Origin of the sequence: Streptomyces sp. NPDC060049 (genome assembly GCF_042736715.1) — a bacterium.
Classification (GTDB): domain Bacteria; phylum Actinomycetota; class Actinomycetes; order Streptomycetales; family Streptomycetaceae; genus Streptomyces.
Map to the genome: position 1 here is coordinate 57,672 of NZ_JBHWVV010000023.1, position 57,671 is coordinate 115,342.

Consider the following 57,671-nt stretch of genomic DNA (forward strand, 5'->3'; position numbering starts at 1 on the left):
CGCTGCACTGCCAATGCGCTGACCGAAAGGACCTCGGGCCATGTCCGTGGACACCACCCTCATCGTGCCGGTCGAAGTGGCGGCCCTCGCCGTGAACCGGGCCACCCGCGACACCGGTACCCCGCACGTGTTCCATCGCTGGATCGCCAACTTCAAAGACGTCGGCCAGGGCGTCCCGGCCGAGCCCGCCCCGTTCTCCGGCCCCGAGGAGTGGACCGGCCGCGAGGACCGCCTCGGCGTCTATCTTCAGTGGGAGCTGCCCGCCGCCCTCACCCGTGGCCGCCACGACGAGGAAGAGGGGGTCGGGGACTTTCCCCTGGTGCCCAACCGGTGGCTCGTCGTCCGCCATGCTGACAGCAACCGCAAGCTCAAGGCGTGGGTCGTCGAGAGCGACTACCTCGACCCGATGAACGGCAGTGTCTCCTTCCAGGATCCCGACAGTGAGGAACCGGCCGCGACCCTGATCGGCAGGTGCCACGAACTCACCGGTCCCTGGCGCGAGCCGTCCGGCCGGCGCGAGCCGTTCCTCACCGCGATCGGCCCCGGACTGCTGACCTTCTCGGTCTTCCAGCCCTACAACAGCAACGTCTTCTCCCTCCACGACACCCTCCTGGACGCCCCTGAGGGGGAACTGCCCGCGCGGGAGCGGCTGAGCTACTTCGTCGCCGGCTGGTACGCCCAGCCGGACAGCGACATCCTCGCCGGTACCGACGACCTGGCCGCGCTGCTGGAGCGCCTGCGGTGGCGGCCGCCGGTGGGCTCCGGCAGCGGCATCCGCTCCTCCGTCTACTCCGGCACCGTCCTGGGCCTGGACTGGGACCTGACCGGCCCCGTCCCCGACTCGCCCTGCCCTGAGCCGGCCGACGTCACCCCGATCGTGTCCAACAGCATCGCCGAAGCCGTCGGCGAGCTCGGCGCCCGGGCCGACGGCCAAGGAGCGCTGTCCGCGGATGAGGCCGACCTGTTCCGGGCCTTCCTCCTGGGAGGCATCGATGCCCTGGAGGAGAGCGACCGACCCGAGGCCGACATCCTCACCGACCGCCGCGCCCACGACAGCGCCTTCGGTCCGGTCGCCGGCGGCTACCGATGGTTCATCGGCGAACGCGGCGAGGAGACCGGCCGCACCATCTCCCGCGCGACCCGCGCCGCGGAGGCCGACACCGTCGCCGACCTCAACCGCCGCCAAGCCGCGCATGACGCCACCGAAGCCGAACTCGACGCCGCCCGCGAGCGCCTCTACCACCTGTGGTGGCTCAGCCGCCTGGAACGCCGGTCGGACGAGTTCAATGCCCGTATCGACGACGAACTCGATGCCGGCAACGCGGACGGCGCGGCCGGCCGTGTCGTCGCCCTCGCCCGCGAGGTGGCCGAACAGCGCGCAGAACTGCCGTGGGGCAAGAGTGAAGCGGAACTGGCCACGCGCATCGACGCCCTGTACCCGGCCTACGGCGCCCGGGCCGCCCGCCGACTGATCCGCATCCCGGCCGAGGACTTCGAGTACAGCGCCGACCCGGTCCTCACCCTGGAAGGCGCCAACCTCCACGCCCCCCTCACCCGCGACACCGCCCTGCCCTGCCGCACCCCCGAACGCCTGGTCACCGGGGCTTCCGGCACCACCACCGCCGACGTCGCAGCCACCGCGGCCCAGATCGACCTCACCGGCCAGCAGCCGGCCTGCTTCCCCGCGCTGCTCAGCGAGTTCCTCATCCTGGACCGCGCCCTGCGCAGCGGCGCGATCCGGGACGTCACCGGAACTCTGCCCGAGTACGGCACCAAGCCGTGGGAGATGCCCTGGCAGCCGCTGTTCCTGCTGTGGAAGGCCGAGTACTTCCCCCTGCCCTTCCGTGACGGTGACACGGCGCACTGGGACTTCATCGAGGGCTCCCGCTACCAGTGGAAAGGCACCGGAGAGCCCGGCACGCCGCTCGTCGTCGCCGGCCGCCAGATGCTCGCCCCCACCGCCGGCCACATCATCGACGGCACGCTGCAGACCTACGCCCGCGTACGCGCTCAGCTGCCCGCCGACGCCGTGCTGCGTGTCCGTTCCCAGGCCCGCGAGGCGAACTACCTCTCCCAGACCCTCGACGGGTTCGGCGCCGCCATCGCCCAACGCCAGCCCCTGGCCGGCCTCCAGCCATCCGGCGACTTCGGCGGCCTGATCGGCAACGGCGACTACCCCCCGCCGGACCCCGGGCCCCTCAAGGCCAGCGACTGGGACCCCGACCCCGTCTCCACCTTCCAGGACCTGCGCGCCGGCCAGCTCGCCTTCCTCGACGTCGCGGTCGTCGACCGCTTCGGGCGCTCCGTCAACCTCATCGCGGCCGACCCCAGCAGCTTCCACCCCGAGATGCCGGACACCATGCGCCCGGCCCACCCCGTCAGCGACGACACCCCCGAGCGGCTGGTCGAACTGGGACCGCGCCTACTCCAGCCGGCCCGCCTGCGCTTCGACTTCCTCGCCGCCACCACCGACGAGGACACTGACCTGACACCGGGTACCAATCCCGTCTGCGCCTGGCTGCTGCACAACCGCCTCGACCAGTCCCTCGTCGTCTACGCGCCCGAGGGGGCGGCGCTCGGTGAACTACGCGTCACTTTGAACACCGCCGGCCGGCGGGAAGTCTCCTGGTCCGCCCTGCCCGGCTCCGAAGTGACCCGCTTCGAACAGCTGGAGGCACTGGCCCCCCACCCCTACCGGCTGCTGAACACCGTGAAGACCCGCGGCCCCGCGACTTTCGACGCCTTCCGCGCCACGCTCGACCGTACCCTTGAGACCATCGACCCGGACGGCCCGGCCGACCCCGGCCTCGGCTTCCTCCTCGGCCGCCCCCTCGCGCTGGTCCGCACCCGCCTCACCATGAACCTCCGCGGCCCCCTGCGCACCGACGTCAGCTGGCACAACCTCTTCGAACCCACCCCCTCCCAGCTGCCCGGCTACCCGTGGGCGATCCGTCTCGGCGAGGCGCAGCAGAGCGACGACGGCCTGGTCGGCTACGTCCTCGACAACGACTACGAGCACTTCGAGACGGTCATCGACCCGGCCCCCGGTGCCGGGGAGTACCTGCGGCCCATCGGCGACAAGCCCAGGCTCGAGCTGGACTTCGGTGAGAACAGCACCGCGGTCGCCACCGTGCTGCTCGACCCACGAGCGGCCGTGCACGCCACCACCGACATCCTGGCCACCAAGAAGGTGTTCGTCCCGCAGGAGTTCACCGACCAGGCGATCACCCGCATGAGCGTGAACTTCCGCACCGGACCGCTCCTGGCCGCCACCACCGCCCTGCGCGGCCCCCAGGGCGAGAGCGAGGAGACCGTCCTCATGCCGGCCCCGGCCGGCGTCCTCGGCACCTGGACCTGGTCGGAGAACCGCGGCGGTGAGTGGGAGAAGCTGCCGATCCTCACCCAGGACCAGTACGACCTGCCCCTGGCAGAACCCGAGATCCGCTCCGGCTTCCTCACCCTCGACGACGCCGCCGCCCATACCCGCGCCGCCCGCTGACCGCCACTCCCGACGCCACGCGCCGTCCCTTTCCGGGGCGGCGCGTCCGCGAGACTCCAAGGAGCGCTTTGTGACCGTAGTGATCCAGACTCAGGATGCCGACACCTCCGCGGCCAATGACCCGTTGCTGTCGTACACCGTCTCCACCACCCCGAGCCCGCTGAAGGCGTCGCCGGAGAATCCGCAGGCGCCCGAGGAGATCGGGGAGATCGTGATTTCGGTCGCCCGGCAGAGCGGCACCCCGGCGGATGTCGAGTGGATCAGGGTGAAGGTCCCGGCCGGGACGATGGCACCCGACCTGGCCACCGACCTCAACAAGATCAGTCCCCGGATCAGCCTCACCGGCTGGACCGTGCGTCTGGACGCGTCGGCCAAGGAGTTCGTCTGCGCGCCCGCCGGCAGCAACGCACCGATCGGCCCGGACACCGGATTCACCATCCAGCTGTCCGACATCCCCATCAGCCGCAAGGTGGGAACCGCCCCGATCACCGTCACCGAACGCTCCCGCACCGGAAGCTCCGCCTTCCAGAACCGGCCCAGCGTCTTCAACCTCGGCAAGTTCCCCGCCGACTTCTACCTGCGCAACCTCCTGTGCGAACCCTCCATCATCAACAACGGCGGCGACATCAAGCTCACCTGGGAACGCTCCGCCAACGCCACCTACGAACTCCTCTACGGTGACGTCAACCGCGACGTCACCAACCGCACCAGCCTCGACCTCGAAGGCATCAAAACCGACACGACCTTCTACCTCCGCGCCACCACCGGAGACCCCACCAACCCCGTCATCCGCATCCTCTCCACCCAGGTCACCGTCATCAAACCCGACCTCGACATCGGCAACCTCACCGTCAACGGCAACGTCATCGCGAAGGGCAACGTCACCATCGCGACGGGCAAGCAACTTGCCGCCCCCAAAATCGTCGGCAACGGCGGTGACATCGAAGTGGGCAGCAGGCTACGCCAGACGTCTGGCGGCATCTCGGTCGACAGCGGTGGCCTGACCGTCCAAGGAAGCGCCACCATCTCGGGCGGACTCACCGCCACGACGATGACAGCCCGCAACACCCTGACCGTCGGCCTCCCGGCCGCCAGCGCCTTCCCGGAAAGCAACACCAGTGCCACACCGGACAAGATGCTGGACGGCCAGGACGACACCTTCTACCAATCACGGCTGCTCCCACGGACCGGAGACTGGGCGATGATCGAGCTGAAAGACACCAAGACCGTCACCCGGGTACAGATCGTGCCCTCTCACGACGCGGGCCTCGTAGGACGGGTCGAGACATCACTCGACAAAAGCACTTGGACCCCACTCGGCGACTACACCAGGGGCGGGTTCGACCTCACGATCCCGAACGGGCGCGCAGCCAGGTACGTACGTCTCCTCGTCACCACAAACCAGCTTGTGGTGTTCCAAATCAGGCATTTCATTGTCACGCCAAGCTTCGCCTTCACCGCGGGCTCCTGAGCTGCCAACCTCTGCCTCCCCGCCCCCGCGACAGCGCACCAGTGCAGAAAGCGCCACTGCTGGAAGCAGAGCCTCGCCGTGAGGTGCGTCGCGGGGCCGCCGGAGGGCGACCACAGAAGACGCCCGGCAATGTGCCGAAAGTCGTCCGCACCACGCGTCTGCCCTCCCGGCCCCGGCGACCAGCCGGAACGACACCGTGTCGTAAGCCATGCGCGGGTCGCCCTTCCGCTGGCGGATCACCCTCGATGGAGTCACAGGGGGCTGACCGGAGCGAGGGGCTAGTCCTCGGGCGATCGACGAGACTGCGCCCGGGTAGCCCTCGACCGTACCGGTGACGGCGGCCCCCGGGACTGCACGAGGGTGATGATGATCTGCGCATGAGCCCGAGAGTCGGACCTGACCGTCGCCCAACGCTGCGAGCCAGGCGTTCAGCCACCTCCTCGTGTCCACGAGGTCTGCTACGGGCCGACTTTCCAATGACCCGTTGCTGTCGTACACCGTCTCCACCACCCCGAGCCCGCTGAAGGCGTCGCCGGAGAATCCGCAGGCGCTCGAGGAGATCGGGGAGATCGTGATTTCGGTCGCCCGGCAGAGCGGCACCCCGGCGGATGTCGAGTGGATCAGGGTGAAGGTCCCGGCCGGGACGATGGCACCCGACCTGGCCACCGACCTCAACAAGATCAGTCCCCGGATCAGCCTCACCGGCTGGACCGTGCGTCTGGACGCGTCGGCCAAGGAGTTCGTCTGCGCGCCCGCCGGCAGCAACGCACCGATCGGCCCGGACACCGGATTCACCATCCAGCTGTCCGACAACTTCCTCCGCATCGATCGACGGCGAGGTGGTGCTTTCGTTTGAGGGCGATGAGACGGGTCGGCAATGAGATGTTTACGAGAGGCAAGGAGCAGGCGTGGCGAGCACCTCACCGGGGCAGCTTAGAGGTTCGATCGGGATGGGCTGCGGTGACGTAGCGCATGGCGGTCTGCTCGGTGATTCCGAACAGGCGCATCAGCCTGAGCGGGTTGGCGCTTTCGGCTGCTGCCTTGAGGATGCGATCTTGTCTCATGCCGCTCAGTGTCAGCCCGCGGGGAAGGGCCGCTCAGGGTGCCGATGCGGACGGCCGGGTGGTCGGGGTCGACCGCGGGTTTCTGGCTGACCAGCAGGTGAGGGTTGGACGAGGCCGGCCAGCGCTGGTGGCGGTGGGTCGTCCAGTCGGCGGCGAGTTGGTGGGTGAGCTCCTCCAGGTAGAGGGTGTGCCGCAGCAGACCGCAACAACTTCGAGGGTGCCCGGGAGAGGTCCGGACCCGTGGTGTGCAGGGTCCGGACCTCCTTGCCGGGCAGCGGGTGAATGGCGGCGCGAAGCACGACGAGGCGGCCGAGCGGTGTCGTCGCCTGGTCGAGCAGCCCTATCAGGAGGTCGGAGGGAATGGACTGTGGGACGCCCTTGATGTCGCCGACCGGGAGTTCCCGGGCGGGGTTGCGGAAGACCACACTCCTGGCGCAGAGCTTCGAGGCGCTTGACCCGTGTAGCAGTGATCTTCCTGTACACGATGCCGGTCACGTGTCCGGCTTGAAACACGAGACGCATGGACACACATTCTGCTTGCATAACGCAGTTGGGGCAGAAGCCGCGCTTCGCCTCACCGGGGAAGGTCTCGTACCAGGTCGGCTCGCCACCCTCGCCGGTCCAGGAGACCGTCGCGAAGCCCACCCACCACATCACTGGGGTGCCGCCCAGCTTTTGGCAATCCCTGCATGCACATGTGTGAGGGAACGTTGCGGGACCTTCGGTGGTGAAGCGGATGCGGCCGCACAGGCAGCCGCCGGTACGTTCCTGGGCTGCTTCAGCTCCCTGGGCATCGGCGGCTGCGGTGGCGTTCATCAGGTGATCTCCCGAGCGCGATAGGTAAGTTGAGCCGATCAGTGTGCCATCGTTTCCGTGATCGCCAGGACGCTGTTGACGGCTCGGGCGTGGCCCCCGGCCGCGTGCGCCGATTGCGGAGGCGTCACGCGGCCGGGTGACGAAACCGCGGCTCAGGGGCGTCCGAGGGCTCGGGTCATCCAGCCGGCTTCACGCCACTGGACGGTGTTGAGGGTGCCGCGGGCGTCGATGACCTTGGGGCTGTTGGTTCGGGTGGCGAGCCTCTTGGGGTCGATGTTGGAGAACTGGTGCCACTCGGTGAGGTTCAGCAGCAGGTCCGCGTCATCGACGGCGGCGATGGGGTCTTCGACGTAGTCGAGTTCGGGGTGGAGCTTGCGGGCGTTGTCCAGGGCCTTGGGGTCGGTGACGGTGACGGTGGCGCCGAGGTCGTGGAGGGCCTGGGCGACGGCGAGGGCGGGCGAGTCGCGGATGTCGTCGGTCTCGGGCTTGAACGCGGCGCCCCAGACGGTGATCCGCTTGCCGCGCAGGTCGGGCCCGAGTTCCTCGCGGGCGAGGTCGATGACGCGCTGGCGGCGACGGGCGTTGACCATGGCGGCTTCGCGGAGGATGCCGACGGCCTCGCCGGCGTCGAGTTCGTCCGCGCGGGTGATGAAGCCGCCGAGGTCCTTGGGTAGGCAGCCGCCGCCGAAGCCGAGGCCGGGCCGCATGCCGTGGCGGCCGATGCGGTGGTCATGGCCGAGGATGTTCGCGAGTTCGGCGACGTTGGCGCCGGACTTCTCGCAGACCTCGGCCATCGCGTTGATGAAGGAGATCTTGGTGGCGAGGAAGGAGTTCGCGGCGCCCTTGGCGAGCTCGGCGGTGGCCCAGTCGGTGACGAGGGTCGGCGTCCCCGACTCGATGATCTTGGCGAACGCCTGCCGCAGCAGGGCCTCGGCCCAGGAGTGGTCGGAGTTGAAGCCGAGGACGAGCCGGTCCGGGCGGAGGGTGTCATCGACCGCGAAGGACTCGCGGAGGAACTCCGGGTTCCAGGCCACTTCGATGAGGTCCCCGGCCGGAGCCATGTCCCGGAGGAGTTCGGCGACGCGGGGTGCGGTGCCGACCGGGACGGTGGACTTGACCGCGATGACGGCTGGGGTTGTCAGGCCGGGTGCCAGCTTGGTGACGGCGTCGAAGAGGTGGGTGAGGTCGTAGGCGTCGGTGCCGGGCTGCTGCGGGGTGCCGACCCCGATGAAGTGCAGGTCGGCGAACTCGGCGGCCTCGCCGTAGGAGGCGGTGAAGCGGAGCCGGCCGGTCGCGGTGTGTTTGGCGAGGAGGTCATCGAGGTCGCGTTCGAAGAACGGGGCCCGGCCGGAGTTCAGGATGGCGACCTTGTCGATGTCGCTGTCCATGCCCAGGACGTCGTGGCCGAGCTCGGCCATGCAGGCCGCGTGGGTGGCGCCGAGGTAGCCGCATCCGATGACGGTCATCTTCATGAGCGGGGTGTCCCTTCGGGTGGGGCCGCCGCGGGCGGCCCCACCCTTGCCCCGCCCGGAAGGGCGGGGTGATCAGGAGGGCCTGGCGGCCAGATGGCGGTGGATCCCGTCCCGGATGAACGGGGGGATCGTGAGCATGTCGATGTGCTCGGAGGCGAAGAACTGGAGCTTGACGCCCTCGGAGAGCGGGAGGCGGGTCTCGTCGCCGTCCCAGGTGGCGGCGAAGAAGGTGATGATCTGCCCGGAGCCGTGCTCGTCGCGGGTCTCGAACAGCTCGGTCAGCGATTCGGCGGTGAGGCCGGCTTCTTCGTCGAGTTCGCGGACGATCGCGGCGGCCGGAGCCTCGCCGGGGTCGCAGCCGCCTCCCAGCAGGCTCCAGTGGCCGGGCCAGGCGATGGCGGGGATGTCGTCGCGGAGGTGGAGGAGGAGTTCGCCGCGGCGGTTGGTGATGATCGCAACGGCTCCGCGGGCGGCGGCCGGCTCCTCGGTGGTGGTCTTCGAGTGCATCCCCTCACCGTAGTGACCGAGTTGGGGATCATGCGGCTGCCCTCACCGTCTGGTCCGAAAACCAGGCGGCTGCCATGAGGGCCTGCATGCGGGTCCGGTCGAAGCGTCCGCCGGGCTTCAACCCCCCTTCGAGGAGAGGGCGGAACGCGGGTGGGGCATGGGTGAGGGCCATGCGGATCTGGGTGTCGGCCCAGGTGGCGAGGTTGCCGTTGAGCCAGGAGGGGACCGGGGAGGCGAAGCCGAGCTTGTCCCGGCTGTCCCAGACCTCCTTCGGCAGGCCGAGGGCCTTGGCGGCGTCCCGCAGGATCCGCTTGCCCTGGGCCGGGTTGGTGATCTTGTAGTCGACGGGCAGCCGGTAGGAGAACTCGACCAGGTCGCGGGCGAGATAGGGGGATCGGCGTTCGAGTGCGTAGGCGGAGGCGAGCTTGTCGCTGGTCATCACCAGCGGCCTCCAGGCCGTCGCCAGGTCCGCCAGCGTCAGGCTGCGGGCCAGGTCCCCGCCCGCGCGGGCCATTGCGTCCGCGACGAGATCACGGAGACGGCCGTCGGGGTCCGGGCCCCGCAGGATCAGTCGGGTGACCGCTTCTGCCGGGTCGAGGGGTTCGCCGGCGGCGTGCATGAGCTTGGCGGCCAGCGGCCGGTATGCCTCCAGGCCGGAGTTCAGGACGCCGTCGGGGCCGAAGAGGACCAGGGCCTGGCGGACGTAGCCCATCAGGAACTCGTCCGGTCCGAGACCGCCGATCGCGACCCGCAGGCCGAGGTCGGAGATCTTCCGGTAGGCCATGTGCTCCGAGAAGGTGGAGGCGTTGCCCATGGGGTAGTCCAGGGCCCGCATCATGTGCGGCAGCGCAGTCGTGAAGTCGACGTGGTCGGGCTCGACCACGACCAGCTCGGCCTTGATGTCCCGCGCGATGACCGCGGCCGTGGAGGACTCGTCGAGGCGGTCCTGGCCCGGGTAGCGGACGGTGATGCAGACCGGGGGCCGCATCAGGTAGGCGAGGACCGCCGAGTCCAGGCCGCCGGAGAGGAGGAGGGCGAAGTCGCAGGCCGGGGCCCTGAGCGGGATCTGCTCGGCCAGGATCGTGGAGAACCTGGCCAGAGCTTCTTCGTAGGTGCCGGTGAACGGGGCCCGGTCCTCCAGGTGCCACCAGGTCATCTGATCGATCGAGCCGGTGGTGACGTCGAAGGACAGCAGCGTGGCCGGGGCCAGCAGCTGGATGCCCTGGAACGGGGTGTCGACGCCGGTCGGGGTCTCGATCGCGGTGACCTCCGGCCGTAAGACCAGCGGGGCCGGCCCGTAGCCGGTCAGCGTGGTCACCTCGGAGGCGAACGCGAGCCGGCCGCCGTCCAGGCGCCAGTAGAGCGGCTTCTCGCCGAGCCGGTCGCGGGCCAGGAACAGCTTCGCGCCCCTGGGGTCATAGACGGCCAGGGCGAACATGCCATCCAGGCCGTCCAGGCAGGACGGGCCGATCTTGGCCCAGGCCCGCAGCAGGAAGTGGGCGTCCGACTCCCGCTCGCGGACCTCGATGCCCCAGGCGGCGGCCTGCTGCCGCCAGTTGTAGATCTCCCCGTTGAAGGCCAGCAGCAGCCCGGTGGCCCTGTCGAGGTATGGGCCGGGCATGGCCTGCGGGTCGACGATCAGCAGCGTGTTCATGGCCAGCACCGCCCGGCGGTCGCTGCTGGCGGCGTGCATGGTGCCCTCCGGGCCGCGGTAGTGCTGCGAGGCACCCATCGCGGCCACCGTCTTCTCGTGCCGGACGGCGTCGCCTCCGGCCAGTCCTGCAATTCCGCACATCTGGTTCACCCCCGAGCGTGAAGTCGTGGTGCCTGGCGGCGGCCTCCGCCGGGAGCCCCTTCCTGGCGTCCCGGCGGCGGCCTGTGCCCTCATCACACCGTTCGGCCCGTGCCGCGGGGAGGGCTCGCAGGGGGGCTCACAACTCGCGAAGCAGGTTCACCCTGGGTCCGCAGGGCAATACCCTCAGTGCCTCAAGACGCGGGAAGCCGGACCGGTCTCCCGTGCCCAGCCGGAATGCGTACGACTGAAAATGTCCAGTCGACGCAGCCCGGCCCCATGGCGTTTCCTCGTCAGCAGCCCTGTTGCTGACCTGGTGGAAAAGGGGAATCGGGTGGCGTCGACCAGCCGTCGGAAGCGTCCGCCGAACGCGGACCTGGCCCGGCTCATCGAGACCTGCGGCGCGAGCCACAAGTCCCTGGCCCTGCGGGTCAACCAGCTCGCCAAGCACGCGGGGATGGAAACGGACTACTCGCATACCTCGCTCGCGAACTGGTGCCAGCGGGGCATGATCCCCAAGTGGCCGGTGCCCACGTTCCTCGCCCAAGCCCTCGCCGAACGGCTCGGGCGGCCCGTGTCTCTGTCTGAAATCGGTATGGGCGATGCGGAGACACCGGACGCCGATGTGGGGTTGGATTTCCCCCGGGACCGTGCTGATGCGGTCCGAGTGGCCACATCGTTCTGGAGTTTCGTGAACCGCCGCGACTTCCTGACCGGATCCGGCTTCGCCGTGTCCGCGTTCACCACCCCCGTGACCCGCTGGCTGGTCACCCCCGCCGACGAGGCCGCCGACCTCGCCGGCGGCAAGCAGGTCGGCCGGGCCGACCTGGAAGAACTCCGCGATGCGGCCGACGACGCCCGCCGCTGGGACTCCAAATACGGCGGCGGGAACTGGAAGGCCAACTCCGTCACCGTCTGCCTCCAGGAACGGGCCGCCCCGCTCCTGCGGGGCTCCTTCACCGACGACGTCGGCCGGGACCTGTTCTCCGTCACCTCGGAGCTGTCACGGCTGGCCGGGTGGACCGCCTTCGATGTCGGCCAGCACGACGTCGCCCAGCGGCACTTCATCCAGGCCCTCCGCCTGGCCCGCGCGGGCGGGGACGTCCAGCTCGGCTGCTATGTCCTGACCACGATGGCGATGCAGTCGCTGCTGAGGGGCTTTCCCTCCGAGGCCGTCGATATGGCCCAGGGCGCCTTCGAGCGGGCGAAGGGCCAGACTGCCCCGCGTGTCCTGGCGTTCACCAAGCTCATCGAGGCCCGGGCCCACGCCCGCGAGAACGACGCCAGGGCCGCTTCACGGGCCCTGGCCGCGTCCGAGGACCTCATCAGCCAGGCCGACCAGACCAGCGGCGACGAGCCGGCCTGGATCGACTTCTATCACCACGCGAGGCTGTCCGCGGACGCCGCCGAGGTCTTCCGCGACCTGAAGAACCCCAAGGCGTCGCTGGCCTGGAACCAGCGGGCCGCCGCCATGCCGTCCGGGGTGTTCACCCGCTCGGTCGGGATGCGGCTCGCGATCGTGGGGACCGCCCACCTCCAGGCTCGCGATCTCGACCACGGCCTCGAACTGGGCAACCGGTCCGTCGACATCCTCGCCCGTGTTCAGTCGAGCCGGGCCAAGGACTACGTCCGCGAGTTCAACACCGCCCTCGCCCCCTGGCGGCGCGAGCCGGCCGTCCGCGAGTTCATCCACCGCACCCACACCGAACTCGGCATCGCCGCCTGAGACGACCTTCCCCCTCCTCGAGGAGGGGGGAAGTGCCAGCGAACGTCCCCAGTCGCGTACGACTCCGCCGTGCACCATCGCGTACGGGTAGGTGTGCTCAGCCGTCTGTTCGAGTCGCGGACGGCTGAGCATGGCCGTCGGCTCAGTTGGTGGGCGGACGGAACGGGATGACGTTGTCCGGTGCGGGGGCGGGCTCCGCCGGCGCATCCGGCGTCAGGGTGAGGACGGCGCTGGCGAGGGTCAGGTTGGTCACCAGATGGCGGAGCTCTTCCAGCTCGGCTCGCTGATTCGCGACGGTCTCTTTGAGCTTGCTGACGGTCCCCCGCAGATGCTTCTCCGTTTCCGGGACCTGCTTGGTCTCCGTGCGGACGCGTTCGTCGAACTCGTTCTTCAGGTCCGCGTGCCGCTTGTAGAGGGCCATGCGGTGGACGCCGGCCTCGGCTGCCAGCGCCTTGACGGTGAGACTGCCGTCGGAGGTCTCGGGCTGCCCGGTGAGGAGTCGGTCCATGGCCTCACGGATGCGGGTCCGCTCGTCGTCGGGCCGGGGCTGTGGGGTCATGCGAGGGCCTCCTCAGCGGTCTGGGCGGTGGCGTCGTGGGTCTCGGCGAGAGTGCGGAAGCGGCCGGCGGTCAGGCGCAGCCGGTCACCCAAGGGCTGGGGCATGAGGGCTGCCCTCGCATCGAGCCGATCAGCGTGCTCCCGCGCGGCCTGGGCGTGGCTGTCGGTCCGGATCGCGTTGCCGCAGCCGAGTTGGCAGGCGAACTGATTCGGCGCCGTCGCTCCGGGGTCCGGATCGCACAGGGCAGTGTCGCGCTTGAACGCGCAGATGAGGAAGGCGTCCGGGTTGTCGAAGAGCACGAGACCGTCCCGCGCAAGGAACTTCGCGGCGGCTTTCGGAGTGGTCAGGGCACCTTCGAAGCTCGGGATCGAGGCCGCTCCGACGATCGCCCGCCGCGCTGCCGGTCCGGAGATCTTCTCGCCGGCCGCCGCTGCGTCGCGCAGCCGTGCCGCCGTGGCCGCGGCGGCGAGGGCGGTCTCGACGTCGAGTTCCCCGTGAAAGCCCCTACGCTCGCGGCTGCCGTAGCCGGTGGAGGTGCGGGCATCCAGGGCGGTACGCATGTGCCCGTACTGGATGGCCAGGGCGACCAGACCGCCTGGCCGACGGGCAATGTGCCAGGCCAGAGTGCGACGCAGACGGCTCAGTCCCAGGTTCCCATGCGGGTCCGGCGGCACCTGCTGGTCGGGCAAGCCGTGGGCGATGGCTTCCTGGTTGATCCACGAGACGAGGTCCTCGATGCGTCGGCCGAGGCTGCTCCGCTTGAGCGCACCACGCTGCTTGCGCTGGCCAACGATGTCGTGGTGGGCGGAGCTGAACAACAACTCGCCTTCGGGGACCATCTGTTCCAGCACCCGGATAGCGTTCACTACCGGCATGATCGCAACCCACGGGACCGCGCGCTCCTCACCGGCGGAGACATGGTGGCCGTCGGAGTCGCGGACGTTCTTGTAGTGGTGGGAGCGGATCAGATGCCGAGGCATCGTGCCGTCCGGGTTCGGCTTCGGGTCGGGGCAGCACCCGGAGCGCAGGGACTGGGCCTCTTGGGGCCGCATCCCGGTCAAGTACAAGATCACTATTGCTGCGGCTGTGCCCACGTGCCGCACCAGGATCGGCGTCTCCTCGTAGTCCATGAACTCGCGCCATGGTCGTCCCTCGATCCGGCCCGTAACGGGCACCTGCATCGGGCTGGGGCCGGGCCGCTGAGCGGTGAGCTGGCGAAGTCCGAGCCGAGTAGCGAACGAATGAACCTGGGTCCAGCTGGCCCCTGCGATCGCGGCGACGTAGTGGTGGCCCAGCGTGACGCCGTGCAGGCGGCTTACGGTGGCGGGCAGCGGTGCACCGGAGTTGATCAGAGGCAGCAGATAGCTCTTGACGGCTGCCAGGCCCTCGCGGGTGGTCTTGGCGGATTTCACCTGTGCGTGCATGCGGCGGCGTTCGTCCCAGGCAGCGAGGATGTCGCCGGAGAAGTCCTCGACCAGACGGATCGACCAGGTGAGCAGAGGCCCGATCACGGCCGGATCCAGCGGCTCGGTCTTGTTCTCCCCGCTGCCGTCTCCTGTCTCGGCCGGCAGATAGTCGTCGATGCCCTCGTCCTCCCAGGGCGGACGCGTAATGCCGCAGGGGCTGGCCGACAGCTGGTCGAAGGCCCACATGTCCGAGAGCCAGCGCAGAACCGTCAGGGCATGACCGCGCCCGCAGCCGCTACTGGCGATCTTGGCGGCGTACGCCTTCCAATGCTCCATGGTGCAGTCGCTGAGCCGGGACACGCCTTGCCGATCGAGCCAGCGAGCGAACTTCATCCACTGGATGATGCAGTCGCGCATGCTGATCACACCGTCGCGTGTCCGGTTCTGAAAGCCCCGTTCCCGGATGTAGGTGGGGCGCAGCTCGCCGTTGATCAAGACCCAGAGGACACGACGGACCTCGCTCCGCAAGGCAGCCGGGCACTTCCTCAGATTGATCTTGTGGAGGCTGTCCCCGGGGTTGTCGGTCAGCGGCCCCAGCGACCAGATGTCGTCACTGTAGAGGGAGTTGGAGTAGGTGTTGCCGGCGCTGATCCACCGGTCCATGACGACCGGGCTGTCTGGTTCCGGCAGCGGCAGGATGTAGGGATCGGCCTCGATGGACAGTGCGGTCGTCACGGGGCCAGGTCTCCCTCGAGCAGGTGGTCGATGATCATTCGGTCGTGGTCGGTTACCCGGCCCAGTGCCGCATCCCAGGTGCTCTCGTTGACCTTCGCCCGCAGGTCATCGAGTCGCTGGAGATGTTCGTCCCAGCGCTCGCGCCAGAGCTTCTCGGGCCAGGCGGAGCGAAGCGAGATCAGCTGCCGGCGCAGCAGCGCGAGGCGCGGGTGGTGACCGGTGTGGACTCGGGAGTTCTCGCAGGACAGGCAGAGCAGGAAGTCGGCGCCGCAGCCCCCGTTTGGGTCCGGCCAAGGGCTGTTGTCCTCATCCGCGCAGTCCGCCGTTGCGGTCTCCAGGTGGGCCGCGTCGGCCGCGTCCGTCAGGCGCCCGTGGAAGGTGTAGTTGCGGGCCTGTTCGAAAGCTTCCTCGGCGCCCGCCGCGATCACGTCCACGGCGGCTTCCTGGACGTTCTCGTCGGGCAGGACGTAGATGCTCTCGTGCGTGCCGGGCTTGTGCTGCAGCGGCTTTCCCGTCGTGGTGACGGTCGTCCTGCGGGCACGCTGGAAGGGCGAACCGATCTTGTGCTTGCTCGCCCATACTCGCGCATCGGCCTTGGACACCCCGAAGCACAGCGGGCCGACGTTCCGGGGCCGGTCCAGATTGGAGTCCACGTCCGTACGGCGCCGGTTGCGGGCGGCCATCAGCAGGTCGTGGCCAGGCGACAGGACGGCCGCCAGGGCCCGCCCGTGCTGCGTGGCTTCCAGGGCCTGGGTGATGAGCCGACCCGGCGAGTCCGCGCCGGAGTCGGTGTAGTTCTCCGTGGCGAACCACCGGCCCTCGCCGGAGCGCCGCTTCTCCACCAGGACCTCATAGGTGACCGTCGTCTTTTCGCCCGCGGACGGGGTAGTGACAGGCACGTGCAGACGGTCGTAGACCGACAGGTTCCAGCCGTAGCGGTCGGTCATCATCACGGCCAGCGCCGTCAGCTCCGACCGACTCAGGAACAGCCGGCCTGCCGTCTTCCCGCCGTTCTTTCCACGCAACAGCCCCTCGGCCCGGGTGTAGACCGTCCCCTCCTTGTCCGGGTACCCGGGCAGTTCGCCCGTGGCGGCCAGGCATTCGAGGACGGACGCGACCCTCCACTCGCGGCTGGTCGGGTCCAGCGAGCCTGCCCGGTAGCCGTCCAGCAGCGTGGTGTTCTCCCGGATCCGCAGCAGCGAGGCCCGGAACTGCCGTTCAGCGACCAGCAGCACCTGGTCGCGCTCCGACGGCCGGTAGGACTGCTTGGACGGTTTGCCCTTCTTCGGGACCGGGCGGGCCAGTTCTTCGGCCGCCAGGCCCTGCGCCAGCCGCGGCTCCCGCTTCAGCATCGTACGCATCTTCGCGAGGGCCTCGCGCCCGCCGGGGGTGTCCTTGTGGTTGTTGCGCCAGAGTCGGAGCGTGGCCGAGGTGAGGTCGCCGAGGTCCTCGGCCGGGTGCCCCTGGGCTTTGAGGAACCGGGCGAAGACCTCCAGGGACTGCCAATACGATTCACCGCTTGAGTGGCTGTTCCATCCCATGGACTGCGCGGCGAACGCTCGCGCGAGTGACCCGCGCATCGGCTGCGGTACGGAGAGCTCAGCGAAGTCGAAGACCCGCTTGAAGCCCTCCTTGTTCAGCACGGTGACCTGCAGTCCGTCGGCGGCTATCCGCTCGGTTGCCTGGAAGTCCGGCGGCGGCAGGACGGCTTTGCGTCCCCGCCCGCTCACGATGCCGCCGCGACGGGCAGGGCGTCGACCAGCATCTCGATGTCCTGGATCCCGGAGGTCTCCCGGGCCAGCCGGGCGAACAGACCGTTCAGATCCTTCGTCTCGTCCGTCTCACCGTGTTCGTCCTCGGTGTCGAAGGTGAGGATCGACTCCAGCTGCAGATGCATGACCGGGCGGAGGTAGTGCTCCTTCGTCGTCTCAACGTCCTTGTGCCCCAACAGGGTCTTCACCAGCCACCACGGATCGCCGTAGAGCTGGGCGAAGTCGCGCCGGTCTGCAGCGGTCAGCCCGTACTTCTTGTCCATCAACTCGTTGAGCAGGATCAACATGTAGAGCGCCATCGAGTGCCGCATGGAATGGGGTGTCGCGTACGGGACCTTCCCGCGGATCTCCGCAACCCGCAGCAGCCGGGGCGTCTCGCGCTCCTGCGGAGTCAGCAGGGCCTGCTCGCAGCGTTGGTTGGCCTGTCGGAACACGGTGTTCCAGCGGTCCGGCAGCATGGGCAGGCCCTGCTCGGTCAGCCACAGCCATGCCGGCTCCGGGCCCTGTGGCCCCTCGACGAACAGCCACTGCCGCTCGCGCCAGTCGAGCAGGTTCAGGTCATGGCGGCCTTGGACGCCGTCGCGGTCGATCCAGTGGACCGTCGAGGTGCGGCCCGTCGTGACCTTCGTGATCAGCCGCATCTGCGGCAACTTCTCGTAGCGTCCCTGGGCCTGGGCCCGCTCGACCGCCCAGGCCCGCTCCGACTCCGCGTAGGCGCTGACCTGGCGCAATGAATCGACCGACGCGTAGAAGGTCCGGTCTCGCTTCGACCGGGACAGCGCTCGGGCCATCTGCCCGTGGCAATAGCGGCCCGAGCGCAGCGGTCGGGACGGCACTTCGAACGTCAACATGGCGCCAGATTCCTGCCGCCGCAGTCCCGAGCTGAGCGTGAAGCCGACGAACGAGGTGTTCCGAAGCTCGGTCCGCGCGTCCCAGCCCGGCACCGGTGTCCCGTCGGGACCGAGCCCACGAAGACCAACATCTTGCCAAAGGCCCCAGGTACGCGGTGTCAGCCACGACACCCGCGAGCTGCGGGCGTCCGCGGCGCGGTCCGCCCGGCGCCGGCTGTCCACCGGCAACGGCGTGACCTTCGCCCACCGGTAGAGCCGCGTGAAAGCCGACGCCTCCCGATCCCACTTCGCCCCGCTGATTCGGCTTGGGTTGAGTGGCGAGTCACACCGAAATTCCCGGTACGCGCGCAAGTCGCTCTCGGTCGCCTGCCGCCACGGAATCCCACGTCGCCACAACCAAGTCAGCAACAGTCGGATATCCAGCGCGTAATTCCGTCGAGTTTCCCGCTCCAGCGGATGGAATTCCGGAGAGAGTGCGAATTCCAGCAGCTCGGGATCGACCACGAAATCAGGCCGTATAAAAACCGGATCGCCCGGCTGAAGCCCCACCGCGGCCACCGCTGCTGGCAAGTCGCGGACCCCCAGCACCCCCTCCTCCGGGAGCGGCCCCCATCGCTCCGGATCCGGCACGAACACCAGCCACCACTCGTCCATCTGCCACCCCTGTGAGTCCCTTGAACTCACTCAATCATCAGGGAAACAGGTGTGGGGGAAGACGGCCGGCCCTCCGGTGATGAAGCGGATGCGGCCGCACGGGCAGCCGCCGGCACGTGGCCCGGCTGTATCGGCTCCCTGGGCGTCGGCGGGGGTGGCGTTCATCAGGTGATCTCCCTGGCCCGATAGGCAAGTTGAGCCCATCAGTGTGCCATCGCTTCCATGATCGACAGGACGCTGCGGGCGGCTCTGGAGTGGCCCAGGCCACGTGCGCCGATTGCGGAGGCGTCACGGGGCCGGGCGGCGAAACCGCGGCGCAGAGGCGTCCCTGGGCGCGGACGGTCCATCCGGCGTCGCGCCAGGGGCCCAGTGCCTGTCCGAACCTCCGGAGTGGTGTGCCGAACCCGACGAAGCGCCACTCGACACTGCGGTGACCGACCTCATCCCTCCCGATCTTGGCTGCGGTGCTACTTGAAGCGCGCGGGTTCGCGGATTCCTGGAGGGGCTCAGGCTCCAACTCGGCCGTAGGTAGGCACTTTTGGCGATCTGATGGATTGGTTCGCAGCTCGAGATCGCCGCAGCGTCAATGTCCTAGTGGGTGCGCTTCCGATGTATCCGAGATACCTCCATGGCCCACTGGGCCACGGCCTCAAGGCTGCCCCGCGCAGGTGGTCGGCCCAGGGCTTCCGCGATCCGGGGGTAGGCGGGGTGCATATCGTGATCGGCGGCGGTGACCAGTGCGGAGAGCAGGGGCGCGTCATGGCCGCGACCGCGGTCGACACGGATCAGCACTGCCGTCGGGGGCTTCCCCTTGATCGTGGACACCGGTTGCTATACGGCGGTGGTCAGCGTAGTTGATCGCTGTTCGTAGGCGATGGGGCTGATCTGGCCGAGGCGGGAGTGCCGGCGGCGGGTGTTGTAGCGGGTAGCCCATCGAAAGACCGCGAGCCGCGCCTCGCGGGCCCCGTTCCACCGTTTCCGTCCCTGGAGCGTCTCTCGTTTCATGGTCGCGTTCAGGCTCTCCGCGGCGGCGTTGTCCGCGCTCGTGCCCACCGCGCCGCGTGATCTGCTCACCCCGAGGTCCGAGCAGACCTGGGCGAACTCCTTCGACACATATTGGGCGCCGTTGTCGCTGTGGAATATCGCCCCGCGCAGTCCGCCGGCACCTCTGGCCGCAGCCGCGGCCTTGAGCGCGTCGGTGACCAGCGAGGTCCGCATGTGATCGGCGATCGACCAGCCCACCAGCTGCTTCGAGGACAGGTCCAGCACCGTGGCCAGATAGAGGAACTGGCCGCCTCCGACCGGGAGATAGGTGATGTCGCCCACGTATTTGGTGTTCGGCACCTGGGCGGTGAAATCGCGCCGCAGCAGGTCCGGGACCGGTGTCGCAGACGGCTCGGGAACCGTGGTGCGGACCTTCTTGCGCAGGTGCAGCCCGACGATGCCGAACGCGCGCATGACGCGCTCCACGCGCTTGTGATTGACCCGTTGACCGGCGTCCCTCAGCTCGGCAGTGACACGCGGAACCCCGTAGGTGCCATCCGATTCCTGATGGATTCGCGTGATGCATTCGGCGAGATCGACGTCCGCCAGAGCCCGGCCGGCCCGCGCGGCACCGCAGCGAGGATGGCGTCGAACTGCGCGAGGACGCTTCCGCCGGCAGCCGGGACGACCATCCCGCGCTCGGTCATCATCCGGCTGATCGCACTGCCCAGTCCGAGCGGTTCACGTCCATCGCGGCGTACGACGGTGGTGGTGAGCCGCTTCGGCTTCCTGCTGGCGGCCCCGTTCTTCCTCGCCGCCTCCCGGGCCGCGGCCAGGGCTTGGCGGGCGATGTCCACACCGCTCAGCTCGGTAGTCACGCGATCACCGCCCCGGTGACGTTGGCATCCAGCGGGCGGGCGGCGAGGTCGGGCAGTCGGTCCGTCCACGGCGTGGCCGCCGCCTGCTCGCTGCGGGCGGCGATCTGCTCGCGCAGCTGCTCCACCCGCGTCGTCAGCAGGTACTCGGCAGTGCGCTCCCGGGCCGCGTTGGCGGCCTTCGTCGCCGCTGCGACGGCGTTCGCACCGGTCGGGTTGTGCCGGAACCAGTGCCGGCCCTGCTCGGTCCGGAATGCCCGCCGGGCCTCGGCTTCGGCCGCCTCGGTCCTGCCCAGCATCTCCAGGGCGCAGCGGCGGTACTCCGGGGCCGCGTCCTGCACGGCCTGGAGCGCGCCGAACGCCAGCACAGACGCGGTGCCCAGCGGGTCCGCGTCCAGCTCGCCCGGGGGCACTGACTGCAGGTAGTCGTCCACGGCCTTCCGAGCTGCGGCCTGCAGCGTTGCCCGGACGTGGACGAGTACCGCGGTGACGGCCTGCGAGTCGTCCAGGTCGGCGGACCAGGCGGCCGCCACCAGCCCGGCCTCCACCGTCAGGGCCCCTGTCCGGCGCCGGTAGCCGCACACCTCGCACAGCGCGGCCGCCTGCTCCTGGCCGCAGTCCTCGCACGGCAGGCCCCGGAGCGCGGCCGCCGGCCTGCTGCTCCGCCTCGGCCAGGGCCGCCGCCTCCGCACGGGCGGTTGCCCGCCGATCCTGCTCCTCACGGACCCGCTGACGACGCCACACGAGATCCTCGGCCTCCAGCGCGACGGCCTCGCGCAGGCGCTCCTCGAGGACCTGGCGCCGCTCACGCTCGCCCAGGCCGGGCAGCGCCTCGACCTCGGCGGCGATCCGGGCCCGCCGGGAACGGCGCAGGTGCAGCACGTTGGCGCAGTTCGCTTGCCGTGGACTGCTGGAGAGCTTCGATCCGCCGACGTACCGCTGGTCCGCCTCCCCAGTAGGCGACAGCTCGATCCACATCGGCCAGTTCCTCGGGCAGCGGCTGGCCAGAGTCTGGGATCACCCGCCAGTGGTACATCAGGGGGAAGTCCTCGTAGTCTCCCGCGACCACCCAGTTCGTCGTCATGGTGTGCGCGCTCAGCTCCCGCCAGGCCCCGAACCCCGGGGCGCCGATGGTACCGATGCCGTAGTGACAGAAGGCCGGGAGCCCGAACAGATTCGCGGTGGAGTGAACATGCTCCGGCCGTCGCTCCAGATCGGTCAGCCGTACCTGCTTGACGAAGACCCGGGTTCCCTCGACCTCCAGCAGGACCGTCTTCCCGCCAATGCCTGACTCCAGCGGTGCGCCGGCGTCCACGAACTCGCGCAGACTGCGGTCACTGCGCAGCGCCAGCGATGTGGAAACGGAGCGGTGGGCGGCCAGACGAGCACCGCGGGACATATCAGGGCCTTTCGCTCACGCCTCCAACCGTGCCCCGCCTCCTGTTCAACGGCTTCAGCAGACACCGGGACGGGGGCCAAAAGACCACCCTCCCACGTCGAAGACGGTGAGATGTGGCGTAACTGGGGTCCCTCCGAATGCCGTTGAGGCTGTGTGACGAAAATCGGCTACCGCGGGCAAGAACCGGCGGTCAGCTCCCGGCCTCTGCTGCCGGCCGCTTGATCAAGAACTGTTTCGCCGCCTCGACTGCTTCCTTGTTGAGCTCCTCGACGGAGACTCCCCAGCTCTCCTCCCACAGGCGGGTGGCGCGGGCGGGGTCGGTGCGGCGACCCCCTTGTTTCCCATTGGCTGATCAAGGTTGGCGTGCGGCGAGGTGACGCTGGAGGTCGATGTGGCGGAACTGGTATACCGCTCCCACCTGTCGCAGTACGCCCCGCCGCTTGTGGGCGTCGGCTAGGAAACTCATGAAGCGCCATGGCACACGCCCTGTTACACCCAGTCTGATTCGCGCCACCAGGTAGTTCATCCACACTGACCGAGCGAATCCGAGCATGAGGCCGACCGGAAGGCCGATGGCGAGCCCGTACCCGAAGCGCATAAAGATCATGGGCCTGTATCCGAACCAAAGATCGAACCCGATCGTGAGTGCGCTCGCGAGGAGGCCCGCGAGTACGCCCGAGAGCGTAATGACGACGAGGGTGCGGCGGTCCTGAACCAGGACCGCGGCTGGCCCCACAGCCTTGTCCAGGTCGGGGTGCACAGACCTGAGCCCTCCCATGAGCCCGAAGGGCAGCCCACCGGCGAATCCGAGAGTAAGCCCAACAAGGAACCTACCTGGGGCATCGAGCCAGAACCCGAAGAAGAGCCCGAAGGTGAGTCCGACTGTGAGCCAGGATCTCCCTCCCCAGCTCCAGCGGATACCTGAGCTTGGGTTTCTCCCGCTTGCGGACGTGGCGAGGAATGTTGCCGCCGCTGTCCACGGGAGCCCGCAGATGAGCCAGGTCGTGAGCCCGTGCCCAAGGCCGTGTCCGACCCACATCAGAAGGGCGCTCGGCAACCAACTCATGAGGCCGACCGTGAGCCCTACGGTGATCTCCTGTCGGTGTTCGAGGGCTTTGGGAAGTTGCCACCAGGCGAGGTTGGGGGTGCCGTCAAGGGTGTGTTGGAGGTGGTGGGCGAGGAAGGTGAGGGTCTGCTGGGCCTGTTGGGCGGTCCAGCGAGGGGGGTGGTGTGGGTGGCTGCGGTAGGCGGCGGGAATGAAGGCGGCGAACAGGTGGGTGTCGATGTCCTGGCGGGTAGGGAAGCGCGCCTGGTCGAGGAGTTCACTCGGGTGGGTGAGGTCGGTGAGCTGCTCGTCGGGGCGGGGGTTGTAGATGGTGCGGGCCAGGAACAACCCGAGCGGGTGCTGAGTGCCTGGGAGACGGGGGTGTCGGTGCTCAGTGACGCGCTAACCGGCCTCCAGCGGGCTGCGGCCTCGGTGCCGGGGCCTCCGGCGTCGCGTTCCAGGTAGGCGGCCGCTTTAGCGGGCTCCAGGGGGAGGAGGCGGATGCCCGCGGCTCCGTTCAGGAGCACAGGGGTCCCGGCCGGTGTGGTTAGGGTGCCGCGGTACTCGGCGGTCCGGCTGGAGAGCACCAGCGGCTGGCTGGCTGGCAGAACCTGGTTGATCAGCCGCTGATTGATTAGGGCGCGTGCCTGGGTGCTGGTGCCCGCTTGCGGGGGGTTCGAGGGGGCGAAGGTGCGTAGGACGGGGTGGTCTTGAGCGAGTTGGTCGGCCATCCACGTGTACAGGTCCTGCTGGGCTGGATCCCACGAGGCCAGCGGGAACAGAACCGGGACAGGGCCGCCGGGCGGGCGGCGTTCGAGCAGGGCCAAGAGGAGGCGGATTAGCAGCATGGTCTTGCCGGCACCGGGTTCGCCGAGGATGACCAGCCGACAGGTGGGGACGCGTTCGAAAACCTGGGCGATGTCACCCCCACCGCCGGCGAGCCCCCTGGGGCTGACGGCCCACGTGGAGTTGGCCGAGCACTGGCCCGGCCAGTTTTCGGCCAACTCCTTCAAGTGGGGCCACGGCTCGACTAGGTCCGCCTCGGCTGCGACCCATTCGACCGATAGTGGGAAGGGGTCGTTCAGGCGGCGTACCTGCGCCTCGGCCTCCCACTGTTGGCGTACTCCTTGAGCCAGTTGGTCGGCCTGTTCCTCCGGCCGGGTGAGCGCCGGTTCGCTCTTGCTGGATCGGATCACGGCGATCACTGCGGTGGGTAGCGCCAGCAGGCCGGTGAACGCGGACACAACGGCGATCAGATAATCGACCTCGTGGCCACGAGCGATATACCACGCCAAGAAGGCCCCGACCAGAACTACATACAGCAGCCCAACCCACTTCGGTACATGTCTCACACGGTGATCATGCGGGACCCAAGACACCGCTCCCGCGATTGACGTTGCCGACACTGCTGGACCGGAAGGCGACCATCCAGCCAGGGCTGAACGCACTGATCGCCGGGGTGAGAGACCCTCTCTCGCCATGCTGGCCGGCCTCCTGAGGAGCGAAGAGCCCGAAGCACCTGCGCTCTTCGACCAGGTGCTGGAGGAGTTGGGCGGCTCCTCCACCCGCCCGCCGACCGACGGTCTGCAAAGTGGGCTATGGCTTACTGGGGCGCAGGTCAGATCGCCGACGGATCCCTGGATGCCGCCGCCGGCGCTCACTTACCGGCGCGAAGGCGGTCCGAGCCGGGTTCGGCCCGCACGCCGTCGCGGTGACCCACACGATCCTCGCCGGCCGCCGGGAGTACCTGACCGACTGGCAGGTGGAGGTGAACCACGCCATCAAGGAGACCGGCCTGTCCTTCAACACCGACGCCGTCCTCGCCGTGCCGACCAAGACCAGCGAGGTCCGCCTCTTCGAACTCGACAACGGCACCATGTCCCAGGCCCGCCTCGCCAAGGAGGTCTGGGACTACGAGCGCTACGCCGGACACCGCGTCTGGGAAGGAGCCCGCGGCACCAACGGCAGCACGTACCCGTTCTGGCAGCGCCACCGCTACACCCGCTCCGAGCGCTTCCCGCTGCTCTATGTCGTCCTGGCGGGCAAGGAGGAGCACCTGCTCGACAACCGCCGCCGGGCCATCACCGCCGACGTGAAGGGCATCACCGTCGCGGTGTGGGTGAACACCATGCCCCGGCTGAAGCGCGGCGAGCCCTGGTACGAGATCGGCGTCGACGACCCGGACCGGCGCCGCCGCCGCTACCCCGAGCCCGCCGGCCGCTGACCGGTGGTGGGCAAGCCCAAGGGGAGCCTGGGCAAGCCACCCCGAACCGGGCTTGCCCACCCCGGCCGGGGCTCGCCGGCAGAGCGGCGCCGGTCACGGTCCGCCCGGCGCTGCCCGGCGAGGCCGTGGCTGGCCGATGACGGGTAACCGATGACCGGTCAGCGACTCGGTCGGGAGTTGCACGGGCCGGTCACGGCGCTGACGTGCCGTTTGACCGATTGCCGGAGACGGGCCGGTCACGCCCGGCCTGCCGACCGGTCACGGGTCTCGGTGGGCAAGCCCCACCGCACGAGGGGCTTGCCCACCGTGCGGGCCGCAGGGCGGGATGGCTCCCGAGGTCGTGGCGTCACCGTCTGGGACGCGAAGGCCCGGACCCGGCTGGCGTCCTCGTGCTGGCCGTACACCGGAGTCATGAGACGAAACAAGCAGGAGAACCCGGCCGGGCTCGGGCAGAGCGACGCGGGCGACATGTGGCTCGCCCTGGCGCGCCTTCACGCGTCCCACCGCGACCCGGTCGGCCGCCTCGTCCCGTTCGAGCGACCGGAGGCGCTGCTGTCCCTCACCCAGCCGGACGACGTCCTCTTCACCGCGCGGGTGGAGCTGTCCGGGATGGAGACGATGGGCCACCTCCACGACCTCATCCGCACGGTCACCCACGGCGTCACCACCGAACTGGGCTACGCCGGGCCCGAGGTCGCACTGGAGGTCCAGGTCGGCAAGCGCCACGAACTCGCCTTGCACCCGGCCCACGTCGACGGCCTCACCCGCCTCCTGCGCCAGGCCGTCGGCACCATCGCGGCCCGCGGCACGCCCGGGGGCGGCCGGTGTTTCCACTGCGACGGCACCGGGCTTGCCCGCGCGCTGTGGGAGCCGGCACCAAGCCTGAGCGACTGGGCAAGCCCAAGGCGACCCTGGGCAAGCCGGGGCTTGCCCAGGGGGCTCGGTTACGCCATGGCGGCGGCCACGGTCTCGAGGACGGCGCGCTGCTGCGGGTCGACGGGGACGTCGGCCTGGCGCAGCGAGCGGAGCGTGCTGCCGTCGGCGCACAGCCTGCACAGCCCGATCACCGGCATCGGTCCGGCGCCGATGAGGGTGTGCGAGGACGAGCTGTCGTAGAGGATGCCGTTGCCGGACCGGCGGACGTCCAGGTGCAGCATCCCCAGGACGGAGTGGAACGCGGTGCCGAGCCACTCCGTCGGCTGCCCGCCCTCACCGCGCGGCGCGCGCGGCTTGTGCAGCTTGTGACGTCCCATGCTCCGCCTCGCAGACGTGATCCGTGCACGGGCCGATCGGTCCGCTGAACCCACAACCGCTGCCCGGCGGCTCAGGGCCACAGGCCCGGCCTCCACCCGTTCAGCACCCGGGCAAGCCTCCCCGGAACGGGGTGGCCGGCGGCCTGTGCCGGGACACGCTAGATGTCACAGGGGAGAGGTGACGGCCTGGCTGTCTGCTGCTGACGGGACGCGGTAGTTGTCACCAGTTGGACAAGTGTGTTGTCACGTCTGGTGCGTGGCCAGTCGTGTTGTCATCAAATTTGGAGATCTCACTCGGAGGGTCTTCGTACGTCGGGCTGAGTGACCGCCGTCGCTGCCGGCGGGTGTGGTGTCACGGGAGAGACCGTGGCGTCAGCGCGGCGCCCGACGCAGACCGCCTGATCCGGCTACCGTGAACCAGCGTGGAGGCATCCTTTCAGCGGCCCGAACTCATCGACCTCCTGGAAATTCTCGACGCCCCGGGCCACCAGGGTGTCTTGGTCCTCGGCGGCCCGGGGGTCGGCAAGTCCGTGCTGCTCCAGCAGCTCGAAACCGAACTGCAGCGGCGGGGCCGGGAGGCCTTCCTGGTCAGCCTGCGAGGCGCCGAGGTGGCTGATCTCTCGGCTCTGATCAAGAACGAGGTCACGCGAGTGGTCGACGTCTCCGACGTCGAGTTCGAGCGGACGATCCGCGCATCCGGGAGCGACGGGCTCGGGCAGGTCAGTGCAGCGCTGAACCAAGTCACCGGCCGGCTGACAGCGCCCGTGCTGCTGCTCGACGGACTGGACGAGGCGGGCTATCCACAGCGGATGGCCGCCGCTGTCGAAGAGCTTAGCCATGATCTGGACGCCTGGACGCTCGTCCTGGCATCACGTCTCGCCGACATCGAATACCGCCGATTCGGGCGCCAGTTCGCCAGGCTGTACGTCGGTCCTCTCGCTGAGGTGGACATGTTCGCTCTGCTGCGGGCAACCGCGCCAGACCTCGCTGAAGACGTCGTCTGCGACATCGTCAGGAAGGCGGACGGGAATCCGCTCATTGCCCGTCTTGTGGCGGCGCAGGCTCTGCAGCACCGCGAGGGGGCTGGGGTGGTGGTCGGGGAGTACTTGGAAGGTCTGACCGAATCGTGGGTCGATGGTGCCCTCCAAGCTTCCCCGGATCCGGCCCTGCTCGGTTTGTTCCTTGAGGAGCTCGCGCTTGCTGGTGGCCTGGACCGGATTTCGGTGCTGGCCGGGAAGCTACGGATCGGTGAAGGCATGGTCCGCGCGGTACTGGACTTCCCGTCGGTGTTCAGCCTGGTAACGGTCGATGAGCAGGCCGGGACGGTGGAGTTCGCTCACGCCTCCGTCCAGGAGGCAGTGCTGTCCCAGCAGGTCTTCGTGCGGCCGTTCCGGTTGGCCGACCTCAGGTTCGGTGCCGAGGAGGCGGAACACGACGATCTGCTTGACGCGAGTTACGTTGGACGGCACAGCTTGGACCGGATCCTCGTCCACAAGCGGACCATCGTCATCGGCGACCGAGGCTCGGGTAAGAGCGCCATCTTCCGCAAGCTTGGGGAAGATCGGTCCATCGAGGCCCTCCCGGTCGACGACGTCGGCGACCTGCTGCACCGCATCGTCGACAAGGGCACCTGGCTGGACGCTGACGCGCTGCGCGCGGCCTGGCTCGTGGCCATCGCGGCCACGGTGGCTTCAGCCGTCCCGGTGGAGGCGCCCAAGGCATTGCGCCGCAACGCCTCGGGTCTGCGAGCCGCACTCGGCCTGCCCACCGAACCACCAAGCCGCACCCGGCGGGCCATGCACGTGCTCGCCCGCCTTCTGGGCGGTACGACCCTGAAGTTCGGCGTGGGACCGGTCGACTTCGAGACGACTCTTCCTGCTGGCACCCCTCCCAGTAGAGGGTTCCTCGACGTCGACTCACTGCTGCAGGAGACGGACAACCTGCTCGAACAGACCGGGCGGCACGTCGTGGTCCTGCTCGACCGGATCGACGAAGCGTTCAAGTACGACCGGGGCCGGCAGGAGGCTCTGGTCCAGGCACTGCTGCAGGCCGAGGCCCGGGTGGTCCAGCTCGCCCGTATCGCGCTCGTGGTGTTCCTGCGGACGGACCTGTTCGAGCTGTACGACATCCAGGAGAAGAACAAACTGGTCTCCCGGTCCCTCGTGCTCGAATGGTCGGAAGAAGACTGGCTGCAAGTGCTGATCCGCAGGGTGTTCGCCAACGAACCATTCGACCGGCTTGCACGACGGCTGCGTGTAGCCGATGACGAGATCGAGTTGCGCGCCGCGCTCGAGGTTCTGTTCCCGGCCGAGATCGAGGGTCAGCCCGTCGACCGCTGGCTCATCGACTCGCTGCGCAACGGCAACGGCGACATCTCCCCACGACTGGCCGTGCTGCTCCTGCATCTGGCCCGAGACCACTCGGCACGACCCGACGCCCCCGTCACCGCAGTCCCGCTGTTTTCCACCGATGCGGTACAGCGGGCCATGACGAAACTGTCCGACCTGAGCTTCTACGAGGTGGCGAACGACTTCAAGGTCGCGCCGACGTTCGTGCTGAACTGCCGGGCTGGCAAGCTCGCACACTTCACACTGGCCGAGGTGGAGCAACTGTTCGACGACACGGAAGGCAAGATCGGCGACCAGGTCCGCCTCCTGGAGCGCCTGGGGTTCCTTGAGCGCGTGGTGGAGCAGCGTGGCACGCAGACCAGGTCGATGTTTCGGATTCCGCGGCTCTACACCCGCTGCTGGGACTACGCCTGATCCCTGGCCGGCCCGCCTTCCGGCCGCAGAGGAACAGGCGATGCGCCCGGGCTGCCCTGCGGATCACCGCGAGATGTCCGCCGTGATGGCTTCTGGAACGCTGCACACACATGGCGCCGCCGGCATAGGACCGACAGATCGGTCGACGGGTCGCACGCTGGACAACGACGATTGGGAATCAGCCGCAGGTGACAACAAACGTGTCCAGGTGACACCTAACGTGTCTCGGCACACGGCCGCACCCCGACCTGCCTGAAGGTTGCACCGGAAGGGGGTTGGACAGTTGCCTGCAGGGGTGCACTAGGCGGGGGACCGCAGGTGTGACCGGAGGTGGGACCCCCCGCAGCTGGTGATCTTCCATTCGTGCAGGTCAGAAGCCCTGGGCAAGCCCCCTTCGGAAAACGACACCTCTTACTCGCGATAGCCGAGGGGAGAGGTCTATCCGTATCCCGGGGGCCGGCGGCCGAGCGGAGGGGTACATGTACCGGTATGGCTCGTGAACGGATCCGGTGGCCCCTCGTCGTGGAACGGGCCCGGCAGATCGTGGACGGGTACGCGCCACTCAAGGTGACCTTGAGGCAGGTCATGTACCGACTCGCAGCTGAGGGCGTGCTGCCGCACACGCCGCCCATGTACCGCCGGCTGTCCGCGCAGCTGGCCCCAGGCCCGGAGAGAAGGCCGCTTCCCTGACCTGATCGACACCGTCCGCGAAGTCCACGTCCCTCCCGCCTGGCCGGACGCGGACGCGTTCGTCGCCGAGATGCCCGCCTGGTTCCGCCTGGACCGCACCACGGGCCAGAAGCAGGCCCTGTACGTCGCCGCCGAGAATGACACCCTCCGCCAGCAGCTGACCGGCTGGCTCGAGTTCGCGGGCATCCCCGTGCTCGTGGTCCGCGGCTTCAGCTCCCAGTCCTACGCCGACGTCGTCCGCGACCGCGTCGCCCACGAGCAACGCGAAGCCTGTCTACTCGTGGTCGGTGACTTCGACTGCTCGGGCGAGGACATCGAGCGGGACTGGGTGGAGCCACCGGCTGCTGGAGCTCGGTGACCTGGGTGCTGCTCACCTACGAGCAGGTACGCACGTACGGGCTCCCGGCGACCGAGGGCAAGCGCGGCGACCCGAGGTGGCCGGCCTTCGCCCGCCGCTACGGCTTCGACCCTCGCCGCCCGGTGCAGTGGGAGGCGGAGGCATTGGAGCCGGCCGAACTCCAGCGCCTGGTCCTCGCCGCCGTCGACCCCTACATCGACCGCACCGTGCTCGCGCAGCAGATCGCCCGCGAGGAAGAGCAGCGCCGTGCCCTGGCCGACTTCCTCGGCGGCTGGGGCGCGGACGGCAGGAGGTAGTCCCGCCGTCTGCACGCGGGTGCCCTGCAACACAGGCGGTGCAACGCGGTCGAACGCAACCGTGCGTTGCGGTCTTGACCTGGTGCAACGCGTGCAACGCGCTGTTGCGCGAGCGCGTTGCACCACCGTGTTGCACCCCTTCCGGGACCCCTGCTACCCAGATACTGGAGCGCGGTCTGGTGACTGCTTGTGGCGTCCGTGTGCTGCTGTGTGTCGGCGGGAATGCCGGGTCGGCGAAACGGTTCACTACAGTGCCGCCGCCGAGAGGACCCAGCTCATGAGCACCCCCACTCCACGCACCGCAGTCGCGACCTGGGCCCCATCCCAGTCCGGACCGTGCGTACGCTGTCATCGAACATGTTGTCGATATGGGGTCGGTGGGAACCCGCTCTGCCAGGAGTGCCGGGCCCGGCTTGTGGAGTCACAGCAGAAGCCGGCCCACCCCGGAGCCTGACTCGGCAGGGCCCTCTGGCCCTATCCACGCGCCATGCATGCCTGGCCGGGGGAGGCTGTCGGGTGCCAGGCCCGAAGCAGGCGGTGAAGGAGGCCATCCCCGAGTGGTTCTCACGCCGCCTTTCGAGCCGATGCTGGCCCAGGCCGCCGAATACGTCCCCGACTCCGGCGTCCTGGCGAGCGGCTTCGCGGCGGAGCAGAAATTATGGACAGGTATCGGCGTCTGTCCGTTGTCCGGCGTCCGGGGTGGTGTGGCCGCCGGCGGTGAAGATGCGGTCGAGGTGGTGGCGGAGTACGGCGATGGCTGACTCTGGTGTTCGTTGGGCGACGAGGATGCTGGTGCCCATGGTTGCGGTCATGGCGAGCAGGCTGATGGCCTCGGTGCGTGCGTCGGTGCCGGGATCGGCCAGGCCTGCCGCCTGGGCTCCTTCGATCAGGCCGGTGAGGGCGTTCTCGGCCGCGTCGGGGTTGTCGATGAAGGGCTGGGCGGCGAGTGCTCCGTCGGTCACGGACAGGATCGAGTAGGAGCTGTACAGGAGGTGGAAGGTCCGGCTCTCTTGGTCGGTCGGCAGGGATGCCAGCAACAGCGCCTCGATCGTCACGCGCGGGCCCGGGTCCGGGCCGACGGCGGCCAGTCGGGCGCCCACGCGGGCGGTGAAGCGGTCGGTCAGGTGCTGGAGTCCATAGAAGAGCAGCTTCTCTTTGGTCTCGAAGTAGTACTGCACGAGCCGGAGGGATACGCCGGCCTCGGCGGCCACGTCGCGCATGCCGACGGCGTGCAGCCCTCGCCGCCCCGCGACTTGGATGAGCGCTTCGGCGATCTGCGTGCGCCGTTCCTCGTGGTCCACGCGCTTTGGCATCAGTGCTGTCTCCGGCCGTGGAGGTGGGGTGGGTGGTTCAGGGGCTCACAGTCCGGCTCGGTCCGAACATGTTCATGGTACCGCGGTATCAACAATATGGTACGTTCGTATCACGAAGAACCGATCTTCCTGGAGGTGCCCCGTGCCCGAGAACACGACCCGAGTACGCCGCGACATCGGCCACTACGTGAGCGCCGAACTGCGCGACCGGTACTTCGCCACCTGCGACGTCCTCTACGCGAAGGGAGCGCCCGCTCGCTCCGAGACGGACGTCGAGACGAGCTTCGGCACCACCCACGTCTACCGGTACGGCCCCGCCGACCCGGCAGCCGACTCACGCACACCCGTGGTACTGATACACGGTTCGGGAGGCTGCTCCGCCCAGTGGTATCCCAACACCCTTGCCCTCAGCGCCGAGCGCCCCGTTTACGCTCTCGACACTCCCGGCGACCCCGGCCGGAGCGTCCAACGCGAACCGATGTGGCAGCCCGAGCGCGCGGCGCAGTGGATGGACGAGGCCCTCGATGCGTTGGGCCTCGACAAGGTCCACCTGGTCGGTTCCTCGTACGGTGGCTGGCTGGTCATCAACCAGGCCCACCTTCGGCCCGAACGCCTCGCCTCGGTCACCGCCCTCGACCCGGGCGGTCTGGAGAAGGTCGGCCTGCGCTTCTTCGTATGGATCTTCGCCAGCCTGTTCGCCACCTACGCCCCCAAGGAGTGGCGCCCCCGCCTCGCCAAGTGGCTGGAGCAGCCGGTGATCGTCGTCCCCGAGCTCCGCGCGATGATCCAGGCCAGCGTGCGGGCCTTCCGGATCCGCCGTCCCGCCCCGCTGCCGCTGTCGGACGCGGAACTGGGCTCCATCCGGACGCCGTTCTACCTGATCATGGGCAAGCGCAGCCTGCTCGTACACCCCAAGCGGCAGCTGGAACGCGTACCGCGCCTGATCCCCGGCGCCCGCGCCGAGATCGTCGCCGCTCTGACCCAGAGCGCCTCGCGCCGCCGACGGGCCTTCCACGAAACGGCGTACGCACCCGGCTCCCTCCGAACCGGACAGGAACGCCGGCCTCCACCAGCACGACGACAGGACCCGACTTGACCCAGATGCCCGGAGCACGCGTGCCGGGACGGACCTGGACGGTCCGCCTCACCGGCCACCCCGATCACACCGTCTCCGTCACCTGCAGCACGCGGCGCCTGGACGGGCGGTCGGCTCGTGCGGCCTACAGGGCGCTCTTGCAGACGAAGGTCGTGTCCGGGCCGTCCTTGGCGAGCCCCAGAGGGCATGGACTTCGACGTCGCCAGCTGCGATCGCCCACCTCAGCTTGGCGACTCAGTTCGCGGCGCCACGTCCGAGACCTGACGGTCGGCTCCCCTGCGTCAGGGGCGGAGGTCTCGTGGGGTACGCCAGAGCCCATCTCCTACATGCGTGCGAAGGGATCACGCAATTGGCCAATACAGGGCCTTGAACCCGTTTGATGTAGAGGCTGCTCGTGGCAGAGGGGTTGGCAGCCGGTGGGGTGGCGCGCTGCGGCCCATGAGTCTTCTGGGTGTGGGTCGGAGATGCTCTTTCCGCAGGTCCATGCGGTGTCCACGAGGGACTCCTCGGAACGGTACAGATGTCGCAATCCACACCGAACCCGGAGGCCTCCACCCCTATTCGGGCCCACACCGAGCACACCATTCCCCCCTCCTGACCTACATCAACGACTACGAGCACCCGCTCCTGGGGCCTGTCCCCAGGCCTTCGGCGCCGCTGGCCGATGTGCTGTGCGACCTGGTCGAACCGTCGCCCGCTCCGGCCTATCTCCATGAACGCGGCCGCCCGGTCCCATTGGCCAACGATGCCCCGCACGACCGTTCTCAGGTCTCCCCGGGCACGTATCCGTAGCGGATCGCTCCGCTTGATGTCCGCCCGGCGGCGCACCCGCTTCGTGACACGCCAGTCGTCAGTAAACCCTCGTTCCCAGAACCGCAGCCCGTAGAAGGCAATGCCGAGCCCTACGACGAACAGGACCACACCGGCAGTCCGGTACGAGGTGTCGAAGAGCTCGTTGCCCCAGACATTGAGGACAAACCCGGTGGGCAAGCAGACCCTCCGCCAGTGGGTACGCACGAGGGCAGTGAACCGCTACCAGATCGACATAGCCCCCATCATCTGGCTGACGCACCGCACGCCAGCACGGTTTGATACAGATCAGGGGTTGGACGCCGTTTGCGGCTGGTGGCGATCCTGCTGGCCAATTCCGTTGCGGGTCGGTTGTGATGCTCGTTGGTCGTGTAGCGGTCGTGCTCTTCCGTCTGCGGCCGCGGGGTGGGGTTGAAGTGTCGATGCGGGCGCGGCCGTGGCCGCAGGTGCCGGATACGACCGGGCGGGCAGCGCGGGCCGCGGCGGCGAAGGGACCGTATCCGTTGGCGATGCGGGTCCGCGACGAGCTCGGCGAGCTGTTCGCGGATGCCGAGTTCGCCCAGGCGTTCGGGGTACGGGGCCGACAGGGGTGGTCACCGGGGCAGCTGGCATTGGTGACAGTGCTGCAGTTCGCCGAGAACCTCACCGACCGGGCCGCGGCACATCGGGTGCGGTTCGGGATGGACTTCAAGTACGCGCTGGGCCTGGAACTGGACGATCCAGGTTTCGACGCCTCAGTGCTGTCCGAGTTCCGCGCCCGCCTGGTGGCGCACAACCTGGAGGAACGGGCCTTGGACCTGCTGCTGGCCGCATTGAAGAGCAAGGGCCTGGTGAAGGCCGGCGGGCAGCAGCGGACGGACTCCACTCGCGTGCTCGCCGCGGTGCGCGACCTGAACCGCCTGGAACTGGCCGGTGAAACCCTGCGTGCCGCCTTGGAGGCTCTCTCTGCGCGGCACCCGGCTGGCTGTCCGAGGTGGTACCGATCCCACAGTGGACAGAGCGGTACGGGCCGCGAATCGACTCCTGGCAGCTGCCTTCTTCCCAGGCCAAGCGCACCGAGATGGCACTGGCCTACGGCCAGGACGGCTTCGCGCTTCTGGAAGCTGCGCATACCGCAGGCGCTCCGGTGTGGCTGCGAGAACTTCCCGCAGTGCAGATCCTGCGGATGGTGTGGGTGCAGAACTACACGCGAACGGTCACCGAGACCGGGCGGGAGGTGCAGCGGCGGGAGAGCGAGGATCTCCCGCCGAGCAGACTGCGTCTGACCTCACCGTATGACCTGGACGCGCGCTACGGCCTCAAACAGGGCTCATGGTGGACCGGCTACAAGGTTCACATCAGCGAGACCTGCGACCCGGAGGAGGAGATCCACCCGGCTGTCGGCGGGACTGCTCTCGCCTCCGGATCGGGTGCGGCCGGCCCACTGCGCATCATTACCAACATCGCGACCACCGACGCCACCGTGACCGACGCGGAGATGACCGAGTCGATCCACCACATGCTCGCCGCCCGCGACCTGCTGCCCGCCGAGCATTTTCTGGACTCCGGCTACCCCTCCGCCGAGCTGATCGTCGGCATGAAGGAGGGCTTTGGCGTCACCCTGGTCACCCCGGTCCTGTTGGACAGCTCACCCCAGGCCCGCTCCGGTGCTGGCTTCGGTCGCACCGCCTTCGCCATCGAGGGACAACCGGCAGGCCACCTGCCCACGAGGACACACCAGCACCTGGTGGAGCCCCGCCGTCCAACGCGGTACCAAGGCCATCGTGGTCAAGTTCGACAAGGAGACCTGCCAGCCATGCCCGGTCCGAGACAAGTGCACACGGGCCAAAAACAGCGGCCGCACACTCTCCCTGCGCGCCCGCGAGCAGCAACAGGTCCTCGATGAGGCCCGCACCCAGCAGACCAGCCAGGAATGGCGGGCCAAGTACGCCACCCGCGCCGGCGTCGAGGGCACCATCCACCAGGCCATGGCCGTCACCGGTATGAGACGCGCCCGCTACCGCGGCCTGAAGAAGACTCACCTGGAACACTCGTTCTCAGCGGTCGCGCTCAACCTCATCCGACTCGACGCCTGGTGGAACGGCCATCCCCTCGACCGAACCCGCACCAGCCACCTCGCCCGACTCGACCTCTCCCTCACCGCATGATCCGGAATGGCCAGCAGGATCGTCACCAGCCGCAAACGGCGGTATCCCTACGACGTGCCCGGCGGTACGTGTCTGCTCCGCTCAATCGACACGGACGCTCGCCATGGAGATGTAGGTGTGCCGTCTGGGTCAAGGCCATAGGGCCACAGCATGGTGAAGACTCCGGGCTCCTCGGCCAGGCGGTACAGGGCGTTGGGGTTGCCGTGGTCGGCGGCCTGCCGGGCCAGGGCTTCGGCGCCGTCCCGGTCCCCAGCCTGCTCCCGCATGGCGACCAGGCGGTACAGGGCGTCGGCATTGCCGTGGTCGACGGCCTGCCGGTAGAGGGCGTCGGCGCCGTCCCGGTCCCCAGCCTGCTCCCGCATGGCGACCAGGCGGTACAGGGCGTCGGCATTGCCGTGGTCGACGGCCTGCCGGTAGAGGGCGTCGGCGCCCTCCCGGTCCCCAGCCTCCTCCATCATCACGGCCAGGCGGTACAGGGCGTCGGCATTGCCGTGGTCGGCGGCCTGCCGGTAGAGGGCTTCGGCGCCCTCCCGGTCCCCGGCCGATTTTCGCATCTCGGCCAGGTGAAGCCCGGCGTGGGTGCTGCCGTGGTCGGCAGCCTGCCGGTAGAGAGTCTCGGCGCCATCGCGGTCTCTGGCCTCCTCGCGCTTCCTGGCCAGGTGGTACAGGGCCTTGGGGTTCCCCTGGTCGGCGGCCTGCCGGTAGAGGGCTTCGGCGCCCTCCCAGCCCCCGGGCTGCTCCCGCGCTACGGCCAGGCGGTACAGGGCGTTGGGGTTGCCGTGGTCGGCGGCCTGCCGGTAGAAGACTCTGGCGCCGTCCTCGGGCCACTCCCGCGCTACGGCCAGGCGGTACAGGGCGTCGGTGTCGCCGTGGTCGACGGCCTGCCAGGCCAGGGATTCGGCGCCATCCCGGTCCCCCGCCCACTCCCGCAACTCGGCAAGCCGTCCCAGGGCGTCGGTGTTGCCGTGGTCGGCGGCCTGCCGGGCCAGGGATTCGGCGCCATCCCGGTCCCCCGCCCACTCCCGCAACTCGGCAAGGCGTCCCAGGGCGTCGGTGTTGCCGTGGTCGGCGGCCTGCCGGGCCAGGGATTCGGCGCCATCCCGGTCCCCCGCCTGCTCCCGCAACTCGGCAAGGTGCCCCAGGGCGTCGGTGTTGCCGTGGTCGACGGCCTGCCGGTAGAAGGCTTCGGCGCTCTCCCGGTCCCCGGCCCACTCCCGCAACTCGGCAAGGCGGTACAAGGCGTCGGTGTTGCCGTGGTCGGCGGCCTGCCGGTAGAAGGCTTCGGCGCCGTCGTCATCCCTGGCCACCTCCCGCAGCAGGGCCAGCTCCATCAGGGTGTCGGTGTTGCCGTGGTCGGCGGCCTGCCGGTAGAGGGCTTCGGCGCCGTCCCGGTCCCCGGCCTGCTCCCGCATCAGGGCCAGCTGTAACAGGGCGTTGGCGCTTCCGTGGTCGGCGGCGCGGTGGCGGAGGGAGTGGGCCCATTGCAGGCGCTGCCGGTCCTCGGCCGCATGGGTGAGGTTGCTGAGGTCGTCGGGGTCTGTGAGGTGGGTGTGGGCGGCGTGCCAGAACGACGCAGGCGGGCACAGGTACCTGCGGCTGGTGCGGCCGTGCTGTTCGAGGTAGTCGGCGAGTCGAAACACCGGTCCCGCGGTCGACAGGGCCGGGCCCTGAGCGTCCGGGGACGGGGCGGGAGGACGCCGCTGGGTGCGGGGGATGGTGCGGCGCAAGGGGGCCTGTTTCCCGTGGACAGGTGCGGCGAGTTCGGCGAAAGCCTGCTCGGCCCAGTCGTCGGTGAGCTGGTCGTAGTCGGTGTCGGTGAGGTAGTCGGCGGCGGCGTCGGTGAGGAAGGCCTGGGGGAGGTGGAGGCCGACACCGAGGCGGCGGGCGTCCATCGCCGCTTCCAGGACCGCTGCGGCGGCTGGGGTCGCGTGCTGGTAGCGGTTGAGGAGTTCGGGGGCGCCGGCGAGGTCCTGGGTGACCCGCCCGTCGGCGCTCGCACGGCTGAGGGCATCGGCCAGAAGCCGGTCCCCACTCTCAGCAAGAGCGGCCGCGGCAGCCAGCGCCGGAGCTTCGAACGTCTCGGGAACGCTCAGCACGCGGCCAGCCAGCAACTCCCGCACCCGGCTGTGCGGATCCTTCTCACCCGGCACGGGCAGGGCCGTGTACCGGGCAGCGTACTCGGGCCAGAGCGTGCCCAGCACCAGGACCGGCCCGCACTCCACGGTCACCAGCAACCGGTGTACGGCCGCCGCGATCCGCTCGCCCGTCGTGCGGTCGCCGAGGTAGTGCTGGGCCTCGTTCAGCCACACCACGGTGTGCGGCGCGACACGAGGCAGGTCCTCCAAGGCGTCCTGGGTGCGGGTCGGGTCGAAGGGATGCCACAGCCGCCACCCCTGCGCCGCGAGCGGCTGCACGGCCTCCCAGCACGCGCGCGTCTTCCCTGTCGACGAACCGCCCACCAACACCACGGCCCGACTACGGCCAGCTGCGGCATCCTCGACCACCCCGGCCAGTACCCGGTCATGCTCGCGCCACACATACCCGGGCATCGTCCTCGCCCCCGACCTCTCGGGTCCGGAGGCGGCGTCACCGGGCCCAGCCGGGTGGACCTCCAAGTCGTGCGGATCCCACTCACCGATCGAACGGCCCGGCACCGACCGCACCCCACCCCTGGTGCCCTCGACCGCGCTCCGCCGTAACTCCAGCAGCTCCTCCAGATGCTCCTGGAGCTTCAGCGCACGGGCCAGGGCTGCCAGCGTCTCGGGCGAGGGGGCAGGCTTCGCCAACGAGAGTGCCTCCGACACCGTCGTGCGTCCCAGCCCGGCACGCTTGGCGAGATCCGTCTGGTTCAGCCGCATGCGGGCCATCCCGCCCCTCAGCCGCTCCCGCAGCTCGGTCAGTGCCGGATCCTGGCCGTCGTGTTCGTCGTGCACGGTGCGCGCCCCCAGGACCGTCGTGTTCGCCGTGTTCATCTTCCTCCCGGCGAACCCCGGCGAACACGGTTTCCGCAACCTTCGACACGTCAACGCCCCCAACGCATACCGGGAGATTGCCGTGACCGTCGCCGTCGTCCTACTCGCCACCGCATTCGTGACCGTCGTCGCGCTCCTGGCAGCCGCCGCCGCGGGCAAGCTCGCCCGCATGGACCACGCCAGCTACCCCACGGCCCTTACCCGCGCCGCCACCACCTTCGCCGCGGTCATCACCCTCGCCGCCGTCGTAGCCGGCACTCTCGCCGCCCTCCTCACCTGACGACCAGCCCTACTCAGTCTCAAAGTGCCCCCGTTTGCGGCTGGTGACGATCCTGCTGGCCTATTCCGTGCCCGGCGGCACTGGCGGCTCGTTGGACAGGACAGCAGCGGCCGTCTTGGCGTTCCCGGTCGCGGGTGGGGTGTGGGATGTCGATGCAGCCGAGGCCGTGGCCGAAGGTGCCTGAGCTGACCGCGCAGGTGGCGCGGGCGGTGGCGGCACGGGGCCCGTACCCGTTGGTGTGAACGGTCACGGTATTCCCCAGCTGGAACGTCACGGAATGGGCCAGGGACATCGCGGAGTCGGCGCCTTCGTCCCCATGCGGACGTCGGAGCTGCTCCGTCATCCCGACGGCGCCAGGGTTCTCGGGCCGCTCGATAGCTGCCGATCATCAGGGCTGGTCAGGGCGGTCAAGGGTGGGCGTATGCCCAGCGCGGAGCGCCGCCGAAGGCGCCCTTGAGGGCACTGTCCAGCCAAACTCAGGAGTCGGGCGGCCCGTCAACGACCTCGACCAGGTGGGGAATTCGGTGGTGCTGAAGACCCCGATCGTGGGGATATCCGTGACCGCTCACAGTTGGCGATGCGGGTCCGAATAGGCCAGCAGGATCGTCACCAGCCGCAAACGACGGTGGTCAGTCCTCTGACCGGGAGGGTCGGGGCAGTGCCGCCCTACTGGTCCCTCGGCAAGTGCGAGGCGGCCGCCCTTCAGTTCAGGTACGTAGTTGTAGATGGTGATGCGGGAGACACCGAGGAGCTTGGCGATCGAGGTGACCGAGTTCTCCGGACGGGCGAGCCTTCTCGCAGGAGCCCGGCAGTCGGCCGGACCCGTTCACCCAAGGCCCTGCTCCTGCGCGCAGGCGATGTCGAAGGCCGTTAGCCCGATCGTGCCGTGAATCTCCCGGTACTCGGCGACGATCCTCCAGCCGCGCTGCTCCAGGACGATCGTGGCCTCGTACACCTTGCCCTTCTTGTCCTTCTTCTGCTCCTTCTTCCCGGCGTCCTGCCAGTCGCGCCGGCCCAGCTCGCGCACCGCGGCCTCGAACCGGGCCGGATCGGCCGGGACGGCCTCGGTGTAGAACCCCTTGAAGGGGACGAGGCACTGCCCGGGCTTCCGCTCCTCGCCCATCTTGCGCCACTCCGGGTCGGTCGCCGGCAGGCCCGCGGCGGCCGCCGAGGTGTCGATGTCCGTCCGCACGACCTCCCGCGTGAGCAGCCCGGTGCCCTCCGGCCGGGGTGACACCGGGCCGGACGCGGCCCCCGACCCCGTGCCGCCGCCGCAGCCCGCGGCTCCGAGTGCGATGACCACCACCGCCACGGCTGCCCACTTCGTCCTGCTCATAGCCCTGCCCCCACGTCAGGGGGGCGTTCGCCCCCGTGTTCGAGGGAGGGAGTCTGCCACGCCGCTCCGGCCCAGGTGGCGCCGGGACCCTCCGGCGGTCATACCGGTAGCCAACCTGCGCTGAGAATGTGGAGCGTGCTGGTGGCCGCGGACGCCCCCGCTACGAGCCGCCGCGCGAGGCAGGCAACTGGAGCCCCGGCGGCGCCGGCACCGCGGCTTCGCCCGTCGGGGGCGAGATGGGCTCGGAGCCACGATCCGCCACCACCCAGGCCGAGTCGAAGCCCTTGGGCCTCGTTGTTCAAGGCGCAGACTGCTTCGTTCGGTGTCGAGGGCCTTGAGAACGTTCGCTTCTGCGGGTAGCGGCTGCCGCCCCGGCGGGGGCCTTGACCGGCCAGCGTCTGAGCAGAAGGCCCGCCCGTTGCCGCGGCGTTATCGGGGACGGGGCTCTGCGGGATTGTGGCACCGGGTGGTGGCGTCCAGCTTCGCCCTGCGTGTTCGATGTGACGCAGCATCCATGCACGGGCGTCTGGGCCGGCGGTGTTCTACACCCAGCTCATCGGCCGTTCGGTCATCGCCTGATCGAAGTTCCCGATGGGGTTGCCCTGCCGGGACCACCTTCTCCGCAAGGCCGGCCTCCGCCGCATCCGCTTTCACGACCTCCGGCACTCGACCGCCCCCTGCTCGTGGAACAGGGCGTCGAACTCGTCGGGATCAAGGAACTCCTCGGCCACGCCCACATCGGCGTCACCGCCGGCGTCTACGCCCACGTCCGGCTCCGCCTCCAACGCCAAGCCATCGACACTCTCAACGGCGCGCTCAGTACGGCCAACGACAACCCCGACAACCCACCCGCCATGGCAACCGTCCGCTGACGTTGCCGTCACCGTTGCCGTCAAGAACCCCAGAAGCCCCACCGAACACGCTCGGTGGGGCTTCATCGGCGGTATTGGAATCCCAGCGGGTTTCATTTCCTTCCGGGCTTCCGAAATTCAGCTCTACCCGTACGATCTGTAAGTGGCCTAGCCGAAAGGCGTAGGTAAGAAATCTACGGGATTCACCTTGGAGGGCCCTGCGTGCGTTCTCGCGAGAATGGTGTTTGACTCGCGGTAGCTTCGGCCAGAAGCGGTCGTTGGCTCTGACGTGCCGTTCCCAGTCGTCCTGCCAGAACTCCACCGTCCAGCCCGGCCACAACTCTGTACTTGGTAAGCCTGCGGCGAGGAATGGAGGGACCACCAGCCCAGGTGACGGCGAGAGCCCTGGAGTTCACCGGCACCCTTTACATCGAGGCCAGCCTCTGGGCAGGACCGTCAGTGATCGATTCCGGAGCCGGGGCAGTAGTCAAATACTCCCATAATCCGCCATACGATCTAAATGGGCCACCAAAGCTCCGGCCGACCCGTCGCGAATATCAAGGCCACTCAGAGGTCTCGCTCGCGGAGCAATGTCAACGTGGAGATTGTGGAAAGCGCGGTAAGTACTAGCCGGGGTACGCAGCTCGCGTAGACGAGAGTCGAATAATCTCCGTAATTGGGCTCCGACAGGTACCCTTCGTCGTCGACCCAGTTTCGCTCAACCGTTATCTCCTGGTCATTAGCGAGGCCCATGCTCCTAAAGTAATTGCCGCCTTTGAAGGAGCTATCTCTTTCCTCGAATGGAACGTCTATTGAGAAGCTAATGTCCGTCGCTACTTCATCGATAGATTTCTGGCGTGAACCGTAGACGGCGAAGATGGGCATATTCTTCTCACTAATTGTCAGCAAGGACCGATTGGTAGTGTGCGGCTCCTGCGGGTGTGCGTGACGCCGGACCCATTAAGGCCCGGCGTCACGCGGCGCATTTAAGGAGCGAAAATGCTTGGCCCTCTCGCGGCCGCTGAGGCGGCGGAGTCGTACACCATGAAGTTTACAGGTCGTCCTGCTTGCTTCGTCAGCTCCGCACGAAGCTGCGAGAGCCCCATTTGTTGTAGATGTTCTGGTTTCAGTGGTTCGGTTCTCGTCCCGCCACCGCGGATCTGAACGCCAGCATCTCTAGCGCGAGCCATCAACTCTGGACCGGCAATCGCAACATCGAAATCGCTCTGTTTGGGGCCGGAATCAAAAGGTTTGCCAGTCCGATATTTGAAACCGGTTACGGAACTTCCATGGAAGATCGCAGCCGAGTTTGCATACCCGGCTGTATTAAGGCCTAGGTTGAGCTGCGCGGAGAATTTCGCAAACTCTGCTGCGTTCGCGAACCCGTGGGGGAATCCCCTCGGTCCGGGTTTCGGAGGGCCGCTCCCCGCTGGCCTGTGAGCGAACACCACGGCGAGGGCGCCGGGAACTTGGTATTCGTCTGATCCTATTGGATAGCCGTTGTTGGCCGCCCAAGCATCGTACTGCTCACCGAGATCGCAGCCGCCCGCTGCCTGATTATCTCCCCAGCAATCGGTATTGAACGTCGTGTAAGCGAGACCCGCAGTGTAGGCAACGTTTGAGCCTAGACCGAGAAGAACGGTGATTACGGGGTTAGGGCCGCCGTTGCCCTGCCCCGTGGTGCCACCGGCGTCTCCTTGGCCGGAATTTCCTCCAGCCGATGAACTCGTACCCGAATCCGTCGTGCCTCTAGCGGGAGGGTCGTTCCCTCTAGAGGTACCCGGATCTGGGCTGATGTCCAGCGGCCTGGAGGTGTCTCCTTCGCATCTTCCGTTTCCAGCGTCCAGGCACATACCCGTTGGGTCGGAGTAGGTTGCAGGGTTATTGGCGGCATAGCCATATCCGTTGAGAGTCTCCGGCTTGTCAATCTCCAGGAGTGGGTCGACGCTGATGAATTGGCCGGTGGTGGGGTCGTATTCGCGGGCGCCGATGTGGGTGAAGCCGGTGGTGGTGTCGGTGTCGCCGCCGACGAAGCCCTTCTGGCCGGGCCAGAACGCGGGGGGTGCGCCGCGTTGGGCGCCGTAGGGAAGGGATTTACGACGGTTGTAGGTGAGGGTGGTAGCGCTGACGGAGAGGGTGTTGGTGCCGTGGTGGTCGGCGACGAGGAAGCGGACGCGGCTGTCGCTGCTGGAGCGGATGGCCGTACCGCCGGGGACGGTGTAGTAGCGGTTGCCGGTGACGGTGTTGGTGGCCTTGGTCAGGATGAGTTCCTGGCCGCCGGGGAGGTAGAGCGTGGTGGTCGCCGGATCGCGCTTGAGAATCCGGGTGCCGGCCGTGTCGTAGAGGAACGAGGTGGTGGTACCGGAGACCGTGGAGGTGGCGATCTTTCCTTCGTCGTTCCACGTCAGGGTCTGGGCTGCAGCAGCCGCGGTGTCCTTGGTGGTCAGGTTTCCGGTGGTGTCGTAGGCGAAGGCGTCGGTCCCCGTCACGCCGCCCGTGGCGGTCACCTGCAGAAGTTCGTGGCCGGGGGTGGTGCCGGTGGGGTAGGTGTGGGTGCGGGTGGTGTCCGCGGTGACGGGTCCGGCCTTGTGTTGCTTTTCGGTTGCGCGCTGGCCGGTGTCGGTGAAGGTCCAGCTAGTCCAGTACGGGTCGACGGTGCCCAGGTTGGGGGTGCCGGCGCCGTTGACGGGCTTGGTAGTGCAGTCGTCTCCGGACGTCCAGGCCTCGGTCATGCGGCGTGCCCAGTCGTAGGAGAAGCACTGGTCGTCCTTGACCGCGGCGTCGTCCTGCTGGTCGGTGATGCGGGTGATGTTGCCGGCCGGGTCGTGGCTGTAGGTGATGTCCGACAGCGTCATCGGCCCGGAGGCGTCCCGGTCGGTAGCCGATCTCAGTACCCGCCGGGTCAGCGAGTCGTACCACACCGAGTTGGTGACCAGCGTGCCCAGGTTGCCCATGCTGGCCTGGGCCAGCTCGCCGAAAGGGGTGTAGGCGGCGCCGCGCAGGTAGACCTGGGAGAGGGTGCCGTCGATGCCCGCCAGATTGTCCTGCTTGCCGTATTTGTTGGTGACCGTCTCTGCGGGCAAAGCGGAGTTGGCGTTGCTGTTGGTGGTGCTGTAGATAGCTGTGGCGGGCAGGCCGCTGACCGGCGTCGTGGTGCCGGCGACGGTGTAGGTGCCGGCGAGTTTTTCTTCGCCCGCGACCGTGGGGATGGTGACCTTGGTTCCGGTCGGTTGGCCGCCGGTGTCGTAGCCGGTCACGGTGCTGGTGTAGGCGGCGGTGCCGTCGTAGCGGGTGGTGGTTGCGGGCAGGCCCTTGCCGCCGGTGGCGGTGTCGTAGGTCCATTCGGCGAGTTTGCTGCCAGTGACCGTCCCCTTGCGCAGGCTGGTCTTGCGGCCGAGCTCGTCGTAGGTGGTGGCGAGTGTGACACCTCGCGCGTCCATGGAGCTTTGGGGCCGGCCGTCTGAGCCGTAGACGGTGGTGCTCTTACCCTTGTCCGGGTCGGTGCTCTCGGTCTGGCGCCCCCGCAGGTCGTGGCTGTACGTCCAGGCATTACGCCCAGAGTTGTCGACCATCGTCGCCATTTTTCCGGCGCCGTTGTAGGTGTAGGTGTGCTTCTGGTATTGGGTGGCCGCCGCTCCGAGGACGGGGTTGCGGTCCTTGTAGTCGCGTCGCTCGATGGTGCGGCCGCGGGAGTCGGTGACAGTCAGGGTGGCGGTCGCGCCCTGGGGCGGGACGACGGCCTGCCAGTCAGGCCCGTAGGTGGTGGTGGTGCGCCACTTCTCGGTGTTCACGGACAGCTGGATCAAGTCCGTCACGCGGCCACGTGCGTCGTAGCGTGTTTCCACGGCGCTGGGGATCTGGTTGTCGGGGACGACGAGCATCGTCGTGCCGACTGCTTGGTCGTTGTAGTAGGGGGCGTTGGTCCGCAGGACACGCCCGTAGTTGTCGTAGTACGTGTCCGTGAGGATCCGCCCGGTGATGCCGATGGCATCGGTTTGGGTCTGGCGGGGGCGCATCAGGGAGTCGTAGAGGGTGACCGAGGTGCCCCAGAAGCCGTCTTCGTAGAGCTTCTTCGTGGTGACGGTGGAGGGGGCGGTGTTGGACAGGTTGTAGGTGTAGGTGACGTTGGGCTGCTCGCTGGTGGCCCGCCCGGCTGCCCAGCCCTTGACGAGGCGGCCGAGCGCGTCGTACTGGGAGGTGGCGGTGCGGTTGTTGGCCTCGGTGGTGGTCAGGGCCAGGCCGCGCAGGCCGTCGTGGGTGCTGGTGGCGGTGTAGCCCTTGGGGTCGGTGACGGTGATGCTGGTCGGCTGAGCGTCGGCAGCCGGGAGGTAGGCCGTCGTTGTCGTTTGCCCGTCCTGGCCCTTGGCGGTCAGCACGCGACCGTACTGGTCGTGTGTAGCTTGTCCGACCGTTTCCCAGACGAGCTGGCTGTTCGCGTCTAGCTTGGACGCCTGCTCAGTCTTGGTGACGTTGGCCTGTCCGGCTTTGGGCGCGGCGCCAGGGGACTGGCTGTCGTAGGACGTGCGTCCGGCGCCGGTCACAGCCGGTGCCGAGATGGTGGTCGTGCACGGCTTGGCGGTCGTGGAGGTGACCTGGCTCGGGTAGGCGATCAACCAGTTCGCCGTGTCAGGTGTTACGTACTGAGTGACTGAGCAGGTGGCCTCGGTGGTGTTGGCCCCGTCGTTGCCCTCGGTCAGGAGCAGACCGTAGGTGGTGTCGTAGGCGCGGGTCGTGGTAGAGGCCTGCCAGGTGCCGTCGGCCAGGAGCTTGCTGCCGATGGTGGTGGCGGTTCCGGAGAACCGGGCGACCTTGGACCGCAGTGTCGGCCCTGCCGTGCCAGGGTGGTCCGGGTCGGTGATTCCGGTGACTGGCTGTGAGGCGTTGTCACCCGCTGCCCACGGGGTGTGGGTGGTCTTCTCGACCACGGCGCCGGCTTCGCCGTCGTAGGTGCGGGTCTCCGAGACCTTGCCGGCGAAGTCGCGGCGGTCGGTGACTCCGTTGATGGCCGCGACCGTACGCGGTTGGCCGTTGGCGAGTTTGTCGCCGGCCATGCCGAGGTAGTAGTCGGTTTCGCTCTTGAGCCGGTTGGTGGTGCCGGTCAGGGTGCGGATAGTGCGGTAGCCGCGGAAGTCGTTCCAGGTGCGGTGTTTGTCGAGGGTGAATTCACTCTCGTCGCGTGCCCAGTTGGGACCACCGGAGTAGGTGTAAGTGGTGGTCTTCGAGGGGGAGCCGGTGCCTGCGGTGGTGTCGGCTTCTTCGACCTTGGCGACCAGGTACTTGTGGAAGTAGTCCTTGACTTCCTCCACGGCTCCGTCGCGGGTCCACCAGGACGGGTAGCAGCGCTTGGTGTTGGTGTCGTCGGCGGTGGGAAGGCTGGTCGGGGTGCAGTTCGTGGCGTGGTAGGTGACCAGGGTGCTGCTGCCGGTCTCGCCGGTGACCTGGGTGATGCGGTACTTGTTGATCGGAGGTCGGCCCTCGGCCCCGTCGACCCGGTTGGCCATGGGCGTGCCGGCGAACGTGGTCGTGAGGGGCGTTGCGTCGGGGATGCTGCCGGCCTGGCCGGTGTGTGTGACGGAGTCCAGCCACAGGGCCGGCTTGGTCGTGTCGCCGGTCGGCGGGTAGGACTGGGAGAGTATCCACTTGTCGACGGCGACGTGCGCGCCACCCGAGAGGGCGTAGGTCCTGATGTCCGTCAGCCGCTTGGTCGACCAGAACGACGGACCGCCCTGCAGACACTGTGCTCCGGCTTTGCAGTCCAGGTAGACGGGGACGTCGATCCAGTCGGTGGCGTGAGCGGCGTCCAGCGTGCAGGTGCCCGCGGTGCAGCGATCGGCGACAGTGAAGGTGACCTGCGCGGGAGCCAGGGCCGGGGTGTACACCTGGCCGGCGCGCAGGCCGTAGGAGATCTTCTTCAGAGTGCTGTCGCGGGTGTAGAGCGCCGACGCGTCGATCTTGCCGTTCTTCGCGTAGTAGTTCCCGTACTTGGTGTAATACAGGGCCATGGCGTTGTTGTGCGGGTCGACGACGTAGTCGAGGTTCCACCGCCAGCCCTGGGTCACGCTGGAGGACGCGAAGTCCGCTCCGTGACCCGGCTCGCCCGGGTGGTTGCCGAAGACGGGCACCCAGTTGACCGAGCCCGTCTCCTCCTTGCCGGTCGTCCAGCCGGGCAGGCGGTTCTTGCCGAACCAGTACTGCGTGCCGTCCGTGGTGGTGACCCGCCAGTACTCGGAGTCGGCGTCGCCCGAGCTGTTTCCGGGGGAGTCGTAGATCCGCTCGACGCGGGAGCCGTCGTCGTTCGACAGCTTCCACACGCCCTTGCCGGCGTCCCAGAGCAGCTCTGAGCTGGAGCCGTTCAGCGACATCGTCGCGTTCTCCGACTTCCAGCACAGGTCGCCGGTCTTGACGGTGTTGTTGCCGCCGTTCTTGTCGTTCTCACAAGAGACGTACTTGCGTTCGATGAACCCCGGGCTGTACTCCCAGCCCTCACCGACCCACGAAGCCTGGTTGTTCGTCGAGCCCGTCCGCCCGTCCACAGACGACGAGCTGTACGAGAGGCCTACCTTTGGGCTGAGGCCGCCGGGCGCCGGAGGCACCGCGGCCGGCATGTTCCAGCCGAACGAGCCGGAGTTCCCGCCAGCCGACCACGAACCCGACGGCGCGAGGGAGGTGGCCTTGAAGGACCCCTCCGAGTCGTCGGCAGAGGGTTCCGCGGTCAGGACCGTCATACCGCCCGCGGGAGCGGCCAGTGCGCTGGGCGCCGACTTGAGGAGAGGCGACGGCGCGCCGGATGACGGCAGGTCCACGGACGCGGTCAGCGAGGACGTCTTCGCGTCGTTCCGCGTGGGCAGCGGGGTGCCCTTGAGGCACTCCGGCTTCGAAGGTGTCGTCAGCGCACAGGCGGGCAGCTGACTGAGTCTTAGCGAGGAGGCCCAGTTGGCGCCGTAGGCGTCCTTGATCTTCGAGTAGTCGACCTCGACCTGCGCTGTCGCGGCTCCAGCGGAGCCGTCAGAGCGCTGCACGGACAGCAGTAGACCGGTGATTCCGGCCTGCTGGGTGGCCTTGTGGTCGGCGACCGTGACCCGGACGCGAGAGGGGGCGGGCTGGGCGTCCTTGCCTGAAGCCGAGGATCCGGCGCCGGAGGCCGAAGCGGCCGGGCCGGACGGTGCGACGCGCACGGGCAGCGAGCCGGCCTGCACCGGGGTGGCGGCGTTCGCCTTCGCCAGCGGTGAAGCGGAGGGCAGGGTGACCTCGGCGGTGCCGCCGGCGGGCCAGCTGACGGCTGCGGGCTTCCAACCCGGGGCCTTCGCCGCGGCCTTGCCCGCGCTCGGCTTGAGGTCCTTGCCCTTGACGGACGCCGTCTTCTGAACGTCGCGGGGCTTGAAGGAGGTCGGGCCGGCCCATGCCGGCCCGGTGAGGAGGGAAACGGTCAAGGCAGCCGATGTCGCCCCGACAATTGAGGTCCGAAGGGACCGTTTTCTCTGAAAACGATCACCTCCGAACAAATCGGACATTGAGTCCGTTCGTTTAAACACAGCAAACCCCCCACGGGAATTAAGAGACAGATAAACCCGCAGCCAACACGTCTCTGGAGCCCAGCGCAAGATCTATCTTCAGGGTGGTTGACCTGCCAAAACATGCCCAGGTGGCTTGAAGTAGATCATCCTGGACAGCTAGTTCCTGATGGATGGTCATGCCCATCCAGACTCTGCTGTGCCAGTGCGAATGCTTTCGCTTACCCTGCGGTGATCCACAACCTGCTGTTCTCAGAAGGACTCAAAATTCCCATGAACCATCGAAGAGCCAAGGCGAGAGCTCCCCGCACACTCGCGGCCCTCCTCGCTCTCGTCCTCCCCCTCACCGCCGCAGACCTCCTCTCAGAGTCCGCCGCGGCCTCAGCGGCCGAGGCGATTCCGGCCGGCAATGCGGCCGGGGCCAAGTCGGCCTCGGAGGTGAAGGCGTTCAGCCTGGCTCGGGAGTCCGGTGAGCGGGTCGAGATCATCGACCGCCGTACCGAGTACGCGGAGACCTACGCGAACCCCGACGGGAGCCTGACGCAAAAGCAGTTCACTCTCCCCGTCTGGACACGCCACGACTCGCTATGGCGCCGGACCGATGACACCGTCACCAAGCGCGAGGACGGCACGATCGGCCCGACAGCTGCGTTCGGCATCAACTTCTCCGGGGGCGGGAACGGACCCCTCGTCGCGATGGACCAGGCAGGCAAAAAGCTCGCTCTGACCTGGCCCGGCAGCCTTCCCGAGCCGGTGCTGGGGGAGAACACCGCGCTCTACAAATCCGTGCTTCCCGATATCGATTTGAAGCTGATCGCGAAGGTCGACGGCTTCGCCCAGCACCTCATCGTCAACACCCCCCAGGCCGCCGCCAACCCGGCGCTGAAGGAGATCAAGCTCGGAATCACCGCCCACGGAGTCACGCTTGACGACACCGCGAGCGATGAACTGCTGGCCAAGGATGCCGGCGGTCAGGTCGTCTTCAGCGCTCCGAAGCCCACAATGTGGCAGCAGCCTGCCCCTGAGGCGCCCGCTCCCCTCGCCAAGTCCGCCACGCAGGCCAAGAGCGTCCTTCTCATGGCGGAGCCGACGGCCCCTCAGCAGGCGGATGTCGGCGCGGACGTCACCGCGAACACCCTCACCCTGACCCCGGACCCCGTGCTACTGGCCTCGGCCACACGCTTCCCCCTGATCATCGACCCTCCCTTCACCGGCGGTACAACGGGAATCTGGGCCACCGTGTACTCCGCAACCCCAAACTCCGCGTACAAGTGGGGCGACGGCTGGCAGTCCGACAATCCGGCGGACGAGCCCCGAGTCGGCTACAACGGGTCCGGCAACACGCAGGCCTTCTTCTCCATGAAGCTGGACGGACTCAAGGGCGCCACCATCGGGGACGTCACCTTCGCCGTCGAGCAGACCCACTCCTGGGGCTGCGACCCTTCCGCGGCCGGCCCCACCGAACTGTGGGCTTCCAAAAGCATCGACGCGACCACACCCACCTGGAACACGCGCAACGACTTCTGGACCTACAAGCTGGCCCAGGGCAACTTCGCCCACGGCAACCCCACCTACTGCCCCGGCGTCCAGGGCTACGACTTCAAGTCCTCAGCCCTGACCTCCTACATCCAGGACTTCGTCACCAACGGCTGGAACCCGGCCACGCTCGGCCTGCGCGTTCCCGACTCGTACCTCGGCAACGTCAACAGCTTCAAGAGACTGCGTAACAACCCCGTCCTCGAGTTCCAGTACTACTTCAAGCCCGAGGTCACCGCGAGCGGGGCCTACGAAGGGAACTGGGCACCGGGCGCAGACGGCAACAAGTCCGTTCCCTGCTCGGCCATGATCGGCAACAGCGGCCTCGCGCTGACCGCCGGCCTCCAGGACAGGGACGGCGGTACCGTCACCCCCGAATTCGTCGTTACCACCGCCGTGGGAGGGGCCACCGTCCCGGTCTCCAACGTCACCACCGTCGCCAGCGGCGGAACGGCGACCGCTACCGTCCTCGCCCAAAATCTTCCCACCGGCAGCTACAAATGGAAGGTCAGGGCCAAAGACGACGAAGGCGCCTACAGCCCCTACACCGGCGACTGCGCGTTCAGTGTCGACAAGACGGGACCCGCCGCCCGCGTCACCGTCGCCAAGGAGGACGGCACCGCCCTCACCACCCAGCAGGCGCGCACCAAGATGCGGGTCAAGCTCAAGAACCCGGCCACCGACCTTGCCGGCTTCTGCCACCTGATGGACCGTCCCATCCCCATCTCCAGTACCCCCTGCGCCGGAGCGAACTGGGTACCCCTCGCCCCGGGAGGGACCGAAGCCGTCATCGACGTCATCCCTACCGGCCGGCCCCAGAGCACCCTGTACGTCCTGGCATTCGACAAGGCCGGCAACCACTCACCCACCGACGGCGACGCCGACACCGCGATCCTTAAGACAACCCCAGCAGCCTTCGTCTACCCGCCCGGACAGAGCCCCGTAACAAAGAAGGCTCTCAAAGACCTTCACGGCGACCTCAACGGCGACGGCTACACGGACATGCTCGCCACCGAACCGGCCGGCGGACTGCGCCTCTACTCCAGCGACGGAACCGGACACGTCAAGTCGACCGCCGTCGGAACCTCCGGGTGGGACGGAACGCTCATCGCCCACGGCGGCGACTTCGTCAACCTCACCAGCCCCACCGACAGGCCCGACGGCTACGAAGACGCCATCGTCCGCCTGAAATCCAACAAGCTCTACATCTACCCCGGCAACGGACGCGGAGCCCTCAAAAACCGCGTCGAACTGGCCACACCCTCCCGCCTGGGCGCCGAGGGATGGGGCCGCCTCGATCAGATCGCCTCCCCCGGAGACCTGGACCGGCGAACCGACACCGGCTACGCACAGGGCAACGACCTGCTCACACTCGAATGCAACGCGTATCAAATCGGCAGATGCACCAGTGTCGGAATGTACCTCTACTCCGGCCAGACCTACAGCGACGGCTCCGCAGACCAGAGCGAGCCCTTCGACATCCAGGCCAACCCCACAGAGATCCCTGGCCCCAGCGGAGGCTGGACTAACCACGAAGTCGTGACGGTCGGCGATGTGGACGCAGACGGGGTCCAGGACATCGTCACCCGCCACAGGCTCAACTCTTACCTCTTCCTCCACCGCGGCCAAATCACCAACGGCGTCTACAGCGTCTTCAGCGAAAACCACCAAGGGGCCATCTACGCCCAGAGCGGCTGGCTCCCCGACAAGCGGCCCCTGGTCGCCAGCAACGGCAACGCCCAGGGCACCGTCGTCAGCAAGACCGTCAACGACGAGGGCCAGATCGTCCAGTACGACGAGTTCCAGCCCAAAGCTGGTGACCAGCTGAGCGACGTGTGGGCTACCACCCCGGCGGACCCCAACTATGTCGTCAACTTCGTCGACAGCGCTGGAACCGCAGCCACCACGACCTGTCCCACGGGTTGTCTCCTGTTTTACCCAGGCGGCCCTACAAGCCTCAAGCCTCCTCTCCTCGTCGGAGCAAGCGGCTGGGGGCCCACCAGCATCACCAGAATCTTCTAACCTCGACACCCGAACCAACGCAAGTAGTACGTATCGAAACCAGGTTCGTCGTTGTAACACCTAGTCGGCGGACAGACTTCGGCGTGGGGCCTTCCACCGGATCCGGTGGAAGGCCCCACGCTCGTGTAGGCGGGTGGGTCAGGGCAGGGCGATGGCCGGGGGTGTCGGGGTGTCCTCCGTGGACCAGGGCTCGCCGCCTGTGGGGGTGTTCGTCATCCGGGTGGCGGTGGTGGTGAGGAGGCGGGCGAGGAGAAGGCCCGTGGAGGCCTGGCTGAGGGCTGCGGCGGTCCGGATGAGGCGGTGATGCTGGTCGGTGGGCAGGGCCAGCGCGATGCAGGTCGCATCGGTGCCCGGCAGGGTCAGAGAGATCGCCGCGCAGAGGTTGTGAGTGGAGTACTCGAAGAGGTCGAGCTGGGGGGCGTGAGGGCCGTGGCCGTCCAGGTTGTCGAACAGGATCCGGGGGTCGGTGATGGTGCGCCGGGTCAGGGGGACGGGCTTGTAGCGGGTGAGGTGCTCGAGGCGGGCGTCGAAGTCCAGGTCGGCGAGGTGGGCTTTGCCGACGGCGCTCGCATGGCCGGTCTCGATGAAGGGAGCTCCGGGGCGGACGGCTGGGGCTCTGTCGCTATGGGAGGACTGCAGGATGTTGATGTCGCCGTCGGTGTAGGCGGAGAGGTAGACGGCGGCCCCGAGCTGGTCGCGCAGCCCGTCGAGTGTCTGCTGCATGAGTTGCCGGTGTAGCTCGGGGCGGTCCGCCATTTCCATGACGGGGCCGGGCAGGTGGGCGCCGGCGATCGTCTCGACGAGGTACTGCGCGCGCAGCCAGTGCAGCAGCCACGCCGTGGACGCCACCGACATGCCGGTGCGCCGGGCGAGGTCGCGGGTGCTGATGCCTCCGGAGTGCTGGATGTGGTGGAGCAGGTCTCGGGCCCTGATCGCGATCGCCTGCTCCTGCGGCGGCTGCGTGGGCAGGCTCGGCGATCGCGCCATGTCGGTGAGGATCGCGGGGCGCAGCGCGTTAGCCGACCAGGGATCTGAGCCACCGTCCTCCATGTGTACGGCGTCCGCGCGGGCCGCGGCTGCCGCGCCGGCGGCCGCGGCGGCCAGGTGGGGTGCGGGGTCGGGCAGGGGCAGGATCAGCGCGCCGGACTGCCGCCCGTCGAGGGCGGTCAGGTGCGGCCGGTCGGTCATGGGGCCGCTCTGGGTGCCCGTGTCGGCCGCGGGGTGGTCGGGGGAGGGGAACATGGGCGGCGGCACGAGCACCAGCCGCGGCCCGCCAGATCCGTCCGCCGGCGAAGCCGGCACGGCGGGTACTGCGGCAGCGGCGCTGTTGTCGTGGTCGGGCTCGGGGGTGAGGAGGTGCTTGCTCACGCCGAGCCGTTCGCGGATCTCCTCGAAGAACTGCGGGTCCTCGACGGGCCAGACGGGCGTGGTGGGGCGGCGGTGTGCGGTCGCGGCGAGGAGGTGCCGTGCGTCGCCGTGGCCGTGGCGGGCTGCCTCCGCGACCAGGAACAGCACGTCCTCACGCCGCCCGTACCCGGCGCGTCCGGCCAGCGCGGCGAGGCGGAACAGGGCGCCGGGATGCCCGGCCTCACTCGCCTCGCCCAGCCACTGCGCGGCCCGCAGCAGCTCACCGCCCAGCAGCGCTTTGGAGCCCAGCCGGTACAGCGAGTTCGCGTGCGCCCGCTGTTCGGCGGACAGTCCGTAGGTGTCGGTCAGGGGCCCGAAGTAGCCGTCGGGCCGGTCCCAGTAATCGTGCGGGCCCTTGAGCTGAGCCAGCAGTTGCGCGAGCCCGGCCGGGACCAGCGGCTCCGGGCGGCCCGCCCCGCCGCGGTGGTCGTCGTACCTGCTCACATCCGTCACCTGTCCTTCCTTCCACGGTTCTTCTTCTTCCGATGCCCATCCCGAATATGCCCAGTGAGCTTGCGCTTTAGGTACGAGACTGCCTTGTTCCGCAATTTGTGAAGCCGCCCCGCAGGTATCCCGAGCACCGTCGCGATCTCCACATCGGTGAACCCCCGGCTCTGCAGGTCCACGACCTGCTGCTGCTGGCTCTGCGGCATCCGCCTGATCTCCCGCCTCACCAGCTCCTGCCGCGTCCGATCACCCTCACCGGACTCCTGTTCGGAAGGAACGGCGTCGAGGGCGTCTGAGCCCATCAGCACCAGCCGCTTGCGCTGGCGCTGCTCTTTGCGGTGCTCGTCGACGGCGAGGTTGCGGACTGCCGTCCGCAAATAGGCCATCACGTTCGTATCCGCATCGAGCTCTCCGGCAGCGGCCTTCTGTCCCACCCGCAGGTACGCCTCCTGCACGATGTCCTGACACGTCGCCAGCGCCAGCGACAAGTTCGACCGTCGCAGCGCCTCCGGCTCAGTCGCCACGAACACCGCATACGCCTCCAGCAGCCGCTGCGCGACATCCGCGGCCGGCGTGAACTCCTCCTCCGCTCCCTCGCCTACCACGGGCCCCGCTCCCCGCCCGCCACCGCGGCGGCGCCGGGGGCAGCGGCGACGGTGACTCGCACGTCCACCCGCGCCTCGGCGGCGACGTCCACCCGTACGACGACGAATCCGGAAAGGGACAGCTCCTCTTCCGTCCGCTCCCCGGCGGTCTGGGATCGGGTGTCCTTGCGGTTGAGGAGACTTCTCCGGCACAGACGCACCAGGACAACCAGCGCGTGCACCGCGCTCACGGCGGCCGGGCCATGCCCGAGCCACTCCAAGGACGGCGTCATGGTCAGCGGTTCTCCATCTTTTCGGCGGGACGCGATCGGCGTGAACACGTCCTCGCCCCACAGACGAACCCCACAGCGCACTTCTCCCCCCACAGCCCCCCGATTCACCCGGGAGAGTGAACATCACGCCTGACCCGCGCTCCGGCGTAAACGTGAGGCTCCCGGCATGCAGACGGCCCATCGGCATGTCCGGCGGTAGACGCGGCGAAGGTCGCCCACACGCGCCGTACGGCCCCTGCCTCACAGCCAGGCACACCACGGCGACCCTGCTCGTGGAAGCCGACACCGTCACCCTCCTCGCCGACTGCCCCCAGTCCGACGTCCGCTCCAGCCCCCAGCGGGGGTGGCGATGCCCCCTCGTACGGCATCCGCTGGGACACCGCCCCGGACGACGAACTCCCCATCCCGCCCGCCCGCGCCGTACGCCCGCACCTGGCCCAGGTGCTCAAGCTCGCCCTCGCCGCCCGCGCACAGGGATGACCGCGGTGGCCAGCTGCACCGGACGCCGGCCCGGCGCCGTGTCCGCGCCGTACCAGGTTGGAGACGTGGTGCGCGGACCCGAAGCCCTGCTCCCAGCCGACTACCGCACCCGCCGCCATCTACGAGGGGGAAGTCGTCCAGGTCGGCAGCGGCTGGAACGACGGCGTTGACCTGGACAGCGCCTACCTCTGGGTCCGCCTCGCGGACCGGACGGAGCGCAAGCTCGCCATAAGGGCCTGTCTTCGGTGCCTCATGGCAGACGGTCCACCGGCGTTCTCCGAGTGGACTGCGGCGCGGCACGCCGTATGCATGCGGGCCGACACTCCGCCTCGCTACATGACCCGGATGCAGCGCCCAGCTGGGGGAGCGCCGGGACGGTCTTGGCCAGGTTGGCGCGGAGGGTAAGATCATGGAGGTGCTTTTCAGATAGTTGGGGTGGTTATGTCGCATCAGATGCGGCTGGGTGTCCGGCTGGTGACGGCCGTTGTGCTGGTTGGGGGTCTTGCGGGCTGCAGCCCGGGGGTGACGGTCGGCAGTGACGCGAAGCCGTCCCTGCCCGGTCAGGGACCGGCGGGAGAGCGGGGTGCGCCGGCGGTGCGGGCGCTTCCGGGTCTGTCGACGACGGCGGTGGCCCGCACCCAGCTCGGCGGGCTGAAGGTTGCCACCCAGCAGGCGATGACCGGTTACAGCAGGGCCAAGTTCACGCACTGGGCCGGGCAGGGTGACGGGTGTGACACCCGGGACGTCGTCCTCGAGCGGGCCGGCAAGGACGTGAAACGCGACAGCGAGTGCAAGGCTGTTTCGGGTACTTGGGTATCCGTGTACGACGGGATCACGGTCACCGACGCGGGGAAGCTCGACATCGACCACATGGTGCCTTTGGCGAACGCCTGGCGTTCGGGCGCCGGCTCATGGACGGCCGAGCGCCGCAAGGAGTTCGCGAACGACCTCACCCACCCCCAGCTGCTGGCGGTGTCGGCGGCAACGAACCGGGCCAAGGGCGACCAAGGCCCCGACGAGTGGCAGCCCCCCGTCAAGACCTACTGGTGCACGTACGCCATGGCGTGGACGAATGTGAAGAGCACCTACCAGCTCACCGTCACCGAGCCGGAGAAGATGAAGCTGAACGAGATGCTGGAGACGTGCCCCTCATGACCACCCACCAGCCAGACGACGCCCCGCACCCCGGCGACAGCGGTGGTTCCGACGGGTCGGTTCCGCTGACCTCGCACGTGAAGGCGGGGCCCGGCGGGGCGATGACCGACGAGGTCGGCGTCATCACCGGCGACGTCAGCGTGACGACCGAGGCCGGCCCGGACAACATGGTCCAAGTCCGCATCCAGTACACCGGCGCGGAGGAGTGGTACACCCTCACCGGCAGCCCGGCCCCGCTCCCACCCGAAGGCCTCGCCGTCTTCCACGAGCGCGTCGTCGACGCCGTGCAGGCAGGCGGCGCTGCCGAAGTCCCCCATCCCTAGCCGCTGCCAGAGCACCTCACCCCAGAAGCGCACCTCACCCCCAGAGCACCTCACCTCGGCTCGTCTGGCTGCCGCGAGCGTCTGCCCGCAGGTCGTCCGGACGGCGGCGGTCCCGCTCTTGCGTGCCGCCGCAAACGAGGGCCGACGTGCTGTGGATGTTCTGAACCACGCCAGCTCTGGCCACGTGATTTGTTCGTGGATACGGGTCCGTCGGCGGTCGGGCTGCGGCATTGTCGTAGTCCGGTACCACCGGCCGGTGGCGCCGGGGTCGTAGGGCGGCCAGTTGGGAGGATTGTCATGGGTGTGGGCAGGCGCGAGACGTGGACGACGGAGGAGTTCGGCACCTCACACGCGGGAGCGGTCGGTGTACTCCTGGCCGACGGCAGCGTCCCGGACCCCGTGTTCTTCGACAGTGCCTCGGGCTCGGGAGGAGAGGCCGTCTCGCAGTGGAGCGTTTACGACGGCCGCCAGTCCAACGCACGGCGTGCGGCCGCGCTGCGCGCGGTGTGCTCCTGTGGCTGGGTCGGCCCTGAGTATCGCCTGGACTGGGAGGCCATCGGTGACCAGGACCAGGGCCTGGCTGATGGAGGAGACGATCAGGCGGATGCCTGCCTGCGTGACTGGGATGGACACACCGGCCAGGTCGAGGCGACCACCGTTCCCTTGCCGGAGACGGTCACCACGCTGTTGGAGCGGCTGGAAGAGGAGATCGACAAGCTCACCAAGACGGCCCCGGTCGCGGCTGTACGGGCGGCTCGCCGTCTGGAGGTCACCGCGGAGCGGGTCGGCTACTGGGCAGCCCGCGGCACCGCGGGCGACCTCGACACCGCACAGGCCGCCACCGCGCTGGGACTCGACGAAGACGCCGCGCGCAGACTGATGGCACGTTTTGGACGCT

The 57,671-nt window shown here is 68.6% G+C and carries 35 protein-coding genes and 3 pseudogenes (1 of these 38 only partly in view); 18 read left to right on the plus strand and 20 right to left on the minus strand.

From position 1 onward, the window contains the following. Positions 1-40 precede the first annotated feature (40 nt). From ACFWBY_RS32250 to ACFWBY_RS32260, 3 genes are all read left to right on the plus strand, one after another. Complete coding sequence (locus ACFWBY_RS32250) at positions 41-3,499, plus strand: hypothetical protein (protein WP_385334171.1); 3,459 nt, start codon at positions 41-43, stop codon at positions 3,497-3,499. 70 nt (positions 3,500-3,569) lie between these two features. Then, positions 3,570-4,970, plus strand: coding sequence for a discoidin domain-containing protein (locus tag ACFWBY_RS32255; protein ID WP_385334173.1), 1,401 nt, complete (start codon positions 3,570-3,572; stop codon positions 4,968-4,970). Positions 4,971-5,454: 484 nt separating this feature from the next. Continuing rightward, positions 5,455-5,826: a hypothetical protein gene (locus ACFWBY_RS32260; protein ID WP_385334175.1), complete on the plus strand. Its 372-nt coding sequence runs from the start codon at positions 5,455-5,457 to the stop codon at positions 5,824-5,826. Positions 5,827-5,890: 64 nt separating this feature from the next. Here ACFWBY_RS32260 and ACFWBY_RS32265 read toward each other — a convergent pair whose 3' ends face one another. From ACFWBY_RS32265 to ACFWBY_RS32280, 4 genes are all read right to left on the minus strand, one after another. Continuing rightward, positions 5,891-6,034 carry a hypothetical protein gene (locus ACFWBY_RS32265; protein ID WP_385334177.1) on the minus strand — a complete coding sequence of 48 codons (144 nt, stop codon included), beginning with the start codon at positions 6,032-6,034 and terminating at the stop codon, positions 5,891-5,893. Positions 6,035-7,002: 968 nt separating this feature from the next. Then, a complete protein-coding gene (locus ACFWBY_RS32270; protein WP_385334179.1) occupies positions 7,003-8,322 on the minus strand; it encodes a UDP-glucose dehydrogenase family protein in 1,320 nt (439 codons plus the stop codon). 72 nt (positions 8,323-8,394) lie between these two features. Next, positions 8,395-8,829: an NUDIX domain-containing protein gene (locus ACFWBY_RS32275; RefSeq protein WP_385334181.1), complete on the minus strand. Its 435-nt coding sequence runs from the start codon at positions 8,827-8,829 to the stop codon at positions 8,395-8,397. Positions 8,830-8,857: 28 nt separating this feature from the next. Then, positions 8,858-10,624: an asparagine synthetase B family protein gene (locus ACFWBY_RS32280; protein ID WP_385334183.1), complete on the minus strand. Its 1,767-nt coding sequence runs from the start codon at positions 10,622-10,624 to the stop codon at positions 8,858-8,860. Positions 10,625-10,955: 331 nt separating this feature from the next. On the opposite strand from ACFWBY_RS32280, the gene ACFWBY_RS32285 reads away from it, so the two are divergent. Next, positions 10,956-12,347 carry a sporulation protein gene (locus ACFWBY_RS32285; protein WP_385334185.1) on the plus strand — a complete coding sequence of 464 codons (1,392 nt, stop codon included), beginning with the start codon at positions 10,956-10,958 and terminating at the stop codon, positions 12,345-12,347. Between the two features lie 142 nt (positions 12,348-12,489). On the opposite strand, the gene ACFWBY_RS32290 is transcribed toward ACFWBY_RS32285, so the two are convergent. The 9 genes and pseudogenes from ACFWBY_RS32290 to ACFWBY_RS32330 all read right to left on the minus strand — a co-directional run bounded on the left by ACFWBY_RS32290 (position 12,490) and on the right by ACFWBY_RS32330 (position 22,975). Further along, positions 12,490-12,906: a hypothetical protein gene (locus ACFWBY_RS32290; RefSeq protein WP_385334187.1), complete on the minus strand. Its 417-nt coding sequence runs from the start codon at positions 12,904-12,906 to the stop codon at positions 12,490-12,492. Then, the gene (locus ACFWBY_RS32295; RefSeq protein WP_385334189.1) at positions 12,903-15,047 is read right to left on the minus strand and encodes an integrase; all 2,145 of its coding nucleotides are present in this window, start codon (positions 15,045-15,047) and stop codon (positions 12,903-12,905) included. Before ACFWBY_RS32295 ends, ACFWBY_RS32290 begins: the two co-directional genes overlap by 4 nt. Continuing rightward, a complete protein-coding gene (locus ACFWBY_RS32300; protein WP_385334191.1) occupies positions 15,044-16,777 on the minus strand; it encodes a hypothetical protein in 1,734 nt (577 codons plus the stop codon). Before ACFWBY_RS32300 ends, ACFWBY_RS32295 begins: the two co-directional genes overlap by 4 nt. Continuing rightward, entirely contained in the window at positions 16,774-18,324 is a 1,551-nt protein-coding gene (locus tag ACFWBY_RS32305; protein WP_385334193.1) for an integrase, read from the minus strand. Before ACFWBY_RS32305 ends, ACFWBY_RS32300 begins: the two co-directional genes overlap by 4 nt. A gap of 831 nt (positions 18,325-19,155) precedes the next feature. After that, a pseudogene (locus ACFWBY_RS32310) lies at positions 19,156-19,941 on the minus strand (IS3 family transposase); the annotation flags it as partial. Continuing rightward, positions 19,827-20,186: a hypothetical protein gene (locus tag ACFWBY_RS32315; RefSeq protein WP_385334195.1), complete on the minus strand. Its 360-nt coding sequence runs from the start codon at positions 20,184-20,186 to the stop codon at positions 19,827-19,829. The pseudogene ACFWBY_RS32310 and the gene ACFWBY_RS32315, both read right to left, overlap by 115 nt. After that, positions 20,183-20,875, minus strand: a complete 693-nt coding sequence (locus tag ACFWBY_RS32320) for a hypothetical protein (RefSeq protein ID WP_385334197.1) — start codon at positions 20,873-20,875, stop codon at positions 20,183-20,185. The genes ACFWBY_RS32315 and ACFWBY_RS32320 overlap by 4 nt, the downstream gene beginning before the upstream one ends. Positions 20,876-21,078: 203 nt before the next feature. Then, a pseudogene (locus ACFWBY_RS32325) lies at positions 21,079-21,582 on the minus strand (protein kinase family protein); the annotation flags it as partial. Between the two features lie 352 nt (positions 21,583-21,934). Beyond that, entirely contained in the window at positions 21,935-22,975 is a 1,041-nt protein-coding gene (locus ACFWBY_RS32330) for a hypothetical protein (protein WP_385334199.1), read from the minus strand. A 1,243-nt stretch (positions 22,976-24,218) separates the two neighbouring features. Here ACFWBY_RS32330 and ACFWBY_RS32335 point away from each other — a divergent pair. The 5 genes from ACFWBY_RS32335 to ACFWBY_RS32355 all read left to right on the plus strand — a co-directional run bounded on the left by ACFWBY_RS32335 (position 24,219) and on the right by ACFWBY_RS32355 (position 30,210). Then, the gene (locus tag ACFWBY_RS32335) at positions 24,219-24,851 is read left to right on the plus strand and encodes a replication-relaxation family protein (RefSeq protein WP_385334201.1); all 633 of its coding nucleotides are present in this window, start codon (positions 24,219-24,221) and stop codon (positions 24,849-24,851) included. A 411-nt stretch (positions 24,852-25,262) separates the two neighbouring features. Then, positions 25,263-25,967, plus strand: coding sequence for a hypothetical protein (locus ACFWBY_RS32340; RefSeq protein ID WP_385334203.1), 705 nt, complete (start codon positions 25,263-25,265; stop codon positions 25,965-25,967). 559 nt (positions 25,968-26,526) lie between these two features. Then, entirely contained in the window at positions 26,527-28,866 is a 2,340-nt protein-coding gene (locus tag ACFWBY_RS32345; RefSeq protein WP_385334205.1) for a P-loop ATPase, Sll1717 family, read from the plus strand. Between the two features lie 760 nt (positions 28,867-29,626). Then, positions 29,627-29,914, plus strand: coding sequence for a hypothetical protein (locus ACFWBY_RS32350; RefSeq protein WP_385334207.1), 288 nt, complete (start codon positions 29,627-29,629; stop codon positions 29,912-29,914). Beyond that, a complete protein-coding gene (locus ACFWBY_RS32355) occupies positions 29,911-30,210 on the plus strand; it encodes a hypothetical protein (protein ID WP_385334209.1) in 300 nt (99 codons plus the stop codon). Before ACFWBY_RS32350 ends, ACFWBY_RS32355 begins: the two co-directional genes overlap by 4 nt. Positions 30,211-30,866: 656 nt before the next feature. Here ACFWBY_RS32355 and ACFWBY_RS32360 read toward each other — a convergent pair. Beyond that, positions 30,867-31,523 carry a TetR/AcrR family transcriptional regulator gene (locus ACFWBY_RS32360; RefSeq protein ID WP_385334211.1) on the minus strand — a complete coding sequence of 219 codons (657 nt, stop codon included), beginning with the start codon at positions 31,521-31,523 and terminating at the stop codon, positions 30,867-30,869. 142 nt (positions 31,524-31,665) lie between these two features. On the opposite strand from ACFWBY_RS32360, the gene ACFWBY_RS32365 reads away from it, so the two are divergent. From ACFWBY_RS32365 to ACFWBY_RS32375, 3 genes are all read left to right on the plus strand, one after another. Then, on the plus strand, positions 31,666-32,619 hold the full coding sequence (locus ACFWBY_RS32365) for an alpha/beta fold hydrolase (protein WP_385334213.1): 954 nt from the start codon (positions 31,666-31,668) through the stop codon (positions 32,617-32,619). A 1,319-nt stretch (positions 32,620-33,938) separates the two neighbouring features. Next, the gene (locus ACFWBY_RS32370; protein WP_385334215.1) at positions 33,939-34,694 is read left to right on the plus strand and encodes a transposase; all 756 of its coding nucleotides are present in this window, start codon (positions 33,939-33,941) and stop codon (positions 34,692-34,694) included. A 381-nt stretch (positions 34,695-35,075) separates the two neighbouring features. After that, complete coding sequence (locus tag ACFWBY_RS32375; protein ID WP_385334217.1) at positions 35,076-35,576, plus strand: transposase; 501 nt, start codon at positions 35,076-35,078, stop codon at positions 35,574-35,576. 47 nt (positions 35,577-35,623) lie between these two features. On the opposite strand, the gene ACFWBY_RS32380 is transcribed toward ACFWBY_RS32375, so the two are convergent. Further along, positions 35,624-38,548, minus strand: coding sequence for a tetratricopeptide repeat protein (locus ACFWBY_RS32380; protein ID WP_385409734.1), 2,925 nt, complete (start codon positions 38,546-38,548; stop codon positions 35,624-35,626). On the opposite strand from ACFWBY_RS32380, the gene ACFWBY_RS32385 reads away from it, so the two are divergent. Beyond that, the gene (locus tag ACFWBY_RS32385; protein ID WP_385334221.1) at positions 38,532-38,828 is read left to right on the plus strand and encodes a hypothetical protein; all 297 of its coding nucleotides are present in this window, start codon (positions 38,532-38,534) and stop codon (positions 38,826-38,828) included. The two genes, ACFWBY_RS32380 and ACFWBY_RS32385, sit on opposite strands and share 17 nt — an antisense overlap. 826 nt (positions 38,829-39,654) lie before the next feature. Here ACFWBY_RS32385 and ACFWBY_RS32390 read toward each other — a convergent pair. Continuing rightward, positions 39,655-40,164, minus strand: coding sequence for a hypothetical protein (locus ACFWBY_RS32390; RefSeq protein WP_385334223.1), 510 nt, complete (start codon positions 40,162-40,164; stop codon positions 39,655-39,657). 615 nt (positions 40,165-40,779) lie between these two features. Here ACFWBY_RS32390 and ACFWBY_RS32395 point away from each other — a divergent pair. Next, positions 40,780-41,036: pseudogene (locus tag ACFWBY_RS32395) on the plus strand (tyrosine-type recombinase/integrase); the annotation flags it as partial. Between the two features lie 965 nt (positions 41,037-42,001). On the opposite strand, the gene ACFWBY_RS32400 reads toward ACFWBY_RS32395, so the two are convergent. Then, positions 42,002-48,445 carry an RHS repeat-associated core domain-containing protein gene (locus tag ACFWBY_RS32400; protein ID WP_385334225.1) on the minus strand — a complete coding sequence of 2,148 codons (6,444 nt, stop codon included), beginning with the start codon at positions 48,443-48,445 and terminating at the stop codon, positions 42,002-42,004. 354 nt (positions 48,446-48,799) lie between these two features. On the opposite strand from ACFWBY_RS32400, the gene ACFWBY_RS32405 reads away from it, so the two are divergent. Further along, positions 48,800-52,084: an FG-GAP repeat domain-containing protein gene (locus tag ACFWBY_RS32405; protein ID WP_385334227.1), complete on the plus strand. Its 3,285-nt coding sequence runs from the start codon at positions 48,800-48,802 to the stop codon at positions 52,082-52,084. 138 nt (positions 52,085-52,222) lie between these two features. On the opposite strand, the gene ACFWBY_RS32410 is transcribed toward ACFWBY_RS32405, so the two are convergent. Genes ACFWBY_RS32410 through ACFWBY_RS32420 form a run of 3 tightly spaced genes read right to left on the minus strand, consistent with a single transcriptional unit; the run spans position 52,223 to position 54,815 of the window. Then, the gene (locus tag ACFWBY_RS32410; protein ID WP_385334229.1) at positions 52,223-53,944 is read right to left on the minus strand and encodes a hypothetical protein; all 1,722 of its coding nucleotides are present in this window, start codon (positions 53,942-53,944) and stop codon (positions 52,223-52,225) included. Continuing rightward, a complete protein-coding gene (locus tag ACFWBY_RS32415) occupies positions 53,941-54,543 on the minus strand; it encodes an RNA polymerase sigma factor (protein ID WP_385334231.1) in 603 nt (200 codons plus the stop codon). The genes ACFWBY_RS32410 and ACFWBY_RS32415 overlap by 4 nt, the downstream gene beginning before the upstream one ends. Then, complete coding sequence (locus ACFWBY_RS32420) at positions 54,537-54,815, minus strand: hypothetical protein (protein ID WP_385334233.1); 279 nt, start codon at positions 54,813-54,815, stop codon at positions 54,537-54,539. Before ACFWBY_RS32420 ends, ACFWBY_RS32415 begins: the two co-directional genes overlap by 7 nt. A gap of 921 nt (positions 54,816-55,736) precedes the next feature. On the opposite strand from ACFWBY_RS32420, the gene ACFWBY_RS32425 reads away from it, so the two are divergent. The 3 genes from ACFWBY_RS32425 to ACFWBY_RS32435 all read left to right on the plus strand — a co-directional run. Further along, a complete protein-coding gene (locus ACFWBY_RS32425) occupies positions 55,737-56,450 on the plus strand; it encodes an HNH endonuclease family protein (protein ID WP_385334235.1) in 714 nt (237 codons plus the stop codon). Beyond that, positions 56,447-56,773, plus strand: coding sequence for a hypothetical protein (locus tag ACFWBY_RS32430; protein ID WP_385334264.1), 327 nt, complete (start codon positions 56,447-56,449; stop codon positions 56,771-56,773). The genes ACFWBY_RS32425 and ACFWBY_RS32430 overlap by 4 nt, the downstream gene beginning before the upstream one ends. A gap of 297 nt (positions 56,774-57,070) precedes the next feature. Beyond that, positions 57,071-57,671 carry the 5' portion of a hypothetical protein gene (locus ACFWBY_RS32435; protein ID WP_385334237.1) on the plus strand. 17 nt of this gene lie beyond the right edge of the window, so the window shows 601 of its 618 coding nt (coding positions 1-601); it begins with the start codon at positions 57,071-57,073; its stop codon lies off the right edge, out of view.

What these genes read in the sequence shown, in the direction of transcription:
- ACFWBY_RS32250 (WP_385334171.1), top strand. Translation starts at nt 41, where the DNA reads ATGTCCGTGGACACCACCCTCATCGTGCCGGTCGAAGTGGCGGCCCTC.
- ACFWBY_RS32265 (WP_385334177.1), bottom strand. Translation starts at nt 6,034, where the DNA reads ATGAGACAAGATCGCATCCTCAAGGCAGCAGCCGAAAGCGCCAACCCG.
- ACFWBY_RS32270 (WP_385334179.1), bottom strand. Translation starts at nt 8,322, where the DNA reads ATGAAGATGACCGTCATCGGATGCGGCTACCTCGGCGCCACCCACGCG.
- ACFWBY_RS32275 (WP_385334181.1), bottom strand. Translation starts at nt 8,829, where the DNA reads ATGCACTCGAAGACCACCACCGAGGAGCCGGCCGCCGCCCGCGGAGCC.
- ACFWBY_RS32280 (WP_385334183.1), bottom strand. Translation starts at nt 10,624, where the DNA reads ATGTGCGGAATTGCAGGACTGGCCGGAGGCGACGCCGTCCGGCACGAG.
- ACFWBY_RS32290 (WP_385334187.1), bottom strand. Translation starts at nt 12,906, where the DNA reads ATGACCCCACAGCCCCGGCCCGACGACGAGCGGACCCGCATCCGTGAG.
- ACFWBY_RS32305 (WP_385334193.1), bottom strand. Translation starts at nt 18,324, where the DNA reads ATGGACGAGTGGTGGCTGGTGTTCGTGCCGGATCCGGAGCGATGGGGG.
- ACFWBY_RS32340 (WP_385334203.1), top strand. Translation starts at nt 25,263, where the DNA reads ATGAGACGAAACAAGCAGGAGAACCCGGCCGGGCTCGGGCAGAGCGAC.
- ACFWBY_RS32350 (WP_385334207.1), top strand. Translation starts at nt 29,627, where the DNA reads ATGCCCGCCTGGTTCCGCCTGGACCGCACCACGGGCCAGAAGCAGGCC.
- ACFWBY_RS32360 (WP_385334211.1), bottom strand. Translation starts at nt 31,523, where the DNA reads ATGCCAAAGCGCGTGGACCACGAGGAACGGCGCACGCAGATCGCCGAA.
- ACFWBY_RS32370 (WP_385334215.1), top strand. Translation starts at nt 33,939, where the DNA reads ATGCGGGTCCGCGACGAGCTCGGCGAGCTGTTCGCGGATGCCGAGTTC.
- ACFWBY_RS32380 (WP_385409734.1), bottom strand. Translation starts at nt 38,548, where the DNA reads ATGAACACGGCGAACACGACGGTCCTGGGGGCGCGCACCGTGCACGAC.
- ACFWBY_RS32390 (WP_385334223.1), bottom strand. Translation starts at nt 40,164, where the DNA reads ATGAGCAGGACGAAGTGGGCAGCCGTGGCGGTGGTGGTCATCGCACTC.
- ACFWBY_RS32405 (WP_385334227.1), top strand. Translation starts at nt 48,800, where the DNA reads ATGAACCATCGAAGAGCCAAGGCGAGAGCTCCCCGCACACTCGCGGCC.
- ACFWBY_RS32420 (WP_385334233.1), bottom strand. Translation starts at nt 54,815, where the DNA reads ATGACGCCGTCCTTGGAGTGGCTCGGGCATGGCCCGGCCGCCGTGAGC.
- ACFWBY_RS32425 (WP_385334235.1), top strand. Translation starts at nt 55,737, where the DNA reads ATGTCGCATCAGATGCGGCTGGGTGTCCGGCTGGTGACGGCCGTTGTG.
- ACFWBY_RS32430 (WP_385334264.1), top strand. Translation starts at nt 56,447, where the DNA reads ATGACCACCCACCAGCCAGACGACGCCCCGCACCCCGGCGACAGCGGT.